Annotated in this window: 51 protein-coding genes and 1 pseudogene (1 of these 52 only partly in view); 27 read left to right on the top strand and 25 right to left on the bottom strand. The window is 72.7% G+C overall.

Annotated elements, in window-relative coordinates; all coding sequences use genetic code 11:
- The first annotated feature begins 450 nt into the window (after nucleotides 1-450).
- Complete coding sequence (locus AB0O19_RS11665) at nucleotides 451-1983, top strand: glycosyltransferase family 39 protein (RefSeq protein WP_363619187.1); 1533 nt, start codon at nucleotides 451-453, stop codon at nucleotides 1981-1983.
- A 107-nt stretch (nucleotides 1984-2090) separates the two neighbouring features.
- On the opposite strand, the gene AB0O19_RS11660 is transcribed toward AB0O19_RS11665, so the two are convergent.
- Entirely contained in the window at nucleotides 2091-4361 is a 2271-nt protein-coding gene (locus tag AB0O19_RS11660; RefSeq protein ID WP_363619186.1) for a hypothetical protein, read from the bottom strand.
- A 298-nt stretch (nucleotides 4362-4659) separates the two neighbouring features.
- Between AB0O19_RS11660 and AB0O19_RS11655 the strand changes: the two genes are divergently transcribed.
- The 3 genes from AB0O19_RS11655 (at nucleotide 4660) to AB0O19_RS11645 (ending at nucleotide 7110) form a co-directional block, all read left to right on the top strand.
- Nucleotides 4660-5403 (top strand): GPP34 family phosphoprotein, encoded by a 744-nt coding sequence (locus AB0O19_RS11655; protein ID WP_363585370.1) that lies wholly within the window; start codon nucleotides 4660-4662, stop codon nucleotides 5401-5403.
- Between the two features lie 637 nt (nucleotides 5404-6040).
- The gene (locus AB0O19_RS11650) at nucleotides 6041-6901 is read left to right on the top strand and encodes a helix-turn-helix transcriptional regulator (RefSeq protein ID WP_350877673.1); all 861 of its coding nucleotides are present in this window, start codon (nucleotides 6041-6043) and stop codon (nucleotides 6899-6901) included.
- Entirely contained in the window at nucleotides 6901-7110 is a 210-nt protein-coding gene (locus tag AB0O19_RS11645) for a DUF397 domain-containing protein (protein WP_363585371.1), read from the top strand. The genes AB0O19_RS11650 and AB0O19_RS11645 overlap by 1 nt, the downstream gene beginning before the upstream one ends.
- A 198-nt stretch (nucleotides 7111-7308) precedes the next feature.
- On the opposite strand, the gene AB0O19_RS11640 is transcribed toward AB0O19_RS11645, so the two are convergent.
- Together AB0O19_RS11640 and AB0O19_RS11635 are read right to left on the bottom strand one after the other, a co-directional pair.
- A complete protein-coding gene (locus AB0O19_RS11640) occupies nucleotides 7309-8424 on the bottom strand; it encodes an ADP-ribosylglycohydrolase family protein (protein WP_350877669.1) in 1116 nt (371 codons plus the stop codon).
- A 227-nt stretch (nucleotides 8425-8651) separates the two neighbouring features.
- Nucleotides 8652-11258 carry a bifunctional FO biosynthesis protein CofGH gene (locus tag AB0O19_RS11635; protein ID WP_363619185.1) on the bottom strand — a complete coding sequence of 869 codons (2607 nt, stop codon included), beginning with the start codon at nucleotides 11256-11258 and terminating at the stop codon, nucleotides 8652-8654.
- Between the two features lie 182 nt (nucleotides 11259-11440).
- Between AB0O19_RS11635 and AB0O19_RS11630 the strand changes: the two genes are divergently transcribed.
- The 3 genes from AB0O19_RS11630 to AB0O19_RS11620 all read left to right on the top strand — a co-directional run bounded on the left by AB0O19_RS11630 (nucleotide 11441) and on the right by AB0O19_RS11620 (nucleotide 14744).
- Nucleotides 11441-12730: a DUF2092 domain-containing protein gene (locus tag AB0O19_RS11630; protein WP_363619184.1), complete on the top strand. Its 1290-nt coding sequence runs from the start codon at nucleotides 11441-11443 to the stop codon at nucleotides 12728-12730.
- A 156-nt stretch (nucleotides 12731-12886) separates the two neighbouring features.
- Complete coding sequence (locus tag AB0O19_RS11625) at nucleotides 12887-13837, top strand: ABC transporter ATP-binding protein (protein WP_363619246.1); 951 nt, start codon at nucleotides 12887-12889, stop codon at nucleotides 13835-13837.
- On the top strand, nucleotides 13824-14744 hold the full coding sequence (locus AB0O19_RS11620; protein ID WP_363619183.1) for an ABC transporter permease: 921 nt from the start codon (nucleotides 13824-13826) through the stop codon (nucleotides 14742-14744). Before AB0O19_RS11625 ends, AB0O19_RS11620 begins: the two co-directional genes overlap by 14 nt.
- A gap of 36 nt (nucleotides 14745-14780) precedes the next feature.
- Here the strand turns inward: AB0O19_RS11620 and rarD are convergent, their stop codons facing one another.
- Entirely contained in the window at nucleotides 14781-15749 is a 969-nt protein-coding gene (rarD, locus tag AB0O19_RS11615) for an EamA family transporter RarD (protein ID WP_363619182.1), read from the bottom strand.
- Between the two features lie 160 nt (nucleotides 15750-15909).
- Nucleotides 15910-16758 carry an SDR family oxidoreductase gene (locus AB0O19_RS11610; protein WP_363585377.1) on the bottom strand — a complete coding sequence of 283 codons (849 nt, stop codon included), beginning with the start codon at nucleotides 16756-16758 and terminating at the stop codon, nucleotides 15910-15912.
- A gap of 205 nt (nucleotides 16759-16963) precedes the next feature.
- On the opposite strand from AB0O19_RS11610, the gene AB0O19_RS11605 reads away from it, so the two are divergent.
- A complete protein-coding gene (locus AB0O19_RS11605; RefSeq protein ID WP_350877776.1) occupies nucleotides 16964-17305 on the top strand; it encodes a helix-turn-helix domain-containing protein in 342 nt (113 codons plus the stop codon).
- On the opposite strand, the gene AB0O19_RS11600 is transcribed toward AB0O19_RS11605, so the two are convergent.
- Nucleotides 17292-18059: a TetR/AcrR family transcriptional regulator gene (locus AB0O19_RS11600; RefSeq protein WP_363585378.1), complete on the bottom strand. Its 768-nt coding sequence runs from the start codon at nucleotides 18057-18059 to the stop codon at nucleotides 17292-17294. The two genes, AB0O19_RS11605 and AB0O19_RS11600, sit on opposite strands and share 14 nt — an antisense overlap.
- Nucleotides 18060-18141: 82 nt before the next feature.
- Nucleotides 18142-19137 carry an AsnC family transcriptional regulator gene (locus AB0O19_RS11595; protein ID WP_363619181.1) on the bottom strand — a complete coding sequence of 332 codons (996 nt, stop codon included), beginning with the start codon at nucleotides 19135-19137 and terminating at the stop codon, nucleotides 18142-18144.
- Nucleotides 19138-19399: 262 nt separating this feature from the next.
- Between AB0O19_RS11595 and AB0O19_RS11590 the strand changes: the two genes are divergently transcribed.
- The 3 genes from AB0O19_RS11590 to AB0O19_RS11580 all read left to right on the top strand — a co-directional run bounded on the left by AB0O19_RS11590 (nucleotide 19400) and on the right by AB0O19_RS11580 (nucleotide 21841).
- Nucleotides 19400-20953, top strand: coding sequence for an MFS transporter (locus tag AB0O19_RS11590; protein WP_363619245.1), 1554 nt, complete (start codon nucleotides 19400-19402; stop codon nucleotides 20951-20953).
- Nucleotides 20954-21173: 220 nt separating this feature from the next.
- Nucleotides 21174-21392, top strand: a complete 219-nt coding sequence (locus tag AB0O19_RS11585) for a hypothetical protein (protein WP_363619180.1) — start codon at nucleotides 21174-21176, stop codon at nucleotides 21390-21392.
- Between the two features lie 206 nt (nucleotides 21393-21598).
- Nucleotides 21599-21841 (top strand): DUF6011 domain-containing protein, encoded by a 243-nt coding sequence (locus AB0O19_RS11580; RefSeq protein ID WP_363619179.1) that lies wholly within the window; start codon nucleotides 21599-21601, stop codon nucleotides 21839-21841.
- A gap of 49 nt (nucleotides 21842-21890) precedes the next feature.
- Here the strand turns inward: AB0O19_RS11580 and AB0O19_RS11575 are convergent, their stop codons facing one another.
- Nucleotides 21891-23807, bottom strand: coding sequence for a hypothetical protein (locus tag AB0O19_RS11575; RefSeq protein WP_363619178.1), 1917 nt, complete (start codon nucleotides 23805-23807; stop codon nucleotides 21891-21893).
- A gap of 318 nt (nucleotides 23808-24125) precedes the next feature.
- Here AB0O19_RS11575 and AB0O19_RS11570 point away from each other — a divergent pair, with 318 nt between their 5' ends.
- Nucleotides 24126-24854 carry a chitinase gene (locus AB0O19_RS11570; protein ID WP_363619177.1) on the top strand — a complete coding sequence of 243 codons (729 nt, stop codon included), beginning with the start codon at nucleotides 24126-24128 and terminating at the stop codon, nucleotides 24852-24854.
- 97 nt (nucleotides 24855-24951) lie between these two features.
- On the opposite strand, the gene AB0O19_RS11565 is transcribed toward AB0O19_RS11570, so the two are convergent.
- Nucleotides 24952-25221 carry a hypothetical protein gene (locus AB0O19_RS11565; protein WP_363619176.1) on the bottom strand — a complete coding sequence of 90 codons (270 nt, stop codon included), beginning with the start codon at nucleotides 25219-25221 and terminating at the stop codon, nucleotides 24952-24954.
- Nucleotides 25222-25545: 324 nt separating this feature from the next.
- Between AB0O19_RS11565 and AB0O19_RS11560 the strand changes: the two genes are divergently transcribed.
- On the top strand, nucleotides 25546-26268 hold the full coding sequence (locus AB0O19_RS11560; protein WP_363619175.1) for a DsbA family oxidoreductase: 723 nt from the start codon (nucleotides 25546-25548) through the stop codon (nucleotides 26266-26268).
- A gap of 54 nt (nucleotides 26269-26322) precedes the next feature.
- On the opposite strand, the gene AB0O19_RS11555 is transcribed toward AB0O19_RS11560, so the two are convergent.
- The 5 genes from AB0O19_RS11555 to AB0O19_RS11535 all read right to left on the bottom strand — a co-directional run bounded on the left by AB0O19_RS11555 (nucleotide 26323) and on the right by AB0O19_RS11535 (nucleotide 28216).
- Complete coding sequence (locus AB0O19_RS11555) at nucleotides 26323-26727, bottom strand: DUF3052 domain-containing protein (protein WP_363585385.1); 405 nt, start codon at nucleotides 26725-26727, stop codon at nucleotides 26323-26325.
- 104 nt (nucleotides 26728-26831) lie between these two features.
- The gene (locus tag AB0O19_RS11550; RefSeq protein ID WP_363585386.1) at nucleotides 26832-27032 is read right to left on the bottom strand and encodes a hypothetical protein; all 201 of its coding nucleotides are present in this window, start codon (nucleotides 27030-27032) and stop codon (nucleotides 26832-26834) included.
- Nucleotides 27033-27110: 78 nt separating this feature from the next.
- Complete coding sequence (locus AB0O19_RS11545) at nucleotides 27111-27476, bottom strand: hypothetical protein (RefSeq protein ID WP_363619174.1); 366 nt, start codon at nucleotides 27474-27476, stop codon at nucleotides 27111-27113.
- A 105-nt stretch (nucleotides 27477-27581) separates the two neighbouring features.
- Entirely contained in the window at nucleotides 27582-27845 is a 264-nt protein-coding gene (locus tag AB0O19_RS11540) for a hypothetical protein (RefSeq protein WP_363585388.1), read from the bottom strand.
- Nucleotides 27845-28216 carry an ATP-binding protein gene (locus AB0O19_RS11535; protein ID WP_363585389.1) on the bottom strand — a complete coding sequence of 124 codons (372 nt, stop codon included), beginning with the start codon at nucleotides 28214-28216 and terminating at the stop codon, nucleotides 27845-27847. Before AB0O19_RS11535 ends, AB0O19_RS11540 begins: the two co-directional genes overlap by 1 nt.
- A 208-nt stretch (nucleotides 28217-28424) precedes the next feature.
- Between AB0O19_RS11535 and AB0O19_RS11530 the strand changes: the two genes are divergently transcribed.
- From AB0O19_RS11530 to AB0O19_RS11495, 8 genes and pseudogenes are all read left to right on the top strand, one after another.
- Complete coding sequence (locus AB0O19_RS11530; protein ID WP_363585390.1) at nucleotides 28425-29309, top strand: helix-turn-helix transcriptional regulator; 885 nt, start codon at nucleotides 28425-28427, stop codon at nucleotides 29307-29309.
- 10 nt (nucleotides 29310-29319) lie between these two features.
- Nucleotides 29320-29526, top strand: a complete 207-nt coding sequence (locus AB0O19_RS11525) for a DUF397 domain-containing protein (RefSeq protein WP_363585391.1) — start codon at nucleotides 29320-29322, stop codon at nucleotides 29524-29526.
- Nucleotides 29527-29620: 94 nt separating this feature from the next.
- Nucleotides 29621-30196, top strand: a complete 576-nt coding sequence (locus tag AB0O19_RS11520; RefSeq protein WP_363619173.1) for a DUF1707 domain-containing protein — start codon at nucleotides 29621-29623, stop codon at nucleotides 30194-30196.
- A gap of 276 nt (nucleotides 30197-30472) precedes the next feature.
- Nucleotides 30473-30991 (top strand): DUF6879 family protein, encoded by a 519-nt coding sequence (locus AB0O19_RS11515; RefSeq protein ID WP_363585393.1) that lies wholly within the window; start codon nucleotides 30473-30475, stop codon nucleotides 30989-30991.
- A gap of 196 nt (nucleotides 30992-31187) precedes the next feature.
- Nucleotides 31188-31430 carry a hypothetical protein gene (locus AB0O19_RS11510; RefSeq protein ID WP_363585394.1) on the top strand — a complete coding sequence of 81 codons (243 nt, stop codon included), beginning with the start codon at nucleotides 31188-31190 and terminating at the stop codon, nucleotides 31428-31430.
- A 5-nt stretch (nucleotides 31431-31435) separates the two neighbouring features.
- Entirely contained in the window at nucleotides 31436-31951 is a 516-nt protein-coding gene (locus AB0O19_RS11505) for a DUF6879 family protein (RefSeq protein WP_363619172.1), read from the top strand.
- Between the two features lie 189 nt (nucleotides 31952-32140).
- Nucleotides 32141-32686 (top strand): annotated as a pseudogene (locus AB0O19_RS11500) (DUF4157 domain-containing protein); the annotation flags it as partial.
- Between the two features lie 190 nt (nucleotides 32687-32876).
- Nucleotides 32877-33374: a hypothetical protein gene (locus tag AB0O19_RS11495; protein WP_363619171.1), complete on the top strand. Its 498-nt coding sequence runs from the start codon at nucleotides 32877-32879 to the stop codon at nucleotides 33372-33374.
- Nucleotides 33375-33399: 25 nt separating this feature from the next.
- Here the strand turns inward: AB0O19_RS11495 and AB0O19_RS11490 are convergent, their stop codons facing one another.
- Nucleotides 33400-34896, bottom strand: a complete 1497-nt coding sequence (locus AB0O19_RS11490) for a BTAD domain-containing putative transcriptional regulator (RefSeq protein ID WP_363619170.1) — start codon at nucleotides 34894-34896, stop codon at nucleotides 33400-33402.
- Nucleotides 34897-35027: 131 nt separating this feature from the next.
- Between AB0O19_RS11490 and AB0O19_RS11485 the strand changes: the two genes are divergently transcribed.
- The 4 genes from AB0O19_RS11485 to AB0O19_RS11470 all read left to right on the top strand — a co-directional run bounded on the left by AB0O19_RS11485 (nucleotide 35028) and on the right by AB0O19_RS11470 (nucleotide 40634).
- Complete coding sequence (locus tag AB0O19_RS11485) at nucleotides 35028-38054, top strand: BTAD domain-containing putative transcriptional regulator (RefSeq protein ID WP_363619169.1); 3027 nt, start codon at nucleotides 35028-35030, stop codon at nucleotides 38052-38054.
- A 165-nt stretch (nucleotides 38055-38219) separates the two neighbouring features.
- The gene (locus AB0O19_RS11480; RefSeq protein WP_363619168.1) at nucleotides 38220-39119 is read left to right on the top strand and encodes a CAP domain-containing protein; all 900 of its coding nucleotides are present in this window, start codon (nucleotides 38220-38222) and stop codon (nucleotides 39117-39119) included.
- Between the two features lie 54 nt (nucleotides 39120-39173).
- Nucleotides 39174-40025: a peptidoglycan-binding protein gene (locus AB0O19_RS11475; protein ID WP_363619167.1), complete on the top strand. Its 852-nt coding sequence runs from the start codon at nucleotides 39174-39176 to the stop codon at nucleotides 40023-40025.
- Between the two features lie 51 nt (nucleotides 40026-40076).
- Complete coding sequence (locus tag AB0O19_RS11470) at nucleotides 40077-40634, top strand: RICIN domain-containing protein (RefSeq protein WP_363619166.1); 558 nt, start codon at nucleotides 40077-40079, stop codon at nucleotides 40632-40634.
- 338 nt (nucleotides 40635-40972) lie between these two features.
- On the opposite strand, the gene AB0O19_RS11465 is transcribed toward AB0O19_RS11470, so the two are convergent.
- Complete coding sequence (locus tag AB0O19_RS11465; protein ID WP_363619165.1) at nucleotides 40973-41629, bottom strand: TetR/AcrR family transcriptional regulator; 657 nt, start codon at nucleotides 41627-41629, stop codon at nucleotides 40973-40975.
- A gap of 499 nt (nucleotides 41630-42128) precedes the next feature.
- On the opposite strand from AB0O19_RS11465, the gene AB0O19_RS11460 reads away from it, so the two are divergent.
- Together AB0O19_RS11460 and AB0O19_RS11455 are read left to right on the top strand one after the other, a co-directional pair.
- A complete protein-coding gene (locus tag AB0O19_RS11460) occupies nucleotides 42129-42482 on the top strand; it encodes a DUF6542 domain-containing protein (RefSeq protein ID WP_363585403.1) in 354 nt (117 codons plus the stop codon).
- Nucleotides 42475-44127, top strand: a complete 1653-nt coding sequence (locus AB0O19_RS11455) for an LCP family protein (protein WP_363619164.1) — start codon at nucleotides 42475-42477, stop codon at nucleotides 44125-44127. Before AB0O19_RS11460 ends, AB0O19_RS11455 begins: the two co-directional genes overlap by 8 nt.
- A 128-nt stretch (nucleotides 44128-44255) precedes the next feature.
- Here AB0O19_RS11455 and AB0O19_RS11450 read toward each other — a convergent pair whose 3' ends face one another.
- The 9 genes from AB0O19_RS11450 to AB0O19_RS11410 all read right to left on the bottom strand — a co-directional run.
- Nucleotides 44256-45311 (bottom strand): 2-oxoacid:ferredoxin oxidoreductase subunit beta, encoded by a 1056-nt coding sequence (locus AB0O19_RS11450; RefSeq protein WP_363619163.1) that lies wholly within the window; start codon nucleotides 45309-45311, stop codon nucleotides 44256-44258.
- Nucleotides 45308-47305 (bottom strand): 2-oxoacid:acceptor oxidoreductase subunit alpha, encoded by a 1998-nt coding sequence (locus tag AB0O19_RS11445; protein WP_363619162.1) that lies wholly within the window; start codon nucleotides 47303-47305, stop codon nucleotides 45308-45310. Before AB0O19_RS11445 ends, AB0O19_RS11450 begins: the two co-directional genes overlap by 4 nt.
- A 248-nt stretch (nucleotides 47306-47553) precedes the next feature.
- On the bottom strand, nucleotides 47554-48216 hold the full coding sequence (locus AB0O19_RS11440; protein ID WP_363585065.1) for a response regulator transcription factor: 663 nt from the start codon (nucleotides 48214-48216) through the stop codon (nucleotides 47554-47556).
- A 115-nt stretch (nucleotides 48217-48331) separates the two neighbouring features.
- A complete protein-coding gene (locus tag AB0O19_RS11435) occupies nucleotides 48332-49342 on the bottom strand; it encodes a polyprenyl synthetase family protein (RefSeq protein ID WP_363585063.1) in 1011 nt (336 codons plus the stop codon).
- A gap of 303 nt (nucleotides 49343-49645) precedes the next feature.
- Entirely contained in the window at nucleotides 49646-51268 is a 1623-nt protein-coding gene (gene nuoN, locus AB0O19_RS11430) for an NADH-quinone oxidoreductase subunit NuoN (RefSeq protein ID WP_350877774.1), read from the bottom strand.
- 11 nt (nucleotides 51269-51279) lie between these two features.
- On the bottom strand, nucleotides 51280-52914 hold the full coding sequence (locus AB0O19_RS11425) for an NADH-quinone oxidoreductase subunit M (protein ID WP_363619161.1): 1635 nt from the start codon (nucleotides 52912-52914) through the stop codon (nucleotides 51280-51282).
- A gap of 34 nt (nucleotides 52915-52948) precedes the next feature.
- Nucleotides 52949-54844 (bottom strand): NADH-quinone oxidoreductase subunit L, encoded by a 1896-nt coding sequence (nuoL, locus tag AB0O19_RS11420; protein WP_363619160.1) that lies wholly within the window; start codon nucleotides 54842-54844, stop codon nucleotides 52949-52951.
- Nucleotides 54845-54857: 13 nt separating this feature from the next.
- Complete coding sequence (gene nuoK, locus AB0O19_RS11415) at nucleotides 54858-55157, bottom strand: NADH-quinone oxidoreductase subunit NuoK (protein ID WP_363585058.1); 300 nt, start codon at nucleotides 55155-55157, stop codon at nucleotides 54858-54860.
- Nucleotides 55154-55932, bottom strand: the 3' portion of a protein-coding gene (locus AB0O19_RS11410; RefSeq protein WP_363619159.1) for an NADH-quinone oxidoreductase subunit J. It continues 211 nt past the right edge of the window; 779 of the gene's 990 nt are visible here — the last part of the coding sequence; its start codon lies off the right edge, out of view — the gene reads right to left on this strand; its stop codon occupies nucleotides 55154-55156. Before AB0O19_RS11410 ends, nuoK begins: the two co-directional genes overlap by 4 nt.

Raw genomic sequence — 55932 nt, 5'->3', positions numbered from 1 at the left:
CCCGGCCTGCGACGGCGAGGGTGGCGACCGCAGTGGCCTCGGTCATGACGGTGCGGAGCATGACGGTGTCCTCTCCTGCTGCGACGTGAGGGTGGGATCCGGTGGCCGCGTCCCGCGGTGGCGCGCTCTCCGGTGCCGCCCTGAGCGGTGCTCCCTGGCGGCGATCACCAGCTTCGTCGCAGCTCGGCGGCGGTGGAAGGGGCTTCGGTTGGACGGAAGTGGCCCTGGACCGTTCCGGCCAGGAGCGGTCGGCGTCCGCACCGGGGCCGGGCCGGCGTCCGCGCCGGGGCCTGGTCGGGACCGCGCCGGGGCCGGGTCGGCGTCCGCACCTGGCCGGGTCGGGGCCGGGTCGGGGTGCGGGTGCCGACGAGGGGTCAGAGCGGGTCAAGTAGCCTGCCGGAAAAGTGTTCGACCGCCTTGCCGCGCCGTGCGAAGGAGACGAAGGACCCGATGAGACCTGCTGGGCACCCGGTGGTGCGACTGCTGGGGCAGGTGTGGGTGTGGCCCGCGGTGGTGATGCTGGCGGTGGGCGGGTACCGGCTGGGGACGCCGGAGCTGTGGCGGGACGAGATGGCGACCTGGACGGTGGCCACCCGGTCGTTGGGCGACCTGCTCCGGCTGCTCCAGCACGTGGACGCCAGCAACGGGGCGTACTACCTGCTGATGCACGGCTGGACGACGGTGTTCGGCGACTCCGTGGTGGCGCTGCGAATACCCTCCGTGCTGGCGATGGCGGGGGCGGCCGCGTTCGTGGCGCTGACCGCCGAGCGGCTGTTCGGCAACCGGGTGGCGGCGGTCGGCGCGGGGCTGCTGTTCGCGGTGCCGCCGGAGGTGTCGCGGTACGCGCAGGAGGCGCGCGCGTACGCGCTGGTGACCTTCGCGATCGCGGCGGCCACCTGGTTCCTGGTGCGGGCGCTGGAGCGGCCGACGTGGCGGCGGTGGGCGCCGTACTGCGCGGCGATGGCGGTGGCCGGCGCCGGGCACCTGATCTCGTTCAGCACGGTGGCCGGGCAGGTGGCGCTGGTGCTGCTGCACCTGTGGCGCACGCGCGGGGCGGCGGAGCGGCGGCTGCTGTGGCAGTACCCGGTGGCGGTGGGGGTGGCGGCGGTGCCGGTGCTGCCGGTGGTGCTGCTCGGCAGCCGGCAGTCGGACCGGCAGCTGGGCTGGATCGAGAAGCCGAACCTCGGGGGCCTGTTGCACTTCGGCCAGCACCTGTTCGGCTCGCACACGGTGTTCTACGCCTTCGTGCTGCTGGCGCTGCCGGTGCTGCTGCTGCCGGGCCGGCGGGTGCAGGCCGGGCAGGCGCTGCTGCTCGCGGGGCTGCCGGTGATGGGCGTGTGGGTGGTGTCGCAGGGCGGCACCTCGTACTTCATCGAGCGGTACCTGCTGTTCACGGTGCCCGCGTGGGCGGTGCTGGCCGGGGGCGGGGTCGGCGCGGTGCACGGCGTCGCGGCGGCCTGGGCGAAACGTTTCCGTGCTCCGGGACCGGCCAGGGCGGCGGTGGGACTGCTGACGCTGGGACTGCTCGCCGTCCCGGCCGTGGCGGCGCTGCCGAAGCAGCCCGCGGTGCGCTACGTGGGCTCGCACAACGGGTCGGAGGAGCCGTTCCGGGCGGCGGCCGGGGTGATCGCCGCGGGCTACCGGTCCGGGGACGGGATGGCGGCCCCCCTGGGTAACCAGGCCTGGGCGATGGTGTGGCCGGGCGTCAGCTACTACCTGCCGTCGGACGTCCACCCGTACCCGGTGTTCGTCGCGCAGAGCGCCGACGACGCGGAGGACCTGTCGCCGACGCCGTGCCCGCAGCCGGAGGCCTGTCTGGGGCAGGCGGCGCGGATCTGGCTGCTGGTCCTCGGGGACACCGAGGACCCGCTGACCACCATGCCGGAGGACCAGGCGCAGGCTCTCCGCACGCAGTACGGCGCGCCCGACCAGGTCACGCCGCTCGGCGGGTTCACGGTCGCGCTGCTCGACCGCGACAACTGACGAGCGAGACCCGGAGCACGCGACGGCTGACGAGCGAGACCCGGAGCACGCGGAAACACGACGGAGGGGGAGCCGGGCGAACCGGCTCCCCCTCCGTCGTCGCGGTGTCAGAGCGTGCGGGTCAGCCGGGACTGGATGGACGGCGGGTTCAGGTCGGACTGGAGGGCCACCGGGACCTCTGTCTTGTCGTCGCCCGCGCCCACCCGCAGCAGGCCGACCTCCTGGCCGGCCTTCGCGGTGTGGCCGAGCTTGGCCGCGTCCAGGGTGACCGTGCCGGTGATGCCCGGGAAGCCGGCCACCACGAGGTCCTTGGTCGCGACGACCTGGACCTTGCCGCCGAGGCCGTCGTCCACGGTGCCGACGACGTCGCCCTTCTTCACCACGGTCTGGCCGGTCAGGCCGCCCTGCGCGGCCTGGATCTGCTTGCCGCTGACCTTGAGCACGGTCGGCAGGATGCCGTCGCCGGGGTTGGGCGAGGTGGCCTGCTGGCCCAGGGTGACGCCGATGATCAGCCGCTTCACACCGCCGATCTCCTTGTAGGCGGCCCACATCAGGCAGCCGCCGGCCGGGGTGCTGGAGCCGGTCTTGACGCCGATGACCCCGGTCTTCGGGTTGATCAGGTTGTTGGTGTTGGAGATCTTCGCGTTGTTGAAGTTGGTCTCCGGGGTGGAGACGATCTGCCGGAAGATCTCGTCCTGCATGACCTGCTCGGCCAGCTTCAGCTGGTCCTTGGCGGTGGACTTGGTGTCCGCGAGGAAGCCCGCCGGGTCGGCGTAGGTGGTGTTGGTCATGCCGAACTTGGCCGACGTCTCGTTCATCAGCTTGACGAACGCGTCCTCGGAGCCGGAGTGGAAGCGGGCGAGCAGCCGGGCCACGTTGTTGGCCGAGGGCAGCATCAGCAGTTCCAGCGCCTGGTACTCGGTGAGCACCTGGCCCTCGGTGAGGGTGACCCGGGACTCGTCGACGTTGCCAGACTCCTGCGCGGCCTGCTTGTCCACGGTGATCTTCGGGCCGCTCTCCCCCTTCTTCAGCGGGAACTTCTGCAGGATCAGGTAGGCGTTCATCACCTTGGTGACGCTGGCGATCGAGGACGGCGTCTCCTGCCCGGAGCTGCCGAGGCTGCCGACGCCGACCACCTCGGCGGCGGACTGGCCCTTGGCCGGCCAGGCGAGGTCGAGCTGGTCGCCGGCGAAGCTGAAGCTGCCCGCGGCGGACATCCGCACCTTGGCGTCCGGCAGCGGGCGCAGCAGCTGGGCCACCACCGCCGCACCGAGCACCACGGCGAGGAAGGCCGTCCAGATGGTGATCCGCTTGAGCGCGCGGCGCAGCGGCGAGACCGGGCGCGCGTTGAGGGTCGCCAGGACCTCCATCGCCTCGGCGGTGTTCTCCGGCGCGGGCGGCGGCTCCGGGAGGGGCAGCGGCTCGGGCTTCGGCAGCGGCGGGACGGGCGGCACCGGCCGCGGGTCGGGGGTGGGCAGTGGCTCGGGGGCCGGGGCGGGGCCGGGCACGGGGGCGGGAGTCGGCTTCGGCAGCGGCTCCGGACCGGGCTGCGGCTCGGGTTCGGGGAGGGGCTTGGGCGCCGGGTGCGGCTCGGGCACCGGCTCCGGGACGGGGGACGGCTCGGGCTGCGGGGTCGGCGCCGGAGGCTCGGGCACGGTGCCGGACGCGGGGGCCACGGGGGCCGCGGGGGCCACGGCGGAGGCGGAGGCGCGCGCAGGCGCGGGCTTGGCCGGCTCCTCGGGCTTGGCCGGCCCGGCTGCCGCCTCGTCCGGTTCGTCGCTCTCGGGCGCGGCGGCCTCGGCGGCCTCGGCGGGTGCGACGGGTGCGACGGCCCCGGGCGTGTCGCCCTCGGACGCGGCCTTCTCGCCGGCCTCCCTCGCCCCCTTCTCGGTGCCCTTCTCCGTGCCCTTCTCGGTGCCCTTCTCCGCACTCCCCGCCACGGCTCCCGCACCCGCCGCGGCCGTCCGCATGGCGAGACGCGGGTCGGTTCCGGTCGCCCGTCCGGCCGCCTTCTCCTCGCCGTCGGCAGCCGTCACGGCCTCCGCCTCCCCGGCCGCGACGTCGGAACTTCCGTCACCGGCGGGCTTGGTCAGCTCCTCCGGCAGCCGCAGTGCGGTGGTCGCACTGTCCACCGGCAGCCGCAGCATCGTGGTCTTGCTGTCCACATCCCGGACACGGAGCTGTACGGTCGAGCCGCGCTTGGCCCCCGCCGCCGGCGTGTCGCCGGGGCCGGTCTCGGCCTCCCGGCTGCCGTTCGGGTTGCCGTCCGGAGCACCGTCCGGGTCCGGACCCGCACCGCCGGCCGTCCCGGTCCGTTCGCGTTCGCGCTCCTGCGCCCGCTCGCCGTCCCTCAGCACCCTGTCGGGGGACTCGCCCACGTATCCCAGCCTCCTCAACGCCCGGCGGGGCACCGGCAGACCCGATTTCGGGAAGCCGACGCCCCGCCCCGTGTACCTGTACAGTCTCCGCCACCGTCGGCCGATCCGGCCGCGCACACCCCGCCCGACCGGCGCTTATTGCCGTCGCACGGGCGTACTGCGGTCTGTTCACCGGTCAGACGCCGGGCCCGCCGCCCCTGGTTCCCCGCCTCCACCGCAAGGTCACGATTCGGAGGCGTACTCGACAAGCCCGTGTGAGAGGCGTCACCCTGTCTCTCATCCACGCGGGGAGGCTTGGATGGGCAAGAGCCGCAGAACTGTTCCCGAGGAACTCTTGCTGCTCGCTTTGGACCCGACCACGGGTACCACGGCGCAGCCGCAGACCCTCGACCTCGGACTCGCCGGGGCCCAGCTCGTCGAGCTGTCCCTGGCCGGACGGATCGTACCGGAGGGAGACCGGATCGCTGTCGTGCTCGCACGGCCGACCGGCGACCCGACCCTGGACCACGCACTGGAACTGCTGCGCCGACGCGGCAGTCCGGTCCGCGCGGCGCACTGGATCGGCGGGCCCCGGCTGGGGCTGCGGCAGACCTACCTGGCGCACCTGGAGCGCTGCGGCATGGTCACGGCCGTGCCGGGCCAGGTGTGCGGGGTGCTGCCGACGACCCGCTATCAGGCGTCGGACGACTGCACCAACGCCGCGATCAAACAGCGGCTGGACACCGCCATCCGCACCGGCGTGCCGCCGGACCCGCGGACGGCGGCGCTGGCGGCCCTGGCCCATTCCGTGGGCCTGGGCAAGCACCTGTATCCGGGCAACGAGGGCCGGTCCTCGCGGTCGCGGCTGCGAGACCTGATCCGGTACGACCCGCTGGGCGGGATGGTCGCGCACGCCGTGATGGACGTGCAGAACGGCCTGCCGGCGCAGCAGAACCGTTCTGCCCAGGGTTCCGGGACCGGTACCGGCACCGGGCGTTCCGGCGCCCGCGCGGCGGGCCGGGGCTCGGGGCGGGTCGCCGCCTCACGGGTCGGCGTCCGCTGACCGGGACCGCCCGGGCGCGCGGGACGCCGCACCGATCGCCGTACGGCCTGCGCGGCACGTGCAGCCCGCACGGCCCGTACGGCCCGTAACGGCGGGCACCATGGGCCCGGCAGGCACCACGGGCTCGGCGGGCACCACGGGCACCACGAGCCCGGCGGCACCTCCGACGGCGCGCGCCGCCCCGTTCACGCCGCCCGACGGCGCTGAGCAACGGCGCTGAAGGACCCGACGCACCACCGAAGCAGCACCCGCACCACCAGGAGCACGGAGGGGCGGTCGCCCCGCGACGGAAGTCGCCCGGCGACCGCCCCTCTGCCGTCCCCGAAGGCCCTTCGGGGCCCGTGCGGGGAGCCCGGCGGTCCTGCCCTCGCACGTGCCACTGGCACCTGCGCCGCCGGGGAGCACATCCTTAGCCCGTACCGGTTCGAGCCGCTGAGCCGCATTACCACTTGAGGGCCCTCGCCGTCTCACAGAAGTGCTTTTCCGACGATCTGTTCTACTGCGCTGCTGTGATTCCCTGACGCCGACCTGGCCCGAGGTGACATGCTGCTCCAAGTCAGGGGGGTTGGTCCCAATGTCCGAAGTGTTCCGAGGGCTGCCGTTCCAACGATCACCAGAGGTCCGGCCGGAGGTCGATGTGTCGACGAGCATCAATCCCACCGTGCGCCGTCGGCGCCTGGGCTCGGAGCTGCGCAAACTCCGCGAGGGCCTCGGGATGACGGCGGAGGAGGTGGCGGGCCGGCTGATGGTCTCCCAGTCGAAGATCAGCCGACTGGAGAACGGCCGCCGCAGCATCAGCCAGCGCGACGTGCGCGACCTCTGCGACGTCTATCTCGTGAACGACGAGCAGATGCGCGCCAGCCTCATGGAGATGGCCAAGGAGTCCCGCCAGCGCGGCTGGTGGCACGACTTCAACGACATGCCGACCCCGTACAGCGTCTACATCGGGCTGGAGGCCGAGGCCTCCTCGATCCGCGCGTACGAATCCTCCTTCGTCCCGGGCCTGTTGCAGACCGAGCAGTACGCGCAGGCCGTCGTGGAGGGCACCCAGCCGGACACCGACGCGCTCGCCGTGCAGCGCCGGGTGCAGGTCCGGATGAAGCGCCAGGACCGCATCCAGGGCGAGAACCAGCTCGGCAGCCTGTGGACCGTCATAGACGAGGCGGTGCTGCGCCGCGAGGTCGGCAGCCGCGAGGTGATGGCCGAGCAGCTCAAGCACATGATGGAGCTGAGCCAGCACCCGAACATCACCATCCAGGTGATCCCGTTCTCGGCCGGGGCCCACCCCGGTATGACCGGGACATTCTCCCTGCTGGAGTTCCCCGAGTCAGCCGATTCCACGGTTGTCTACTTCGAAGGGGTGACGAGCGATCTCTACCTGGAGAAGGACGCGGACGTCCGCCGCTATACCGGTCTGTACGACTACCTGCGGGCGGCGGCACTCGGCGTGGCGGAGAGCCGGGCACTGATAGCTGAGATTGAAGAGGGATACCACTGATGAGCACCACCTCCGAGCACGGAACCCGCTGGCGGAAGAGCAGCCACAGCGGCGGCAACGGCGCCTGTGTGGAGATCGCCACGCCGGCCACGGGGGCGGTGGCGGTACGGGACTCCAAGGACCCTCAGGGGCCGCAGCTGCGCTTCTCCGCCGAGGCCTGGACCGCGTTCGCGAGCGCTGCGGCCACCGGGGTGTTCGGCCGCCGCTGACCCTGCGGCGGCGGCCACCGACCCGGCCCCGCGCCCGTGGTGCGAATCCGAGCTCGGCCCGTTTGCCCGTAGCAGTGGCCGTCGCCCTCGCCGGCGGCCGACGCTACGGGCAAACGTCGTTCCCGCCCGAACTTCCCGCCCCATCCGTCCTGTCCGCCCCGTCCGCCCCGTCCGCCCCGTCCGCCCCGTCCGCCCCGTTCAGCGCACCACCGGGTACCGCTCGGACCAGGTCAGCCCCTCCGGGGTGCGCGGATCGTGCAGTTCGGTGCCGTGCATCAGCTCCAGCACGAAGTCGTCGGCGAGTTCGAGGATGGCGCCTCGCCCCTCCAGCCCGGCCACCAGCCCCGACGGCAGCGCGGTGTCACCGTGCAGCACCCCGAGCAGGCTCCCGCAGACCGCGCCGGTGGAGTCGCTGTCCCCGGAGTGGTTGACGGCGAGCAGCAGGCCCGAGCGCACGTCGTGCGCGACCAGCGCGCAGTAGACCCCGATCGCCAGCGCCTCCTCGGCGACCCAGCCCTCCCCCAGCGCCTCCACCCGGTCCGCGGACGGCTCGCCGGCCCGGACCGCGTCCAGCGCGGCCCGCAGCGCGGCGGTGGTCTCCTCGTGCGCCTGCCGCTCGGAGAGCAGCGCCAGGGCGAGGTGGACGCCCTCCTCCAGGGTGCCGCCGCGGGCCACGCTCTGGACGATCACCGCGAGCGCGCCCGCCGCGAGGTAGCCGGTGGGGTGGCCGTGGGTGAGCACCGCGCACTCCACCGCGAGTTGGAAGACCAGGCCCGGCTCCCAGCTGGTGAGCAGGCCGAACGGCGCCGCCCGCACCACCGTGCCGCAGGCCTTGGAGTGCGGGTTCTTCGGCCGCTCCACGGTGCCGAGGAACTCGGCGTCGGCCCCGGTCAGGCCGGACAGACAGCCCTGGCCGGGGGCGCGCTGGGCGTACAGCCACTCCTCGCGGCCGAGCCAGCCGAGGTCAGGGCGGCGCTCGTCGGGGCCCCAGTCGCGCTGGGTGGCGGCCCAGCGCAGGTAGGCCAGGTGCAGGTCGGTGGGCGGATGCCAGCTGCCGGTGTCGCGCCGGATGTGGGCGCGGATCAGGCCGTCGACGGTGAACAGGGTGAGCTGGGTGTCGTCGGTGACGGCGCCGGTGCGCCCGTACGCGGGGACGTAGCCGGTGACACCCTGCGGGCCGTGCTGGGCCCGGATCTTCTCCAGCGGCTCGAACTCGACGCCGGCGCCGAGCGCGTCGCCGATGGCACCGCCGAGCAGACAGCCCCGCACCCGGCTGCGGAAGTCCTGCTGCTGGGCGCGTGACCACAGTGGCATCACGACGGGGCGCCTTTCCTCGGGGCAGGGGGCTGCGCGACGCACGGCCGCGGCGCGCGCCCTGGCACTGTATTCGAAGACCCGAGCGAATCAAGGGCGTCCCTCGTGCTCCGGTTCCCCGGCCCCGGCCGCCGTACGGGCGGCAGCGGGGCCGGGGGGAACCAGCAGGCCGAGGCCGGGGGAACCAACAGGCCGGGACCGGCGGAACCGGGAGGCCGGTGGCGTGATCAGTCCAGGACCGGCAGCAGCTCCGGCAGGTGCCCGTCCGAGGCCAGCGCCGCGGCCCGGCGCTCGGCCGGCACCTCGCCGTACGTGGTGGTGCGCTGGCGGTGCGGGCGGCCCGCCGCCTCGGCGATCGCCTGGAGGTCGCGCACCGACTTGTAACTCCCGTACGCCGAGCCGGCCATCCGCGAGATGGTCTCCTCCATCAGCGTGCCGCCCAGGTCGTTGGCGCCCGAGCGGAGCATCTCGGCGGCGCCCTCCGCGCCCAGCTTGACCCAGCTGGTCTGGATGTTGGGGATGTGCGGGTGCAGCAGCAGCCGGGCCATCGCGACCACCGCGCGGTTGTCCCGGGCGGTCGGGCCTGGCCGGGCGATGCCGGCCAGGTAGACCGGCGCGTTGGTGTGGATGAACGGCAGGGTCACGAACTCGGTGAAGCCGCCCGTGCCGTCGGTCGCGAGGGAGCGCTGCTGGATCTCGGCGAGCAGCCGCAGGTGCCCGAGCCAGTGCTTCGGGGTGTCCACGTGCCCGTACATCATGGTGGACGAGGAGCGGATGCCCAGTTCGTGCGCGGTGGTGACCACTTCGACCCAGGTGGCGGCCGGCAGCTTGCCCTTGGTGAGCACCCAGCGGACCTCGTCGTCCAGGATCTCGGCCGCCGTGCCCGGGATGCTGTCCAGGCCGTTCTCCTTGGCCCGCTGGAGCCAGTCGCGGATGGACAGCCCGGTGCGGGTCGCGCCGTTGACCACCTCCATCGGCGAGAAGGCGTGCACGTGGATGCCGGGCACCCGCTCCTTCACCGCCCGGGCGATGTCGAAGTAGGCGGTGCCGGGCAGGTCCGGGTGGATGCCGCCCTGCATGCAGACCTCGGTGGCGCCCACCTCCCAGGCCTGCGCGGCCCGGTCGGCGACCTGCTCCAGCGACAGGGTGTAGGCGTCGGCGTCGGTGCGGCGCTGGGCGAACGCGCAGAAGCGGCAGCCGGTGTAGCAGACGTTGGTGAAGTTGATGTTCCGGGTGACGCAGTAGGTGACGTCCTCCCCGACGGTGTCCCGGCGGACGTCGTCGGCGATCCGGCAGAGCGCGTCCAGGGCCGGGCCGTCCGCGTGGAACAGCGCCAGTGCCTGGTCGTCGGTGAGCCGTGTCGGGTCGTCGGCGGCCACCGCCAGCGCCTCGCGCAGGTCGCCGACCAGCCGCTCGGGCGCGCCCTCGGCGAGCACCTGCTCGCGCAGCACCTCCCAGTCGCCGTAGACGTCCTCGAAGTCGGCCCGGCGGTCGCCGGTGCGGCCCTCGGTGTCGATGGTGGCGTGCAGGTCGGTCCGCCCGTACGAGACGGGCAGGTCCTCGGGCTCCTGCCAGGGCAGGCCGCGGACCACCGCGTCCGGGTTCGCCAGCCCGGTCTCCGGGTCGGCGAGGGCGCGCACGTGCGGCAGCACCCGCGGGTCCAGCCAGGGCTCGCCGCGCCGCACGTACTCGGGGTAGACGGCGAGGCGTTCGCGCAGTTCGAAGCCGGCGGCCGCGGAGCGCTCGGCGAGCCGCTCGATCTGCGGCCACGGGCGTTCGGGGTTGACGTGGTCGGGGGTGAGCGGGGAGACGCCGCCCCAGTCGTCGACGCCGGCCGCGATCAGCCGCCCGTACTCGCCGTCCACCAGGTTCGGCGGCGCTTGCAGGCAGGCCGCCGGGCCCATCACGTGCCGGGCCACCGCCACGGTGGCGACCAGCTCGTCCAGTTCGGCGTCGGGCATGCCGCGCATCGCCGTGTCCGGCTTGGCGCGGAAGTTCTGCAGGATCAGCTCCTGGACGCCGTGGTAGGCCCGGGAGACCTTGCGCAGCGCGAACAGCGACTCCGCGCGCTCCTGGTACGTCTCGCCGATGCCGATCAGCAGGCCACTGGTGAACGGGACGGAGCTGCGCCCGGCGTCCTCCAGCACCCGCAGCCGGACGGCCGGTTCCTTGTCCGGCGAGCCGAAGTGCGGGCCGCCGGGCTCGCTCCACAGCCGGGTGGCGGTGGTCTCCAGCATCATGCCCATGGAGGCGGAGACGGGCTTGAGCCGCTGGAAGTCCGTCCAGCCGAGCACCCCGGGGTTGAGGTGCGGGAGCAGGCCGGTCTCCTCCAGGATGCGGATCGACATCGCCCGCACGTAGGCGATGGTGTCGTCGTACCCGTGCGCGTCGAGCCACTCGCGGGCCTCGGGCCAGCGGTCCTCGGGCTTGTCGCCGAGGGTGATCAGGGCTTCCTTGCAGCCGAGTTCGGCCCCGCGCCGGGCGACGTCCAGCACCTCGTCGGGGGACATGAACATCCCGTGGCCGGCCCGGCGCAGCTTGCCGGGGACGGTGACGAAGGTGCAGTAGTGGCACTTGTCGCGGCAGAGCCGGGTGAGCGGGATGAAGACGCTCTTGGAGTAGGTGATGACGCCGGGCCGCCCGGCCGCCGCCAGCCCCGCGTCGCGGACCCGGGCGGCGCTCGCACACAGGTCGTTCAGGTCCTCGCCTCTGGCCTGGAGCAGCACCGCGGTCTCGGTGACGTCCAGGGCGACGCCGTCCCGGGCTCGGCGCAGGGCGCGCCGCATCGCGTTAGCGGTCGGGGGGTTGCTTGCGTCCATGGCGGTTCCGTCCATGGCGCGACCCTACGCCAGGTGTCGTACGTTCGGAGTAGCCAACCCTGAGGGCGTCTCAGGGTCGATGTACCCGTGAGGTTTACCCCGAACTGGCCCCGCAGGGCGATGACGGGGCCCGGGTGCGGGCCTCTAATGGAGGGGCACAGCCAATCGCTCGTGTTCGTAGAGGAGTTGAGGACGCCATGACCAATGACACGGCGGCGGGGGACAACGTGGACGGCGGCGTGCCGTACCGCTCACGGCGGCGCATGCTGGTGCGGGCCGGGGTGCCGCTGACGGTGGCCGCGGTGATCGCCGCCGGGATCGGCCTGGTGCCCGCACTGGCCGCCGACGCCCCGCCCGAACTTCCCTCGCTGACGCCGGAGCAACTGGTGGCCAAGGTGCTCGGCTCCGACGCTCAGAGCCTCTCCGGCACGGTGTCCGTCTCCACCGACCTCGGCCTGCCCAGCCAGCTGCTGGGCGTCGCGGCCGGCGGGCTCGGCGCGGCGGCCGGGCGCGGCGGCGGCCAGGGCTCCTCTTCGGCCGACCCGCAGGCCAAGCTGCTCGGCCTGCTCGGCGGCGACCAGACGCTGCGGGTCGCGGTGGACGGCCCGGACCGCCAGCGGGTCGACCTGCTGGAGGACATGGCCGGCTACACCGTCGTCCACAACGGCGACCAGGCCTGGGCCTGGGACAGTTCGACCAACACCGCCGTGCGCCTGACCGGCCAGGCGGCCGCCCAGCACCCCGACACCGCCGGCAAGCACGCCGGGGCCCCGCTGACCGGGGTGCCGACGACCCCGCAGGAGGCCGCCCGGCAGTTCCTGACCGCGAGCGCGGGCACCACGTCGGTCACCGTGGCCGGCACCGCCAACGTGGCCGGGCAGAAGGCGTACCAGCTGAGCGTCAAGCCCGCGCAGTCCGGTTCGACCGTCGCCGAGGTCCGGATCGCGGTCGCGGCCGACAACGGGGTGCCGCTCTCGGTGGTGGTCAAGGGCGTCGACGGTTCCACCGTGCTGGACGTCCACTTCACCGACGTGTCCTTCGCCAAGCCGGCCGCCAAGACCTTCGACTTCACCGTGCCCAAGGGCGCCAAGGTGACGGAGCACAAGGCGGACGGGGGCGCCAAGGGTGAGGTACCGCAGGGCTTCGCGCCCAAGGGTTCCGCGCCCGGGGGCAAGGCCGGTCAGGACGCCTCGGGCCGGGACCACGGCGGCGTGAACGTGATCGGCGAGGGCTGGACGACCGTGGTCTCGGCGCAGCTGCCCGGCGGCGCCGTCGACGCGCCGCAGGACGGCGGCAAGGGCGGCAAGCACGGCGGCCGGGGCGCGGCCCTGAACCCGCAGGCGCTGGTGAAGTCGCTCGGCAAGCCGGTCGGCGGCGGCACGCTGATCAGCACCAAGGTGGTGAACGTCCTGGTCACCGACGACGGCCGGGTGTTCGCCGGCGCGGTGACCCTGCCGGTGCTCCAGCACGCCGCCGGGGTGAACTGACGGATGACGAAGGCTCCCGTAACGGGGGACGTTACGGAGTCGGCCGGGGGTCCGGGCGCCGAGCAGCGCCTGGGCCCCGTGCCTTCCACCTCCTCCTCCCCCTCCACCCCCTCCACCTCCTCCCCCGGTTCCCCCGGCTCCTCCCGTCCCGACGACGTGATCAGGACCCGCGGCCTGACCAAGCGCTTCCGGGGCGGCCAGCTCGCCGTGGACGGCCTGGACCTGAGCGTGCCGCGCGGCTCCGTCTTCGGCTTCCTCGGCCCGAACGGCTCCGGCAAGACCACCACCATCCGGATGCTGATGGGCCTGATCGCCCCCACCTCCGGCGTCGCCACCGTCCTCGGCGAGCCGATGCCGCAGTCCGTCGCCTCCGTGCTGCCCCGGGTGGGCGCGCTGATCGAGGGCCCGGCGCTGTACGGCTTCCTCTCCGGGCGGGACAACCTGGTCCGGTTCGACGCCGCCGACCCGACCGCCGACCCGCGCACCCGGCGCCTGCGCGTCGAGACGGCGTTGGAACGGGTCGGGCTGAGCGCCGCGGCGGCCAAGAAGGCCCGCGCGTACTCGCTGGGCATGAAGCAGCGGCTCGGCCTGGCGTCGGCGCTGCTCCAGCCGCGCGAGCTGCTGGTGCTGGACGAGCCCACCAACGGGCTGGACCCGCAGGGCATGCGCGAGATCCGGGCGCTGGTTCGGGAGGTCGCGGCGGAGGGGACCACGGTGTTCCTCTCCTCGCACCTGCTGGACGAGATCGAGCAGGTCTGCACGCACGCGGCGGTGATGTCCCGGGGCCGGCTGGTGGTGCAGGGCACCGTCGCCGAACTGGCCGCCCGCGCGCAGGGCCGGCTGGTGGTCCGCACGCCGGACGTGGCGCACGCCGTGGAGGTGCTGGCGGCCCACCGGGTCGGCTCCCTGCTGCCCGGCGACGGGCGGGTGGACGGCGAGCTCGGCGCGCTCGGCTCGCTCGGCGCCCCGGTCGAGGAGGCGCTGCCGAAGCTGTGCGCGGCGCTGGTCGAGGCCGGGGTGCGGGTGCACGGGTTCGGGCTGGAGCGGGGCACGTTGGAGGACGCCTTCGTGGCGCTGACCGGGGAGGGCTTCGATGTCGCAGGCTGAGCTGCCGCAGGCCGGGATGTCGCAGGCCGGGGCGGTGCCGGTCGGGGCTCAGCCGGTCCGGACCGGGCGGAGGCCGCAGACCGCGGCCGGGTTCCTGGCGCTGTTCCGCAACGAACTGCACCTGACCTTCCGCCGGATGCGCACCAAGGTGCTGCTGGGGATCCTGGCGGTGCTGCCGATCCTGATCGGCGTGGTCGTCAAGCTCAACACGGGCAGCCCGCACGAGGGCGGCGGCGGGGTGAACTTCATCGCGCAGACCACCCAGAACGGCCTGTTCCTGGTCTTCACCGCCCTCGCGGTCGCGCTGCCGGTGTTCCTGCCGATGACGGTCGGCGTGGTCGCCGGGGACTCGGTCGCCGGCGAGGCGGCCACCGGGACGCTGCGCTACCTGCTGGTCGCGCCGGCCGGGCGCACCCGGCTGCTGGCCGCCAAGTTCACCGCCGGGCTGGTGTTCTGCCTGGCCGCCACCGTGGCGGTCGCGGCGGCGGCGCTGGCCACCGGCGCCGCGCTGTTCCCGCTCGGCGAGGTGACGCTGATCTCCGGCGACACCATCGGCTTCGGCGACGCGCTGCTGCGGGCGGTGCTCGTGGCCGGGGTGGTGGCGGCCTCGCTGGCCGGGCTGGTGGCGATCGGGCTGTTCGTCTCCACGCTCACCGGTAGCGGCATCGCGGCGATGGCGGCGACCGTCGGGCTGGTGGTCACCGTGCAGATCCTGGACGCCTTCCCGCAGCTGGACGCCGTCAGGCCGTTCCTGTTCACCCATTACTGGCTCAGCTTCGCGGACCTCCTGCGCCAGCCGATGTACTGGGACGGCGTGTGGAAGGACCTCGGCCTCCAGGCCGCCTACGTCGCCGTGTTCGGCGCGGCGGCCTGGTCCCGCTTCACCAGCCGGGACATCAGCGTCTGACCGCCGCCTCGACGGGGGCGGACCAGCGGGAGCGGATCAGCGCCTGACCGCCGCCTCGGCGGGGGCGGGCTGCGGCACGGCCGCGGCCCGCCCCGCGCGGTCGGCCCGCACCTGGCGCAGCGCGTCCCAGGTGAGCACCGCGAGCGCCAGCCAGACCAGGCCGAAGCCGGCCCAGCGGGCGGGCGGCATCGACTCGTGGAACACCGCCACGCCGATCAGGAACTGGAACACCGGCGCCAGGTACTGGAGCAGCCCGAGCACGGTCAGCGGCACCCGCACGGCCGCCGCGCCGAAGAACAGCAGCGGGATCGCCGTGATCACCCCGCTGAGCATCAGCAGCCCGGAGTGCCCCCAGCCGTACGAGCCGGCCACCGTGTGGCCGAAGGTGCCGCGCCCGCTGACCTCCAGGTAGACCAGGTAGCCGAGCGCGAACGGGAACATGAAGGCGCTCTCCGCCGCCAGGCTCTCCAGGCCGCTCAGCCCGACCTTCTTCTTCAGCAGCCCGTACGTGGCGAAGGAGAGCGCCAGGGTGAGCGCGATCCACGGCAGCCGCCCGTACGCGACGCTGAGCACCGCGACGGCGGCCGCGCCGACACCGACCGCCGCCCACTGCGCCGTCCGCAGCCGCTCCTTGAGCACCAGGACGCCGAAGCCGATGGTGACCAGCGGGTTGATGAAGTAGCCGAGGCTGGTCTCGACGACGTGCCCGGCGTTGACGCCCCAGATGTAGACGCCCCAGTTGATCGAGATCACCGTGGCCGCGCCGGCCAGCATGGCGAGCCGGCGGGGCTGGCGCAGCAGCGGGCGTATCCAGCTCCAGTGCCGCTGGGCGATCAGCAGCAGCACCACGGCGACCAGGGACCAGACCATCCGGTTGGCCAGGATGTCGTCGGCGGCGCCGGGCTCCAGCAGTGGCCAGAACAGGGGGAAGAGGCCCCAGATGCCGTAGGCCGCGACGCCGTACCAGAGGCCTCGGCCGCTGTCCTGCTGGGTTGTCTCTGGCATGGCCGCCTGCCCTCCGCGCGCGTGTGTCGAGGTGACGGTAGCGGGCGGAGGGGCAGGCTGTCATCTCCGTTTCCGCATTTTGGTCATGACATCGCTGACCTCGGGAAACGCGGACCCACGGCGGGTCCGAAGTGCGGGAGGACCTGAGGCCCGGAGCGCCTCAGGCCCGGAGCGCGGCGCGCACCGACTCGGCCAGCGGGACGGTCGGGCGGCCGATCAGCCGGGCCAGGTCGCCCGGGGTGCCGGCCAGCTCGCCACGGGCGATGCCCGCGTCCACGTCCACCAGCACCTCGGCGAAGCCCTCCGGCAGGCCCGCGCCGACCAACGCCGCGAGGTGCTCCGCCGGTGCCACGTCCTGGTGCGCGACCGGCTGCCCGGAGACCAGCGCCAGCTCGGCCGCCAGCTCCGCCAGGCTCCACGCGGCGTCGCCGCTCAGCTCGTACACCCGGCCCTCGTGGCCCTCGCCGAGGAGCACGGCGACCGCCGCGTCCGCGTAGTCCTTGCGCGGGGCGGTGGCCACCCGGCCGTCCCCGGCGCTGCCGAGCACCACGCCGCGCGCCACCGTGCCGGCCGCGTCGCCCAGGTAGTTCTCGGTGTACCAGCCGTTGCGCAGCAGGACGGACGGCAGGCCGGATGCGCGGATCAGCTCCTCCGTCGCCTTGTGCTCGTCGGCCAGCCGGAAGGTCGCCGCGCCCGGCGCGCTCGTGTAGGCGAACAGCGCGACGCCGGCCGCACGGGCCGCGTCGACCACCGCGCGGTGCTGCGGGATCCGCCGGCCGACCTCGCTGCCCGAGATCAGCAGCACCCGGTCACCGGCCGCGAAGGCGCCGGCCAGGGACGCCGGGTCGTCGTAGTCGACCACGCGGACGGCCACCCCGCGCGCGGCCAGGTCGGCCGCCTTCTCGGCGGAGCGGACGGCGACCGCCACCTCGCTCGCGGGGACCGCGGCCAGCAGGCCCTCGACGACGAGACGGCCGAGCTGGCCGGTGGCACCGGTGACGACGTACATGGGGATGCTCCTTGGGTGGGTTTCTGCCTCGACGGGGTTCCCGCCTCGAAACTCACCCTAGGGACTGCACTAACCTTTCGAAAGTACGCACTTCAAAGTACGGTACTGACATGAAGGTAATGGCAGGACAGTCATGAAGACCCTGGAGGAAGGCCGCCCGGCCGTCCCGGTGCGCGAGCTGCCGCCGGCGGACGTGTTCGACCGCATGTGCCCGTCCCGGGGCGTGCTGGAGCACGTCACCAGCCGCTGGGGCGTCCTCGTGCTCGGCGCGCTGCGCGAGCGCGGCTACCGCTTCAGCGAACTGCGTCGACGGGTCTCCGGCGTCAGCGAGAAGATGCTCGCGCAGACCCTGCAGACGCTGGAACGCGACGGCTTCGTGCACCGCGAGGCCCACCCGGTGATCCCGCCCCGGGTCGACTACAGCCTCACCCCGCTCGGCCGGGAGGCCGCCGAACTGGTCGCCGCCCTCGCGCACTGGTCCGAGCAGCGGGTCCCCGCCGTCGAGGCCGCCCGCGCGGAGTACGACGCCCGGCCTAGCGTTCGCTGATCAGGGCCGCCAGCCCGTCCAGCACGCGGGCCAGGCCGAAGGCGTACGCGTGGTCCGGGTCGTACGCGCCGCCGTGGGCCTCGCCGGCGGCGGCGCCCACCCGGGCCGCGACCGGGTAGCGCTCGGCGTCGAAGACCTTGGCGAGCAGCTCGGCGTTGGCGGCCCACCACTGCGCGTCGGTCATCGCGCTGTCCTGCCGGGCGGCGCGCTCGTCGGCGGCCATCCGGGCGCAGGTCTGGACGAAGCCCAGCAGGTGGGTGAGCGCCGCGTCCAGTTCGACGTCGGGCAGGCCGGTGCCCTCGAAGGCGCGCAGCTCGTACTCGTACTTGGCCATCAGGCCCGGGCCGAGCGGCGGGCGGCTGGTGGAGACCGCCGAGACCCACGGGTGGGCTCGGTGAAGCGCCCGGTTGTCGTCGGCGACGGCGGTCACCCTGGCCCGCCAGCCGTCGTCGGCGGGGGTGCTGCGCGGCGTCGTCGCGTAGACGGTGTCCAGCATCAGGTCGAGCAGCTCGGCCTTGCCGGGGACGTAGGTGTACAGCGCCATCGGGGACAGCCCCAGCTCCTGCGCCACCCGGCGCATGGTGACGGCGTCCACGCCCTCGGCGTCGGCCAGGGCGATGGCCACGGCGGCGATCTCGCCGGTCGACCGGGCCTGCCGCGGGCCGCGCCGGCCGGGCTTCTCCTCGGCGGTCAGCCCCCAGAGCAGGGCGAGGGTGCGCGCCGGATCTCCTGCGCTGCTGCGGTCCGTGGCCATGGGGGGATCTTTTCACGGCCCCGCCGACAGCTCGACGGAGCGACGGCCGGTCGCTCAGCGGTCCGGCAGCCCGGTGCCGGCGTCATACGAGCGCCGGGTGGATCAGCCGCCCGTGGTGGATGAGCGAGGCGGACTGCTTGAGCCGGTTCACCCGGACGCTGATCTCGTAGCCGCGGATGCCCTCGACGTGGGCCAGGCGGCCGGTGAGGTAACGGTAGAAGTCGGGGGTGTCCCGGCAGGCGACCACGGCCATCAGGTTGTGGCGTCCGCTGATCGCGGCGACGAACGCGCACTCGTGGTGGCCGCCGACCTCCTCGCCGACCTGGTGCAGCCGCGGTAGGTCGACCTGCAGCCACAGGGTGGCGTTGAGCCGGTAGCCGAGGCGCTCGGCCAGGGTGTCGACGTCGTACGTGAGCGAGCCTGCTGCCTCCAGTGCCTCCAGGCGACGGGCGACCCGGGGCTTGGACCAGCCGGTGACCTTGGCCAGGTGGGTATGGGTGGCCCGGCCGTCCTCGGCGAGCGCGCGCAGCAGCGGCAGGTCCTGTTCACCCAGGGGCGTCGACGAGGCCACTGCCGGGGTGGGGTGGCCGGAGGTCAGCCGCCGCACCTGTGCGGGGGTGAGCGAGGCGTCGGGGTCGGTCCAGTGCGCGGTTCCGGGACCGCCGTAGATACGCACGACCAGGTCGACGTTCACGTCCAGGACCGCGCCCGCTCGCGGCAGCTGGCGCAGCAGCAGGTCGTCATGGTCGGTTCCGGCGGGGGACCGGATGATGCAGATGATCTCCGAGCCGCCGGAGGCGATGCCGACGTACGCCACCTCGGACCGGCGGGCCAGTGACTGGGCCAGCGGTGCCACCGCATCAGGTCGGCAGCGCAGCCGGGCGATCCACTCCGCCTGGCCGTCGGCGTTCAGGTTGCCCAGTCCGACGACGCGCAGCAGGCCGTCCCGCCGCAGGGCGGCGTAGCGGCGCGCCACAGTCTGTTCGGACACGCCGATGACCTCCCCGAGCCGCCGGAACGAGACCCGGGGCGCGCACTGCAAACCGTGGATGATTTTGCGGTCCAGATCATCAGCCATGGAGGAATGGTCCCATCGCCAGGCGCTCAGGCGGAGGTTCCGGGAGGCTTCTTGGGATCGACTGCGGGTTTCGGGCGCTTCGGGGAGAAGCTGATCGGCGGCTCCACGGGCGGCTGCCATCGGCCGTCGCCCCCGGGAGCGGGCGCACGCTCCCGGCGGCGCTCCGAGAATGCGGGGCCTCCCCCGCAGCAGCCGAAGGAACGACCCCGTGAACTCCACAACGACGCCGGACCTCAGGGCCGGACGGGCCGCCACGCTCGTCATGGCCTGCCTGGGTGTCTTCGTCGCCTACCTGCCCGTCACCACCGTGTCGGTGAGCCTGCCGGCGATCCAGCGCGCGCTGGGCACGTCGACCTCCGAACTGTCCTGGGTGTCGGACGCGTTCGTGCTGCCGATGGCCGCGCTGATCCTGACCACCGGCGTCTGGGGCGATGTCCACGGCCGCAAGAAGGTCTTCCAGACCGGCATGGTCTTCTGTGCGCTGGGCGCCGCGATCTCGCTGCTGTCCAGCTCGGTGCAGGCACTGTGGGTCGGGCAGGCGGTCTCCGGCATCGGCGCCGCCGCTCTGCTGCCCACCACACTCACACTGATCAGCCATGCCGTGCCCGACCACCGTGAGCGGGGCAAGTTCATCGGCTTCTGGGCGATGAGCCTGACGGCCCCGCTCGCCGTCGGCCCGCTGATCGGCGGCGCCCTGCTGGAGCACACCACCTGGCGCTGGATCTTCCTGCTGCCGATACCGCTCTCCGTGGCCCTGCTGGCCGTCGCCGCGTTCCGGCTGCCCGACTCGCGCGCCCCGCACGGCCGCCGGCTCGACTGGCCCGGCCAGATCACCGCCGCCACCGCCGTCACCGCACTGGTCTACGGCGTCATCGAGGGCGGCGCGGACGGCTTCGACGAACCCGCTGTGATCACCGCGCTGACGCTCGGCGCGGTCGCCGCCGGAGCCTTCGTCCTGGTGGAACTCCGCAGTACCAGCCCGATGCTGGACCTGGCGCTGTTCCGCAGCCCCGCGTTCACCGCCACCGCACTGGTGGCCGTGGTCAGCTTCCTCGGCCTGATCGGCTTCTTCTTCGTGCTCAGCCTGTACTTCGGCCTGGTCCAGCACCTGAGCACCATGCAGGCGGCACTGCGGATGGTGCTGGTGTCCGGCACCTCGCTGGTGGCCGGCCTCCCTGTCGGACGGCTGATGCACCGGATCCCGCCGAGGGTGCTGATCACCTCCGGGCTGGCGCTGGTCGCCGCCGCGATGTTCGCCATGACCGGCGTCGACGCCCACACCTCCTACGGGGCGCTGACCTGGCGGCTGGTGCTGCTCGGGCTCGGCATGGGCGCGGTGCTCACCCCGATGACCGCCTCCGCAGTCTCCGCCGTTCCCTTCCACCTGGCCGGGATGGCCGCGGCCGGCAACAACGCGATCCGCCAGGTCGGCGCCGCGCTCGGCCCCGCCGTCCTCGGGGCGCTGCTCACCACCCGTGCCCTGAACGCCCTGCCCGCACAGCTCGCGAACGCCGGCGTCCCGGCCCAGACCGGCGCGCGTGTCCTGGACTCCGCCCGCGAACACGGCCTGGGCGCCGTCGCCGGACTCGACCTCGGCCCCGCCACGGGACAGGCCCTGACCGCGCTGAGCAACTCCTTCCTGGACGGCATGCGGCTGTGCCTGCTGGTCTCCGCCGGCCTCGCCCTGCTGGCCGCGCTGGCCTGCGCCCTGCTGCTGAAGAGCCCGTCGAGCGCGGCACCGAGGGCGGCGGGTCCGGGACGGCCAGTGCCGGAAGCGGAGCAGGCCGCGGTCCCGGTTGCGGCGCAGCCAGCCTGAGGAACAGGAAGCAGGGGGACCGACAGCGGTGGTACTGCACCCCACCACCCCTTCCCGGTGGGCAGCCCTTGGGAGGACCAGGGCACTCCCGAGGAGTGGCACGTGAGCAAGGAGTACTACGCCCGGGCTGGAGCGAGCGCGCACTACTTCTACGCGTCGCAGGCGGGCAGGGGTTCCGTGCTGGTCCGGGTGAGCGTCCACGGGCGCAGCGGCCCCCCTAGTGTCCCTCTGCGGCATCGAACTGATCGGCCGCAAGCCCTCCGCCGTCGAGGCGGACATCATCCGCTACATCCAGGACCGCGGCCTGGACCTGCGCATGGGTTGCGGCGGGGACATCAGCCCGGGCGACTCCCAGGTGTGGGCACGGGCGGAGCGGGCAGGGGACACCTCGGTCAGCGCGGCCTGCTTCTGCATCGAGGACTTTGAGTACCACGGCTGACCCCGCGTCCAGAAGCCGATCAGCCAGTCGACGCCGGCTCCTCTCCCGTTCCACGCAGACGTTCAGGCCTGCTCACTCCGGTCTTCCCGGCCGCCCGATGCCGCGCTGATTCGACAAGATCCGAAAGAGAGGTCCTAGCCGACCATGATCAAGCTCGGCGCCAACCGCTGTACCGGTGTTCCCCGAGGCCGGGCTACCGTCTCCCCATGACCAGCGTCCCGACCAGCAACGGCCCGAGTGGCGGCGGCTCGACCGGTGGCGGCCCGGACCCGATCCCGGGCACCGACACTCCCGAGGCCATCCGGCCCCGCGTCACCTGCCGCCGCTGCCATCGCCCGCTGCACGACCCGGAGTCGCGGATCCTGCGGCTCGGCCCGGAGTGCCGCGATCCGGCGGAGCGGGTCGCGCGCTTCGACGTCGACCAGGATCCGCTGCCCGGCATCGGGTGACGGGCGTCGGGTGACGGGCATCGCCCGCCGACCTCTGTTGTAGCGCCCGTCAGGCGCGCCGGAAGAGGCGGCGCAGGAGGCCGGGGCGGGGTTCCGGTTGCTCCCGGGGCACCACCTCGGCCTGCTGAGCTTCCCCGGCTTCCCGGGCTTCCCTGGCCTCCTGGGCCTCGGCCCGCTCGATCAGCCGCCGGGCCAGGTCGAGGTCGGCCCGGGGCAGCCAGGGCGCGGTGAGCGCCAGCGCGGCGAGCGAGCGCAGGACGGTCACCACGCGGGTGCGGCGGGCCCGGGCGCTGTAGTGCAGCCGCTGCCGGAGCCGGTCGGCGATGTCGGCGCGGGTCTCGGGGTGCGTCCAGCCGATCGCGACGAGGGCGAAGCCGGCCGCCTCGACCACCCAGTCCTCGGGCCCGAGCAGCAGGTCGACCAGCACGCGGCGGCGGTCGGAGTCCTCCCACGGCTGGTCGGTGCGGTGGTGGGCGATGCCGAGGCAGGCGAAGACCTGGACGGCCCGCACCCACAGTTCGGGCTGGTGGGCGAGCAGGGCCCGGCCGAGGTCGTCCTCCCGGGGCATCGGCGGGTGGACGAGCGCGCCGAGCAGGTCGTCGAGCGGCAGCCCGGCCAGCCGGACGGCGTGGTCGTAGGCGGCGGGGACGGTCGCCCAGACGATCTCGGCGGTGGCCCGGACGAGTTCGGCGCTGTCCGGCGCGGGCGGGGCGACGGCCGGGCGCGGGTCGGTGCCGTCCCAGGCCCAGATCCGGGTGGCCGGTTCGACCAGCGGGAGCCGGGGGTCGGGCTCGGCGACGGACCGGTAGTCGACGGTGGAGCGCGGCAGGGCGAGGCGGACGGCCAGCAGGGAGCTGGGCGGTTCCACGGCGGAGGCGCTGCACTCGATCTCGCTGTCGCGGGTGGTGCCGGGGGCGGCGAGCAGCTGGTGCAGCACGTTGACGGTCGCCTCGGTGGCGCCGGAGACCATGCCGAGCCAGGGTTCCCGGTGGCTGAGCCGTTCCAGCAGGTCCTGGGCGTACTCGTGGTCCGGGTGGGCGCGGTGGTGGTCGGCCAGGGCGAGCAGGTGGGCGGCGTCGCCGTCGGCGGCGTGCCGCAGGCCGTACCGGGCGGGGGCCGCCTTGGGGTGGTCGGGTTCGGTGGCGAGCACGCGGTCCAGCCAGGGCAGGCCGTCGGCGGGACGGCCGAGGGCGCCGTACAACTCGGCGACGTCGACGGCGAGGTAGCTGCTGGAGTTGTCCCGCTCCGGTTCGACCCGGGCCAGTTCGGCCTCCCAGACGGCGAGCGCCCGTTCCGGCCGGCCGTGCGCGCGCAGGGCGTTGCCGAGCATCACGGACGGCAGGTAGCCGGGGGCCAGCAGGTGGGCCAGTTCGGCGAGTTCGACGGCGCGGCCGGTGGCGCCGAGGCGGCGGGTGAGGCCGGAGGCCATCGCGAGCAGCAAGGCGTGGTCGCCGTGGCGGGCCACCACGGACTGGACGAAGTCCTCGAACGGCTGGACGGCTTCTGCGAGTTCGGCGGGCAGCGGGTCGGGCAGTCCGCCGGCGGCCCGGGCCACCGCCTGGGCGACGGCGTCCGGGTCGACGAGGGCGGGCAGGTCCTCGCGGGCGAGCCAGGCGGTGTGCGCCCAGGGTCTCGCGGGCTCGTACTGGATCGCGGAGGCGAGCAGGCCGACGGCGGTGTCCCAGTCCCCGGCGGCGGCCTCGACGTGGGCCCGGCAGGCGACGGTGCCCAGGTAGACCTGGCCGTCCAGCGGGAACAGGTCGCGGGCGGCGGCCGGTCCTCCGGCGGCGGCGCACAACTCGGCCAGCGCCTCGTGCAGTTCGGGCAGCTGGGGGTCGGCGAGGATCGCGTCGGCCAGGTGGTCGGCGGCGTGCGGGAGGTCTCCGGAGTCGATGGCCAGCCGGGCCACCGCCACCTCGCCCTCCGCCGCCAGCCGCTCGTCGCCCTCGTCGTCGGCGTGCCCCATGTGGTCGTCCCCCCGCTCGCGGTGTCTGCCTTGTGCGCGGACGAGGCTATCCCGCGTATCTGATGACCGGATGATCAATCTGTCGGTGTGTCGGACGAGCTGGAATTGGCCTGAATCGCGCTCACCTCTAGGTCGGATACACCCCGAACGAGTGGTTTGGGTGCTGGTCGGCGCCTTTTCCCGAAATCGGCGCACCACGATGTTCCCGACGCTTCGCTCCCGAAGCACCCCCCGGTGCACCCACCGGTGCACCCACCGGTGCACCCACCGGAGCACCCACCGGAGCACCCCCACCCCGACGACAAGCGAGAAGTGACGATGAAGCTCTCCCGCACCCTGTCCATGGCCGCCTCGGCCGCCGTCCTGAGCACCGTCGCCCTGGGCACCACCGCCCTCACCGGGCACGCCACACCAGCGGCCGCCGCCTCGTTCGTGGTCAGCGAGGCCCAGTTCAACCAGATGTTCCCGAGCCGGAACTCCTTCTACACCTACCGCGGCCTGACCGACGCCCTCAGCGCCTACCCCGGGTTCACCACCACCGGCAACGACGCCACCCGCAAGCGCGAGGCCGCGGCGTTCCTCGCCAACGTCAGCCACGAGACCGGCGGCCTGCGGTACGTCGTCGAGCAGAACACCGCCAACTACAGCCACTACTGCGACGCCTCGCAGCCCTACGGCTGTCCCGCCGGCAAGAGCGCCTACTACGGGCGCGGCCCGCTCCAGATCAGCTGGAACTTCAACTACAAGGCCGCGGGCGACGCCCTGCACATCGACCTGCTGAACAACCCCTACCTGGCCGAGAAGGACCCGGCCGTCTCCTGGAAGACCGGCCTCTGGTTCTGGAACACCCAGAAGGGCGCCGGGACGATGACCGCGCACGACGCCATCGTCAACGGCAAGGGCTTCGGCGAGACCATCCGCAGCATCAACGGCGACCTGGAGTGCAACGGCAAGAACCCGGACGAGCGCAACGACCGCATCAACCTCTACAAGAAGTTCGTCGGCGTCCTCGGCACCGACGTCGGCGGCGGCAACATCTCCTGCTGACCGGCGACGGCTTGCGTGGGAAGTCGGCCGGGCCGACTTCCCACGCACGGGGTCGTTTCGCGGCCACGGCCAGCGGCGGCGTCATCACCGGGCGTCATCACCGGGCACCGAAGCGAAGGTCCACGAAGGCCCCGACCAGTCCCCCGAGCGCGACGGCCGGCACGACCACATCCCCGGCACGGCCGGCCAGCGCGCCCGTGACCAGCACGAACGCGACGACGGCCAACGCGCCCGCCCAGGCCGGTCCCGATCGCGGCAGCAGGGGAACGGGCCTGCCGTTCCGCCGCCGCCTGACCCACTTGACGGCGAGCAGGAGCACCGCGACCGCGAGGAGCGGCGGCGCCGTGACGTGCGCGGAGGTTCCCATCGCTGTCCGCCTTCCGTTCGGGTTGCCACCGACACGGTAACTGCCGTGCAGGAGACCGGCGATGGCGCCGTCCCGGCCACCGTTGCCGATCCACGGAACGGCCTGCGGGCAGAGCGCCGAGCACCTGGGTTCGGGGACGTGGCGACGGCGACCGCATGGCAGGAGGCGTTCCTGTAGGCCTGCTCGCGACGGCGCGGCTGCGGTGAGGCCGGTCCCGTCGGGCACCTGAATATTTCATCACGAGAAATATTCAGGTGGTCGTCGGCGTTGGCCACGGAGCCGGGTGCGGGAAGGCCCCGCACGGCTGGAGACGGGAGCGACGCCGTGCGCGTGGAGATCTGGACCGACATCAACTGCCCGTGGTGCTACATCGGCAAGGCCCGGTTCGAGCAGGCCCTGGAGCGGTTCCCCCACCGCGGGGACGTGGAGGTCGTCCACCGCTCCTTCGAGCTCGACCCCCACTCGCCGGCCGAGGCGCGGCCGGTCGTCCCGCTGATCGCCGCCAAGTACGGGCTCAGCCTGGACCAGGCCGAAGCGGCAGAGGCGCGGATCGCGGACAACGCGCACGGGGAGGGGCTGGCGTACCTCCGCGAGGGGCGCGACGCGGCGAACTCCTTCGACATGCACCGCCTGCTGCACTTCGCCAAGGACCACGGGCGGCAGGGGCAACTGCTGGACGCGCTGTACCGGGCCAACTTCGCCGACGCGCGATCCGCGTTCGCGGAAGGACGACTGGTGGAACTGGCCGTCGAGGCGGGGCTGGACGGCGAGGCCGCGGCGGCGGTGCTGGCCGATCCGGACGCCTACGCGGAGGCGGTACGCGAGGACGAGGCGACGGCGGGCGCGATGGGCGCCACCGGGGTCCCGTTCTTCGTGTTCGACCGGCGGCTCGGGGTCTCGGGCGCCCAGCCCGCCGAGACGTTCACGGCGGCACTGGAGCAGGCCTGGGAGAGCCGGGTGGCGGTGCCCCTGCTGGTCGGCGGCGCCGGCGGTGAGGGCAGCGGCGAGGTCTGCGGGCCGGACGGGTGCGAGCTGCCGCAGCGGTGAGGCGAAGGGCGTGGAGCAGGAAGTCGGCGGGGCCGACTTCCTGCTCCGGGGGTGTCAGCGCTTGGGGGCGATGAGGCGGATGCCGGTCCAGTCCGCAGCGGCGCTGATGGCCTTGGTCGAGGCGAGGCCGGCGGTCTGGGCGGCCTCGTTGACGTCGCTGGGCTCGATGTAGCCGCCCCGGCCCGGCTTCGGGGTGAGCAGCCAGATCATGCCGCCCTCTTCGAGGAGGCCGATGGCGTCGACCAGGGCGTCGGTGAGGTCGCCGTCGTCCTCGCGGAACCAGAGCAGGACGGTGTCGGCCACGTCGTCGTAGTCCTCGTCGACGAGGTCCTGGCCGATCAGCACCTCGATGCCCTCGCGGAGATCCTGGTCGACGTCCTCGTCGTAGCCGATCTCCTGGACGACCTGCCCGGGCTCGAACCCGAGCCGGGCCGCCGGGTTGGTGCGCTCTGTCGTCATGCCGGTGTTCCTTTGACTTGGAGGCGCCTGTCGCCTCGCATCCGGGTAGCCAACCAGACACGGACGGCGGTCGGCGCGGAACACGCCCGGAGATTGACGATCCGTCAGATCTTGCGGCAGGAGATGACCACGGACGAGCTGACGGTCAACAGGAGTTGCGCACCGCCGGCCGCGTCGGCCCGGGCAATGGTGGCGCCCAGCTCGCCGGGCGGGAGGGGGAACGTGTGCGGGCGCAGGTCGGCGTCGTGCGCCACGACCGCGTCGCCCTCGACGTAGAGCAGCAGGTATTCGGCGACGTCGGACACGTCGGGTCCCCTCCCCTGGGGTGGCTGGCGCTTGGCGCTGCCCACGCTAGGGGCCGCGCGGGGCGCGGTCGGTGGCATTCACCCGGCACTACTCCCACGGGTGAACGCGGTCGAGGACGAGCGAGGGCTCGGGCTGGGGTTGAGGTGGGGGTTGAGGCGGGCGGGGTGCCCGGCGGCGTTGCGACCGGCGGCCTCGCGGTAGGCGATGCGCTGGACGGCGGTGAGCAGGCGGTAGAGGTTGAGAGCGGCGTCGGAGTCGTCGGCGGCGAAGCCCAAGTGGAAGATGAAGGCTTCGAGTTCGCGCCAGTCGAAGTCGTCGGGGACGGGCTGGGCGGCGCCGGGGGCGAGGGTGTTGAAGGCGGCGGCGACGGCGTAGTGGGTCGCGGCGAGGGCGTTGGCCAGGGGGTTGGGGCCGAAGTCGGGCTCCGGGGCGGGGTCGGACATGTCAGGGGTCCTCCTCCTCGGGCTTTGCAACGTTGAGTGCGGTGATGACGCCCAGGACGACGGTGGCGATCGCCAGGGCGAGGAGGACGGCGAAGGCGGCCGCGATCAGAAAGCGCACGGGTCGTCGCGGTCTCGGTCGGCGGCGAGGAGGAGGGAGAGGAGGTTGAGGAGGGTGGAGGCGGGGGCCGTGTTGAAGCGGACGAGGATGCGGCCGTCGATGGTGCGGTCGGTGGTCGCGGAGGGGAAGATGAGGCCGAACCTGCGGCCGCGCTCGTCGACTTCGGCGAGGAGCGTGCGGATGTGGTCGTCGGTGTAGTACCGGATCCGGGGGTCGGTCGGCAGCATCGGGTAGCGGCGGGGAAGAGGCATCAGGCGGCGTCCAACTGCAGTTCGAACCAGACGGATTTGCCCTGCTTACGCAGGTCAGTGCCGAAGCGGTGGGTGAGGGAACGGACGAGGTGGAGGCCCCGGCCGGAGAGGGCGAGGGGGTCGGCGGGGACGCACGGCTCGGGCGGGAGGGTCTGGCTGTCGTCGCAGACCGAGACCCGGAGCCTGCGGTTGAGGAGGGACAGCACGACGAGGGGCGCGAGGCTCCCGGCGTGCTTCCACGCGTTGAAGAAGAGTTCGTGGAGGGCGAGTTCGGCGTCGGAGATGGTGGGGGGCGGCCAGCCGGCGGTGGTGAGGAGGTCGCACAGCTCGGTGCGGGCGGCGGTCCAGTCGGGAGGGTTGGAAGCACGCATGGGAGACCCCAGGAGGAGAGGAGGGGAATCGGCGGAAACGTCGCCATGAACCGGACTGACGCTCCGTCATGTGATCAGTGCAACACTGAGAGCAGGGGTCTGCCTGGCAAGGTTGCAAGCAGATCCAGGAGACTCGTACCAGCCATCACTCGTTGGTGGCATCCCGGAGGGGTTGTGCGCGAGACTGCGCCGACAGGGAAGGACGATCGTGGGATACAAGGGACCAATCAGCCAACGGCAGCGCCGATTCGGCGAGGAGCTGCAGCACCTGCGGACAGCCGCCGGGCTGTCGTCTGCCGACGCCGGGGCACTGGTCGGTATGAAGGTTCCGGCAGTGAGCCACACCGAGGCTGGTCGGATCACTCTCAACCCCGAACGCCTCGAAGTCTGGCTCGACGCCTATGGCTGCACGGACCCGGTATACCGCGCGGGTCTTACCGAGATGGGGCGGAGCAGCGGCAAGGGCTGGTGGAGCGAGTTCGAGGGCAAAGTTCCGACACTCGCGCTGGATCTGGCCGAGGCGGAGGACAGGGCACAGACCTTCTCAGTGTTCGATACGCTCCATATCCCCGGCAGCTTGCAGGTCCCGGGCTATATCGAAGCTATCTACAAGGATGCTTACCAAGATGGCCGTTGGGACACGGCGACCGCCGTCCAGTTCCGTCTACAGCGGCAGCGCGTCCTGACCGACAGTAGGCGTCAGTTTCGATTCGTCATCCACGAAGCAGCTCTTCAGATGCGGTTCGCCGGCAAGTCGGTCATGCACGAGCAGCTTCTTCACCTCGTCGATATGGCGGAGCTACCCAATGTCACGATCGAGATCATTCCATTCGACGCCCCCAAGAAGGTCCCCTACACAGGCGCCTTCCTGATCTGCGACCCCGGGTGCACCGCGCTGTCGACCATCATCCTGGATGGGCCCAAGCGCGCTATTCACCTTGGGGATCCATCAGATGTAGTGGCCTACCACCAGAAGTTTCGCGAGGCCTGCGATCTCTCATTACCGGCCGTGGATGCGTCGAAGCCCAGGCGTGATTCCTCTCGTGACTCGTGGGGACTCCTTCAGCACCTCATCTACCAGCTTCAAACGTGAAAGGCGCCCGATGTCCGACCTTGCCTGGCAGAAGTCATCCTTCAGCGACGCAGACGGCGGCAGCACATGTCTTGAACTAGCGACTGGGGTCGACAGCCTCCGTCACTTCCGCGAGTCCGACGACCCCGACGTCATCGTCACCACCACCGTCCCCAAACTCCGCGCCTTCCTCCTCGGCGCCAAGGCCGGCGAGTTCGACCATCTCGTCCGAGCCTGAACTCCACGCACGCCCGGCGGTCAGCACACTCGGTGCTGACCGCCTCCGCTCAGCTCCCTGTTCCGGGCCGCCCGCACTGGGTTAGCGTGGACCCATGTCGAGAGACCTGCCCGCGCTACGGGCATCCCATCAGGACCGGGACCGCACCGTAGAAACGCTGCAGGTCGCCGCCGCAGACGGCCGGCTCACCCCCGAGGAGCTCGAAGCCCGGCTGGAATCCGCGCTCTCGGCCCGGACGCTCGCCGAGCTGGCTGAGCTGACCACCGACCTGCCGAGCTTCGCGTCGGCCGTGCCCACGCCGAAGGACGTGCTGGTCATCGACCAGCGCGGCGGCAAGTACACCCGGGCCGGGCGCTGGGTGGTCCCCCGGCACATCGAGTTGCGGCCGAAACATTGCACGGTCGTCCTCGACTTCACCGAAGCGGTCATCACGGCCGACACCCTTCTGATCGACGCGGCCCTGCGGCACGGCAAGCTGCTCATCATCAGCCCGCCGGGCCTCGTCACCCTCGACACCGACGATCTCACCCTCGTCTTCTCCAAGGTCAAGCAGCGCTCCAACGGCGGCGGCGACGCCACCAGCCCCCGGCTCCGGATCGAGATCACCGGCACCCTCAAACACGCCAAGGTCATCGCGCGCGCTCCCCGCCGCCGCCTCTTCGCCATCTGAGGCAGCCCCGCTCCACAGCTACGCTCCCTCGCCCGCTCGTCGATCCCGACGAGCGGGCACCTCTCGTTGCCCAGCCGGTCTCCCGCCCTCAAAGAGCCCGCCATGACGCATCGTTGGCCGATTCCCGCCTTCCGACACGACCACGCCGGTGACCTCCTCTTCGAGCATCTCGGCTGCGCGCGAACCCCGGCCGTCCCGCGAAGATCGGCGCCCGGAGGGTCGAGGCCGTGGTCGAATCTCCCAGACGAACGATGCAGTTCTTCCCGGAGGTGAACGATGCCCGCAGATCCCCCACTTGAGGACCTGCTGCGATCCTGCACCCGCTCCGCGCTTCACCTTGAGATGCGCGACGGCTACATGCGGGACGACCCACTGTTCCTCCGCTGGCTCGACGGGCACCGGGACGACCCGGCCGACCGCTCGTCGTGGTGGAACCCGTGGTTGCAGCTGATCCACGAAACCACCGCCCGAGGCGTCGAGGTCCGGCGCGCCCGTGTGGTGTCGGAGCCGGTGAGCGAGTACATCCGGTTCGAACACGAGATCACGTTCCGGAACATCGCCTCCGGCGAGCAGGTCCGGTGGCTCCCCCGTCAGCAGACGACCGACCTGGCGCTCCCCGGAAACGACTTCTGGCTCATCGACGGGCGGCTGCTCGTCGTCCACCACTTCAGCGGCGAGGGCGACTTCGTCGACGACGAGATCAGCACCGACCCGCAACCCGTGAAGCTCTCCCACTCCGCGTTCGAGGCCGTCTGGGAGCGGGCGGTCCCGCACGAGGACTTCCAGCTCCACTGACCGGTGCACGCGCGCCATCCGGCGTCCAGCAAGGCAATCTGGCGTTGGCCAGGTGCCGTAGGAGGAGGCCGCACCCGCCCGCTCGTTGGAGCCCAACGAGCGGGCGGCAAACGTCCTACCGCCCTCTTGGCGGCGATCAACCGGAAGGGTGAGGCTCACGCACACCGGTGCACCCCACTCGACTACGGGAGTGAGAATGGCCCTGAGGTTCCTCGGCATCATCCCGAACACCCCGGACACGGACTCGCCGACGATCTGGTTGGACGAGGAAACCGGAGACTTGCTGATCCAGTCCTACAAGGCCACGGACAACGAAGTGAAGGCATGTCAGGAGATCGGTTCGATCCCCGGCCACTCCACCGACGTGCCCGATCACGAGACGATCATCAGGCTTCCCGAGATCATGCTTCAGTTCATCCCCAAGCCCGACAGTGAGTAGGAGCGATGACGAACCCGGTACTTGAGGGCCTGGCCGAGGCCAAGGTTTCCGCCGTGCATCTTGAGATGCGCGACGCCTACCAGCCCAGCGACCCCGAGTTCATCGCATGGCAGCAGGGGAAACACCTTGACCCTGCTGCCGAGCGGTCGTCCTGGTGGCGCCCGTTCCTGGACGTGGTGGCCGAGACGACGGCGCGCGGTGTCGTGATGAGGCGTGCCCGGGTCGTCTCCGAACCGGTCACCGACTACATCCGGTACGAGTACGACGTGACGTTCCCGAACGTCCGGGCGGGCGAACAGATCCGCTGGCTTCCCCGCCGGAAGGCGGCCGACATCGCGTTGCCCGGCACCGACCTGTGGCTGTTCGACGGGTCGTCGGTGCTGTTCACGTACTTCTCGGGTGTCGGTGAGGTCGTCGACCGTGAATGGCGCACCGAGCCGGCCGTCGTCGAACTGGTGAAGTCGGCATTCGAGGCGGTGTGGGACCGGGCCACACCGCACGAGGAGTACCGGCTTCACTGATCCACCATGGCCGCCTCGCCTGCACGCCCTGCCCTCGACGGCGATCCCCCTGCCCTGCCCGCGCGTTGGGGACCGACCGGCGGGCGGGGCTGCCCCCGGTGGGCAGGGTTGCTGCCCCCGCCATCCCTATCGCTCCGGGTGCGGGCGGGGTATCCAGGACTCACCGGCCATCGACCCGAAGGGACGCCGATGAGGACCAGCGACAGTGACGACAAGGCGCACGCCCCCTCGACCGCCCGGACACCCGCGCACGCGCCCGCACCCACGCACGCGCCAGCACCCGCACCCGCACCCGCGCCCGCGCTGCTCGGCCTCCAGGCGTCCGTCGGGAACGCCGCCGTCGTCCGACGACTCCAGCGGGCCGGCCAGGTGCAGCGCTCCGCCGCCGCCGTCCACGACGTGCTGCGCAGCGGCGGCCGCTCGCTCGACGGCGCCACCCGCGCCGACATGGAGGCCCGCCTGGGCGCCGACTTCTCGGACGTCCGGATCCACGACGACAGCGCCGCCCGGAGTTCCGCCGCCGAGATCGGCGCCCGCGCCTACACCTCCGGCAACCACGTCGTCATAGGCGACGGCGGCGGCGACCGGCACACCCTCGCCCACGAGCTGACCCACGTGCTCCAGCAGCGGCAGGGCCCCGTGGCGGGCTCCGACAACGGCTCCGGGCTGAGCGTCAGCGACCCGTCCGACCGTTTCGAGCGCGAGGCCGAGGCCAACGCCCGGCGGGTGATGTCCGGCCCGACCGCAGGCCGCCGAGCCGACCACGCCGCCACCCACGAGGACGAGGAGCACCGGGGCTGAGCCGTCCCGCCCCCGCCCATCAACGGGATCGTTCATCGTTTGTCTACCGCCTTGTCCCATGGTCAGTCCCACGGGGCGCCCCGAACTTTCACGGGCGCGATATGGACGAAAGAGGTACCCGGGGATGAAGGCAGTGAAGGCAGTGCGACGCATGGCCGTCGGGGTGGCGGCCACGGCGCTGGCGCTGACGGGGACGATGCTGGGGGCCGGCACCGCGCAGGCGGCGTACGACCCGACGACCCACACGCTCTGGAACGACGAGCCGCTCTACCCGGGCTGGCACGTCGACTCCGAGAACTCCCGGCTGATCATGCAGTCCGACGGCAACCTGGTCGTCTACCGCGGGTACAACACCCCGAACCCGCTGGCCGTCTGGAACTCCGGCACCCACGTGAACCACTGCGGGTACAAGGCGGTCATGCAGTCCGACGGCAACCTGGTCGTCTACTCCGCCTCCGGGGGCGTCTGCTGGTCCTCCGGCACGTACGGGCACCCGGGCGCCCGGCTGGTGGTGAAGAAGCTCGGCGGCGTCGCCATCTACTGGGGTGACGGCGAGGTCCCCATCGTCACCACGCCCACCAACGACATCCGCATGTGGGCGATGTCCTCGGACCTCTACTGACCACCGCACCGGCCCGGAGCGCCGCTCAGGCGCCCCGTTCGGCGAGCCAGCGGACCAGGTCGGCGACGGACCACTGCGGGCGGGCCGCGAGGCGCGCCGCCACCGACCGCAGGAGTACGGGCAGGTAGCCGCAGAGCTCGGCGACCTCGGCGGCCGGGCCCGGCTCCCGGCGGATCCGCTCGGCGCCGACGACCCGGGCCAGTAGCTCGTACGCGTCGTGCGGCTCCAGCGGGCCGACGGCCAGCCGGGCCGCGTCGGCGGGCAGGGCGCCCGGTTCGGCGCCGGCCACGACGGCCGCGCAGCCCGCCACCGCGGGCAGCAGCGGCGCCGGGTCGGTGACGCCGTCGAGCACGACCAGCACCCGCCGACCGGCGAGCGCGGCCCGGTAGCGCACGCCCAGTTCGCCGACACCGGCGTCCTCGACGGGCCGCTCCCCCAGGGCCCGCAGGAAGGCGGCCAGCACCGCTCCCGGCTCCGCCGTCCCGCCGGCCGCGTACAGCTGCCCGTCCGGGAAGGCGTCCTGGACGGTGTGCGCCAGGTGCACCGCGAGCGCGGAGGTGCCGCTGCCGGCCGGCCCGGACAGGCCGAGCACCGGCGAGGCCCCGGCATCACCGCCGTCGACATCACCGGCACCGGCACCGTCGCCGCCACCGGACCGCAGGATCCGCTCGGCCTCCCGCACCTGGGCCGCCCGCCCGACCAGGTCGGGGATGTCCGGCGGCAGCTGGCAGGGCCGGGCGGGCCGGCGCGGCGGTACCGGGGCGGACGGCGCCGCGAGCTCGGTGTCCCCTCTCCGGATGCGGGCGTGCAGGTCCGCGACCGCCGGTGCCGGTTCGAGCCCCAGCTCGCGGTCCAGCCGTTCGCGCAGCGCCTCGAAGGCGGCCAGCGCCTCGGCCGTCCGCCCGCAGCGGTGCAGGGCCAGCAGGTGGAGGCGCTGCACCTCCTCGTCGCGCGGGTGTGCGGCGGCGAGCGCGTCCAGCGCGGGCAGCGCCTCGGCGTGCCGGCCGAGCGCCAGGTCCAGGTCGTGCAGCACCTTGACGGCGGCATGGTGACCGGCGGCGAGCCGTTCGCGGGCGCGTTCGGCGAAACCGCCGGGCACGCCGTCCAGCGCACGCCCCTCCCACAGCGCGAGCGCGCCGGCGAGCAGCTCCCGGGCCCGCACCGGGTCGTCGTAGCGCAGCGTGACGGCCTCGCCCACCCCGGCCTCGTAGCGGAACAGGTCGACGGCGGCCCGGTCCACCTCCAACCGGTAGCCACCGGCGGTGGCGACCAGCAGGCCGGGGGCCGCGAGGGCACGGCGCAGCCGGTGCGCGTGGGTGCCGATCTGGCCGGCCGGGGCCTTGGGCCAACGGGCGACATCCTCGCCCCACAAGCCCTCGACCAGCCGTTCAGTGGGCACGAGCTGGCCCGGGGCAAGCAGCAGGGCGGCCAGCACGGCCCGCTGCTGCGGCCGACCGAGATCGATCTCGTGGCCGTCACACCGGGCCCGCAGCGGCCCCAGAACACGGAATTCGAGCCCCATGCCCCCACCCCTCGAAGCCATGAGTTCAAGTACACAATCCGTGACAGAGCATAGGTGACCGGATCAGGGGGCGCCGCCGTCCGTACGGAAGTGGCGTGATCCGGGCACCGGACGACATTCGGGGACGGGACATGGTTGACATCGGGGCGTCCGGGCTGCGGTTCGGACTGCTGGGACCACTGCGCGCCTGGCACGGGGAGCGGGAGATCGAACTGGGCCGACCGCAGCAGCGGGCCGTCCTGGCGGTGCTGCTGGACGCCGCCGGACGGACGGTGGCGACGCCGGTGCTGGTGGAGGGGGTGTGGGGCGGGGCCGCACCGGCCGACCCCCGCAAGGCCGTCCAGCTGGCCGTCTCCCGGCTGCGTTCGGCCTTCAAGCCGTACACCGGGCCGGATCCGCAGCGGATGCCGCTGGTGCGGGTCGGCGACGGGTACGCGCTGCGGGTGCCGGACGCGGAGGTGGACGCGGCCCGCTGGGAGGAACTGCTGGCCACGGCCGGACGGCTGCGCGACGAGCAGGCCCCGCCGCAGGAAGTCCGGGAGGTCCTGCTGGCCGCGCAGCGGCTGTGGGTCGGCGAACCGCTGGCCGGGCTGCCCGGGCCGCACGCCGAGGCCGTCCGCTCCCGCCTCGCCGAACAGCGACTTCACGCCAAGGAGACGCGGCTGGAGCTGGACGCGGAAATCGGCGACCACACCGGTCTGACGGCCGAGGCCGCCGCACTCGCCCTGGAACACCCCGAACGGCCCCGGCTGACCGCCGTCCTGATGCGCGCCCTCTACCAGGCGGGCCGCAAGGCCGAGGCGCTCGCCGTGTACGAGGACGCCCGCCGCCGACTGCCGTCCGGCGGGGACGGGCCCACCCGGCACGAGGACACCCGCCGGCCGCCGACGGCCGCCGCCGCTCCGACGGCCGAGGACGGTCCCGCCGCACTGCACCTGCGGATCCTGCGCGAGGACCCGTCCCTGCTGCCCGCCCCCGCCGCCTCCGCCCGCGCCGAACCCGCCGCCGCCTGGCAGCCGCCCGACCAACTGCCCGACGGCCTGGCCGACTTCACCGGCCGCACCGAGGAGGTCGAGACCCTGGTCGACCGCCTCGCCGGGGCCGGCGGCCGAGCCGTCGTGGTCTCCGCCCTGGACGGCATGGGCGGGGTCGGCAAGACCACGCTCGCCGTACACGTCGCCCGACAGGCCCACGGACGCTTCCCCGACGGGCGGCTCTTCGCCGACCTGCGCGGCGCCGACCGCACCCCGCTGGACCCGGGCGCGGTGCTCGCCGGCTTCCTGCGCGCCCTCGGCGTGGCCGCCGCCGAGATCCCGCTCGACACCGGGGAGCGCTCCGCCCTCTACCGCTCGGCACTGGCCGGGCGGCGGGTCCTCGTCGTCCTCGACAACGCCGCCACCCTCGGCCAGGTCGAACCACTGCTGCCCGGCTCGTCCGGCTGCGCCGTCCTGATCACCAGCCGCGTCCGGCTGGCCGGCCTCGCCGGGGCGCACCAGATGCGCCTGGACACCCTGCCGCCCGCCGAGGCATTGGAACTGCTGACCCGGATCGTCGGCGCCGACCGCGTCGACGCCGAACCCGGGGCCGCCGAGGAGATCGTGCGGGCCTGCGGACTGCTGCCGCTCGCCGTGCGCATCGTCGCCTCCCGGCTCGCCGCCGACCCCGCGCTCACCCTGGCCGCGCTCGCCGACGGGCTGCGCCGGGAACACCGGCTGGCCGAACTCAGCGACGGCGAACGGACCGTGGAGGCCACCTTCGCCCTCTCCTACCACCGCCTCGACGCCGAACTCGCCCGCGCCTTCCGCCTGCTGTCCCTGCCCGACGCCCCGGACGTCCCGCTGCCCTGCGCGGCCGCACTGCTCGGCCGCACCGAAGCCGAGACCGACGAACTCCTCGAAGCGCTCGTCGACCTCAACCTGCTGCACTCCCCCCGCTTCGGCCGCTACGGCTTCCACGACCTGGTCCGCGACTACGCCCGCGGCCGGCTCGCCGCCGAGGAGCCCGCCGCCGAACGCACCGCCGCCGCCGACCGGCTGGTCGACTACTGCCTGGCCACCGCCCGCAACGCCGACCGCGCCGCCCGCAAGGCCGACCCGGTCGAACTCAGCCTGCTCGACGCACCCGTCCGCTCCCCCGGGAAGACGATCACGGACGGGCCCGCCGCCGTCCGCTGGATGCGCGAACAGGCCGGCGTGCACGCCTCCGCCATCGCCCTGAGCTGCGCCGACCCGGCGCTGCCGCTCGACCGGGCGGCCGAACTCGCCGACCGGATGGGCTCCGTACTCGCCGAACGCACCCAGACCCGCGACATCGCCGACCTCGCCGACCGCGTCGCCCGCGAGGCCGCCGCCCGCGGCGACCACGGCCCGCTCGCCCTCGCCCGCTACGTGCGCGGCGGCATGCTCTGGCACATCAACCGCTACGCCGAGTCCGAGCAGGACATCCGCCAGGCCGTCGCGCTCTGCCAGGACGACGACGGCGGCAACGGGGCCAGCGGCGACGGCCCGAAGGTCCGCGTCCTCGCCAAGGCCCTGCTCACCCTCGGCGGCAACGCCCGCGTCCACGGCCGCTACGCCGACGCCGCCCGACACGCCGGCCGTGCCGCCGACCTGTTCCGCCGCCTCGGCGCCGAACGCTCCGAGGGCAGCGCCCTCGGCGAGTTCGCGTTCAGCTGCGCCCAGACCGGCCGGCTGGCCGAGGCCCGGGACGCCGCCGAGCGCGGCGCCCGCCTGATGAGCGGCTCCGGCCCGGTGTCCGCTGCCACCGGGCGCTACTACCTGGCCCGGGTCCTGCGCCTGTGCGGCGACCCGGAGGCGGCGCTCGCCCACGCGGCCGGCGCCCGCGACGAGTTCGCCGCCCTCCAGGTGACGGTGTTCGCGGCGGCGGCGGGCGACCTCGCCGCCCGGATCCACGCCGAGGCCGAGCGCTGGCTGCTCGCCGCCGACGCCGCCGAGGCGGCGCTGCCGCTCGCCCGCCGCACCAGCGCCGCCCTGGAGGCCGCGCTGCTGCGCACCCTGGGCACCGCGCTCACCGGCCTCGGCCGCCCCCTCCAGGCCCGTGCCTGCCTGGCGGACGCGCTGGAGGTGTACGAGCGGCTCGGACTCGGCGAGGACGCCGAGCGGACCAGGGCCCTGCTGGACGGCCTGCCGCAGCCCTAGGTCCCGGCCGATCTCGGCGGGCCGGACGAGACCTGGCAGGCCCTGGGCCCGGGGCCCCCCTTGTTGATCACTTGTCTACCGCGGTCCGCGATCTTCTCTCTCGTCAGGTCGCGGACCGCACCAGTGCGGAGCCGGGGCCACTCCCATCGAAGATAGGCGCCACTCATGCCCACGCTCCCGCAGAACGGCCAGGTCTGGACCCTCAAGTCCGCGAACGGAACGGTCGCCGACGTGCGCTCCAGCCAGAGCAGCCCGGGCACCCCGGTCCAGTCCTGGGGCCCCAACGGCACCACCGCCCAGGGCTGGGTCTTCTGGGCCAAGGACGGCGGCAGCTGGCTCCTGGAGACCCAGCTCACCAACGGCAGGCACGCCCCCGGCCAGGCCGTCGTCATCGACTACAACTACTCCACCGGCCAGACCTGGCTGTTCAACGAGCACGGGCAGCCCAACCAGCGCTGGGTGCTGGAGGTCATCGACAACGACTGGTTCCGGGTCCGGACCGTCCGCGGCGACGAGGGCCAGCTGTTCCTCACCGCGGCCGCCCCCGGCGCCCCGCTCACCCTCACCAAGCAGGACGACAACAACCCGGCGCAGCGCTGGCAGCTCATCCCGGCCGGCGGCCAGAACGGCGGCGCCGGCGGCCAGCAGCAGCCCCAGCCCCAGCCGCAGCCGCAGCCCGGCGGCGACTTCCGCACCGAGATGCTGGCCTCCGTCAACACGGAGCGCGGCCGGGCCGGCCTCCAGCCGCTGCGGCTCGACGACCGCCTGAGCGCCGCCGCCCAGCGGCACGCCAACGACATGGCGTCCCACGACCTCACCCAGCACGACGGCACCGACGGCAGCAACCCGTGGGACCGCATCCACGCCGCCGGCTTCCAGTTCCGCTCGGCCGCCGAGAACGTCACCCCGGGCAACAGCGTGGCGGAGGCCATGCAGATGTGGATGAACAGCCCGCACCACCGCGACAACATCCTGGGCCGCGACTTCACCTCCATCGGCATCGGCTACACCCCCCGCCAGCGCGGCAACTGGGGCCGCTACGTCCAGACCTTCGCCCAGGCCTGACCTCCCCGCCCCCTCAGCCGTCACAGCAGCCACAGCAAGCAAGGAGCCACCCTCATGTCCTCGAACGCGGCGGACCTGATCCGCGTCGCCCGAGACGAGGTCGGATACCAGGAGGGCCGCAGCGGCTCGCACTGGAACAACATCCAGAAGTACTCCCCGACCGTCCCCGGCCTGGAGTGGTCCCAGGGCGAGGCCTGGTGCGCGACCTTCGTCGCCTGGTGCGCCCAGCAGTCCGGCAACGCCGGGCTGTTCCCGGTGACGGCCTCCTGCGCCGAGGGCGTCGCCTGGTTCAGGGACCGCGACCGCTTCACCGACTACCCGGTGATCGGCGGCCAGGTGTTCTACGGCCCCGGCGGCGGCAGCCACACCGGCATCTGCGTCGCCTACACCAGCTCCACCATCACCACCGTCGAGGGCAACACCAACGACGACGGCAGCTCCGAGGGCGACGGCGTCTACCTCAAGACCCGTGACCGCAAGTCGAGTTGGGTGTACGGGTACGGTGTCCCGGACTTCGCCGACGGCGTCATCCTCGCCGACCCGCAGTGGCGGGACCGCCAGGGGGCGGTCTACTTCGGGCAGGAGGCCTCCGCCGCCGACCAGCCGAACGGCGGCGCCCGGCCCCAGGCCGACAGCAGCGGGGACGGAGGCGAGGGCGGCTACGAGCCCTTCCCCGGCGCCGACTTCTTCCAGGACGGCCAGAAGAGCGACGTCATCACCCGGATGGGAGAGCGCCTGGTCGCCGAGGGCTGCTCCGCCTACGCCGAGGGCCCCGGCCCCGAGTGGTCCGGGGCGGACCTCGAATCCTTCCGCAACTGGCAGCACAAGCTGGGTGACTCCGGCAGCGACGCCGACGGAATCCCCGGCCCCAAGCAGTGGGACGCCCTCCAGGTCCCGCGCGGCTGACGCCGCACCTCGACCACACCCGGATCCACCACACCCAAGAAGGAGAACCCGATGAAACCCGTCACCCGTACCCGCAGGTTCCTCGCCGGGCTCGGCGCCGTCGCGGCCGTCGCGGGGGCGGCCGTGGTCACCGCCCCGGCCGCGCACGCCGCCGGCTGCGAGCTGGCGCCGAACCTGCAGACCGTCACCGCCGTCTACAACGGCGCCACCGGCGTCCTGGACCTGCCGGCCAACACGGAGAGCAACGGCCGGCGGATCGGCGTCTACCAGGGCAACCAGAGCCCCGCGCAGACCTGGTCGTTCTGGGGCTACTGCGACGGCACCACCGCCATCTCGCACGGCTCGGCCGGCAAGGTCGTCGACCTCGACACCGGCTCGGGCGCCGTCCAGCTCTGGGACACCCCCGGCGGCTGGGACGGCCTCAACCGCCCGGCCGGCGACTGGCTGCCGGCCAACCAGAAGTGGATCCGCACCAGCGAGGACCGCGGCTGGTACCTGATCCAGAACGTGGCCACCGGCCAGTGCCTCAAGTCCAACGGCGTCGCCCAGCTCACCTCGGTGACGTCCTGCAACGGCAGCGACCCGGCCCAGCGCTGGAAGATCGGCTGACGGCTCCCCGAGAGGGGTCCGACGGTTCCGCCCGGGGCGCGAATCGTCGGACCCGACCCGTCCCCGGTCCGTTCGCCGACTCCGGCGGGCGGACCGGTCCGCGCCCACCACCCTCCGCCCGAGCCACCCCTGGGCCGGCGGAGGGGTTCGTCGGCAAGCCGGTCCTCGACCCGCTCGCCCACGAGTGGGCCCCGTGACACGCCGCCGAACCCCTCCCCGACGGCGTGTCACGGTCAGGCGTCCGCCGTCACCGCGCTGCGGGCGTCTCACGCTCCGGCGTCCGCCGCCACCGTGCCGCAGGCACCCGCACCGTCACCGTGCCGCAGGCACCCGCGCCGTCACCGCGCCACAGGAACCCGGTGGATCCGCAGGAAGGCGTCGACACCGAGCGCCGCGATCCGGGCGAGTTCCTCGTCCGCCACCGGCAGGGCGCCCCAGAACGAGCGCTCGGCGACGCCGTGGAAGGTCAGCAGCGTGAACTGCTCGGCGGTCTGCGGGGCGTCGTCGACGGCCAGCAGGCCTCGGTCCGCGATCGCCTCGAACCGCTGCGCGAGGTCGCGCTGCGAGGCGATCGGGCCGGCCTCCAGCCACGCCTCCAGGACGTCGGCCGGGATGTTGGCGACCTCGGCGCGGATGGCCCGGCCGAGCGCGCCGCGGTCACCGGCCGAGAGGACGGCCCGGGCCCGTTCGACCGCGAAGTCGGTGAGGCCCCGGCGCAGGTCCACCACCCGGTCGAGGTGCTTGTCCATCAACTCGCGCATGGTGTCGGTCAGTTCGGCCGAGTTCTGGAGTGCGACGGAGAGGAAGAGGGTCTCCTTGTCGGCGAAGTGGTTGTAGACCGTGCGCTTGGACACCCCGGCCTCCGCCGCGATCGCGTCCATGCTGGCCCGGACGTATCCCTCGCGCCCGAACACCGCCGTCGCGGCCCGCGTGATCGCCTTGCGCTTCTCCGGCCGTCCCGCTCCGCCCGTCGCCGCCACGGCGTCACTCCTCATCTACCGGGACTCTCGAAAACTGCCCGGTGTAGTGTCTCCCGAGCCCGCCTGAGCCGGGTTGCCATCGAACAAGGGTGCTCTATGCTGCCTACAACCTCTACACCCGTGTAGAGGGAATTCAACAGCACGCCTGCCCCCGACCGGAACACGGAAGCCGAGCGCGGGAACCGGCCGGCCGAACAGCAGCGTCCAGAAGTGGCAGCGCACAACGGCTCATCACACGAGGACCGGGCGCAGGCGCCACAGGGGCGCAAAGCACGGGAACACCGGGGGTGAGTGCGTGGCGGGGCGGCGAGGACGGACGTCCAACCAGGAGGCACGCGGGCGAACGCCCGGCCAGGAGACGCAGGCGCGGACGACCGACCAACGGACCGCCGACCAGCGGTCACCGGGGCGGACACCCGACCGGCGGGCACCGGGGCGCACCTCCGACCAGGGATCCCGTCGGCGGGCGAGCAAGGCCCCCGTCCGCCCCTTCCCCGGCGGAGCGGCCCTGCCCGTGGCCCTGGCCGTGGGGCTGCCGGCGGTGGGCGCCGGGATCGACGAGCTCTCCGGCCCCGGCATGGGGACGGCCTTCCTGGTGGGCGCCGTGCTCGGCACCGGCCTGGCGGCCGCACTCAGCAGCCGCAATGGCTGGTGGTGGGTCCTCGCCTCCACTCCGCTGCTGGTCCTGGGGGTGACGGCCGGCGCGGAACTGCTGGCCAACGGCGACGCCTACCGGGGCAAGAACCTGGCCACCGGCTCCGCGAAGTGGGTGGTCCACGACTTTCCCGTGATGGCCGCGGCCGCCGCAGCGGCCGCCCTGGTGATCGTGGTCCGGCTGGTCCGGGACCGGAGGAGGGACCATGGCTGAGAACCCGCAGACCCGGGACGGCGGCCGCGCCGCCGCGCCCCCGACCCGCCGCACCTCCCCCCTGCTGATCGCGGGCCGGACGCTGGCCTGCTCGGTCGCCCTGGCGGTGTTCGCCGCCAGCGGGGTGGTCTGGTACGAGGTGACGTCCCTCACCGACGGGATGACCACCTCCAACGCCATCGCCGAGACCAAGAAGAACGCGCCCAAGCACCTCGACAACTCCGTCAACATCCTGCTGATCGGCCTCGACAGCCGCAAGAACATGGACGGGACGGACCTGCCGCCGGAGTTCGTCCAGGACGAACTGCACGCCGGCCACAGCTCCGACATCGGCGGCTACAACACCAACTCCCTGATCCTGCTGCACATCCCAGCCGGCGGCGGCAAGGCGCAGGCCGTCTCCATCCCCCGTGACGACTACGTCATGACCTACACCGGGGACGGCAAGCAGGCCGGCATGCGCAAGATCAAGGAGGCCTACGGCGAGGCCAAGGAGAAGGCCACCCCGGCCCTCCAGGCGAAGGGGCTCAAGGGCGCGGACCTGGAGAAGGCCGGCCGCGACGCCGGCCGGGCGGCCACCATCCAGACCGTGCAGAAGTTCCTCGACCAGCCCGTCGACCACATAGCCGAAGTCAACCTGATGGGCTTCTACGACATCGCCAAGGCCGTCGAGCCGATCGAGGTCTGCCTCACCCACGACACCAAGGACCCGGCCATGGAGGGCCAGGGCTCCGGTGCCGACTTCCACAAGGGCATCAACAAGCTCAACGCCTCCCAGGCGCTCTCCTTCGTCCGCCAGCGCCACAACCTGGACGGCCCGGACGGAAACAGCGGCGACTTCGCCCGCACCCACCGCCAGCAGGCCTTCATCTCCTCCGTCGTGCACAAGCTCAAGCAGGACGGCGTCATCAGCGACCTCGGCAAGCTGCAGCAGCTGTTCGGCGTGGTGCAGAAGGACCTGGTCATCGACAACGAGTGGAACGTCCTCGACTTCGCCCAGCAGGCCCCCAACCTCACCGGCGGCAACGTCGAGTTCAACACCCTGACCTTCGACGGCTTCGGCACCCGCAACGGTCAGGACGTCAACCTGGTCACCCCCGCGAAGCTCCAGAAGGTCGTCAAGCAGATCTTCGGCTACGCCGACTCCGCACCGGCCGCCCCCGACGCGGCGGGCGACACGCCCGCCCCGGCGGCCCCCTCCGCTCCGGCCACGACCGCGCCGCCCACCACCAAGGCCGCCGCCCCCACCACCGTGGACGTCTTCAACGCCTCCACGGCCGCCGGGGTCTCCTCCACCGCCGAATCCAAGGCCCTGGTCGCGATGGGCTTCAAGGCGGGCAAGACCGGCAGCGCCGCCGCGAAGCCCAAGACCACCACCGTGGCCTACGGCAAGGGCGCCAAGGAGGCGGCCGACCAGATCGCCGCCCGCTACGGCGTCACCGCCACGGAGTCCGCGTCGGCCCCCGCCGACCGGGTGGTCGTCACCCTCGGCACCGGCTTCACCGGCGCGACCGACGACAAGACCGGCGCCGCAGCGCCGGGCGGCGGCGCGACCGGGGCCCCGTCCGACCCGGCGGCCAACCTGCCCGTGCAGGGCCCGTCGGTCGACGCCCAGAGCGACGGCGGCATCCCCTGCGTCTACTGACACCCCGCACCTGACGCGCCGCACCGAGCCGTGGGGAGGCTCCCACCAGGGAGCCTCCCCACGGCTTTTCCCGCGGCGCCCCCTCGGCCGATGGCCGAGGGGGCGCCGCAGTGACCGGACCGGACCGGTCAGTCCACCGTCCAGGTGTCGCCGCCCGCCAGCAGCGCGGCCAGGTCGCCCGGCCCGCGATCGGCCTGCGCGGCGGCCAGCTGCCCCGCCATCAGCTCGTCGTAGACGGGTCGGTGGACGTCGCGCAGGACGCCGATCGGGGTGTGGTGCAGGGTGTCGGCGTCGGCGATCCGGGACAGCGCGAAGGCGGTGGCCGGGTTGGCCGCGTGCGCGTCGTGGACCAGCACCCGCGCCTCGTTGTCCGCCGTCACCGGCGCGGTGAACAGCTCGCCGTCCGGGCCGCGGAACACGCCGCCGGCCAGGTCCGCGCCGAAGCGGATCGGCTGCCCGTGCTCCAACCGGATCAGCGCCTCGTCCCGGGTGCCGGGCTGCTTCAGGGCCTCGAACGCGCCGTCGTTGAAGATGTTGCAGTTCTGGTAGATCTCCACCAGCGCGGTGCCCTCGTGCGCGGCCGCCGCCCGCAGCACCGACTGGAGGTGCTGGCGGTCCGAGTCGATCGTGCGGGCGACGAAGGTCGCCTCGGCGCCGATCGCCAGCGAGAGCGGGTTGAACGGCGCGTCGAGCGAGCCCATCGGCGTCGACTTGGTGATCTTGCCCAGCTCGCTGGTCGGCGAGTACTGGCCCTTGGTCAGGCCGTAGATCCGGTTGTTGAACAGCAGGATCTTCAGGTTGACGTTGCGCCGCAGCGCGTGGATCAGGTGGTTACCGCCGATGGACAGCGCGTCACCGTCCCCCGTCACCACCCACACGCTCAGGTCCTGCCGCGAGGACGCCAGCCCGGTCGCGATCGCCGGCGCCCGCCCGTGGATCGAGTGCACCCCGTAGGTGTTCATGTAGTACGGGAAACGCGAGGAACAGCCGATCCCGGAGATGAACACGGTGTTCTCGCGCTTGATGCCGAGCTCCGGCATGAAGCCCTGCACCGCCGCCAGGACGGCGTAGTCCCCGCAGCCGGGGCACCAGCGCACCTCCTGGTCGGTCTTGAAGTCCCGGGCGCTCTGCGGCCCTTCGGCCTTGGGCACCAGGTTCAGGGACGGGAAGCCGTTCTCGCTCATCGGTGGTCCTCCTCGTCCAGGGCGCCGATCGCCGCCGACAGCACGTCCGCCAACTGCGCCGCCTTGAACGGCAGTCCACGCACCTGGTTGTAGGACTCCGCGTCCACCAGGTACTTCGCCCGCAGCAGCAGCGCGAGCTGGCCCAGGTTCATCTCCGGCACGACGACCTTCTCGTAACTCCTGAGCACCGCGCCCAGGTTGGCCGGGAAGGGGTTCAGGTGACGCAGGTGCGCCTGGGCGACCTCCCCGCCGTCCGCCCGCACCCGCCGCACGGCCGCGGTGATCGGCCCGTACGTCGAACCCCAGCCGAGCACCAGCACCCGCGCCTCGCCGCTCGGGTCGTCGACCTCCACGTCGGGGACGGCGATCCCGTCGACCTTCGCCTGCCGGGTGCGGACCATGAAGTCGTGGTTCGCCGGGTCGTAGGAGATGTTCCCCGTCCCGTCCTGCTTCTCGATCCCGCCGATCCGGTGCTCCAGCCCCGGCGTACCGGGCAGCGCCCACGGCCTGGCCAGGGTCCTCGGATCCCGCAGGTAGGGCCAGAACGAGCCGTCCTCGCGGTTCGGCCCGGTCGCGAAGTCCGGACTGACCAGCGGGAGTTCGTCCACCTCAGGGATCCGCCACGGCTCCGAGCCGTTCGCCAGGTAGCCGTCCGAGAGCAGGAACACCGGCGTCCGGTACGTCACCGCGATCCGCGCCGCCTCCAGCGCCGCGTCGAAGCACTCCGCCGGCGTCGCCGGAGCGACGATCGGCACCGGCGCCTCGCCGTTGCGCCCGAACATCGCCTGCAGCAGGTCCGCCTGCTCCGTCTTGGTCGGCAGACCGGTCGACGGCCCACCGCGCTGGATGTCCACCACCAGCAGCGGCAGCTCCAGCGACACCGCCAGGCCGATCGTCTCGCTCTTCAACGCCACCCCGGGGCCCGAGGTCGTCGTCACCCCCAGCGCGCCGCCGAAGGACGCGCCGAGCGCCGCACCGATCCCGGCGATCTCGTCCTCGGCCTGGAAGGTACGGACCCCGAAGTTCTTGTGCCGGCTCAGCTCGTGCAGGATGTCCGAGGCCGGCGTGATCGGGTACGAGCCCAGGTACAGCGGCAGCCCGCAGCGCTGCGCGGCGGCGATCAGGCCGTAGGAGAGCGCCAGGTTCCCCGAGATGTTGCGGTAGCGCCCGGCCGGGAGCCTGGCCGGCGGCACCTCGTAGGAGACCGCGAAGGTCTCCGTGGTCTCACCGAAGTTCCAGCCCGCCTTGAAGGCGCTGATGTTCGCCTCGGCGATCTGCGGCTTCTTCGCGAACTTGCCGCGCAGGAAGGTCTCCGTCCCGTGGGTGGGGCGGTGGTACATCCAGGACAGCAGCCCCAGCGCGAACATGTTCTTGGCCCGCTCGGCGTCCTTGCGCGCCAGCCCGCTGTCCTTCAACGCCTCCAGGGTCAGCGTCGTCAGCGGCACCTTGTGCAGGTGGTAGCCCTCCAGCGAGCCGTCGGCCAGCGGGTCCGCCGCGTAACCGACCTTCGCCAGCGCGCGCTTGGTGAACTCGTCCGTGTTGACGATGATCTGCGCGCCGCGCGGCAGGTCCTCCAGGTTCGCCTTCAGCGCCGCCGGGTTCATCGCCACCAGCACGTTCGGCGCGTCCCCCGGGGTGAGGATGTCGTGGTCCGCGAAGTGCAGTTGGAAGGACGACACGCCCGGCAGCGTCCCCGCGGGCGCCCGGATCTCGGCCGGGAAGTTCGGCAGCGTGGAGAGGTCGTTGCCGAACGACGCCGTCTCCGAGGTGAACCGGTCACCGGTGAGCTGCATGCCGTCGCCCGAGTCACCGGCGAAACGGATGATCACCCGGTCCAGTCGGCGGATCGGCTTGCCGCGCCTCGGCGGCGAACCTCCCGGGGCCGTTGGATCGGCGGGCACGGCCGCACCGGGGCGTCCGTCACCGTTCCCGGAACGACCACCGTCGCCGTCCGAGCCGTCCACTGCCTCTGACTGATCGACCTGACTGGTCACTGCCGCGGACCTCCTCGAGGGCACACCACCGCGGGCGCGGCCCCGTGCCCCGTCCGCTTGGTGCACCTCCCGCATCCTATGCGCGGGCACTTGATCCCGGACGGAACTCCCACGTGCGGCGGGAAAACACCGGCCCGCGCCCGAACCGCACACGGGGTACAACGTCCGGCCGCCGGAGATCATTCCGCGTCCGACGGCCGCTCCCCCTGCCCCCGAGCTACCCCCGAGCTGCCCGGCCGCCGGGACGGCTACGAGTTGAGGTAGGTGAGCACCGCCAGCACCCGGCGGTGGTCCTCCGGGCTCTGCGCCAGGCCCAGCTTCAGGAAGATGTTGCTGACGTGCTTCTCCACCGCGCCGTCCGAGACCACCAGCTGCTTGGCCACCGCACTGTTGGTGCGGCCCTCCGCCATCAGCCCGAGCACCTCCCGCTCGCGCGGGGTGAGGTTGGCCAGCACGTCGCCCTTGCGGCTGCGGCTGAGGAGTTGCTGCACCACCTCCGGGTCCAGCGCGGTGCCGCCCTCGGCGACCCGGACCACCGCGTCCGCGAACTCGCGCACCTCCGCGACCCGGTCCTTCAGCAGGTAGCCGACGCCCCGGGTCGAACCGGCCAGCAGCTCGGAGGCGTACCGCTCCTCCACGAACTGCGACAGCACCAGCACGTTCAGCTCCGGGTAGCGCCCGCGCAGCTCGACGCAGGCGCGCAGGCCCTCGTCGGTGTGGCTCGGCGGCATCCGCACGTCGGAGACCACGACGTCCGGCAGTTGCCCGGCCGCGGCCAGGTCGTGGATGGTCTTCACCAGCGCGGCACCGTCCCCGACACCCGCCACGACCTCCAGGCCCCGGTCGGTGAGCAGCCGGGTCAGGCCCTCCCGCAGCAGTACGGAGTCCTCGGCTATGACGACGCGGCGCATGGTGACCTTCCCGGCAGGGCAGAGCTGACAGGGGCCAGTCTCCCCCATCCGGGTGAACACCCGGCCCGCCGTCCGCGGATCCGCCGGTCAGGGGCTGCCGCCCGCCGCGCCCCGGTCACATGGTCCGGATCGCCACCGCGTCGCAGAGCCCCTCCAGGGCCGCCTTCGCCGCGCAGTCCGGCAGCGGGGCGAGCAGCGCCCGGGCGTCCTCGGCCTGGCGCAGCGTCTCCCGGCGGGCGCGCTCCAGCGCGGGGTGGCGGCGCAGCAGCCGCAGCGCCTCGGCGTGCAGCTCGTCGTCGGCGAGGTCCAGGGTGAGCAGTTCGCGCAGCCGGGTGTCGGCCGGGTCGGCGGGGTCGGCCGGCATCTGCTCCAGCAGCAGGGTCGGCAGGGTCGGCACGCCCTCGCGCAGGTCGGTGCCGGGGGTCTTGCCGGACTCCTGGCCGTCGCTGGCGATGTCCAGCACGTCGTCGGCCAGCTGGAAGGCGATGCCGATCCGCTCGCCGAACTCGCTGAGGGTGTCCACCATCCACGGCTCGGCGCCGGCCATCAGCGCTCCTATCCGGCAGGAGACCGCGATCAGCGAACCGGTCTTGCCGGCCAGCACGTCGAGGTAGTGCAGCAGCGGGTCGCCGTCCGGGCCGGGGCCGCGGGTCTCCAGGATCTGGCCGGTGACCAGCCGCTCGAAGGCGTCGGCCTGCATCCGCACCGCCTCGGGGCCGAGGTCGGCGAGCACCTGGGAGGCGCGGGAGAACAGGAAGTCGCCGGTGAGGATGGCCACCGAGTTGTCCCAGCGGGAGTTGGCGCTGGGGGCGCCGCGGCGCACCGGGGCCTCGTCCATGACGTCGTCGTGGTACAGGGTCGCCAGGTGGGTGAGCTCGACGACGACGGCCGCCGGCACCACGCCGGGCGCCCCCGGGTCGCCGAACTGCGCCGCCAGCAGCAGCAGCAGCGGACGGAAGCGCTTGCCGCCGGCCTCGATGAGGTGACTGGCGGTGATGGTGATGAACGGGACGTCGCTCTTGACGGCCTCGGCGAGCGCCGTCTCCACCGCGTCCAGTCCGGCCTGAACGTCCCGGGTCAGGTCGCGGTCCTGCACGCTGAGCCCGAAGGGTCCCACGACGGTCACGAAGACCACTCCTCTGTCCCTGGTCGATCTAGCGGCCTGGTCCCTGAGTGCCGCCGCTGGCCATACAGGCAGGGTATCCGGTCACGAGTGGATCACTGCACGGGCGTGCGGATCCTGTCATGATCGGGCCGGATGCCCTGGTCAGGGCGGCTGTGGGGGCAGTACTGCGGTGGGGGCGAATTCAGCTGGAAAACACGGGCCGGAGCCCCTCCGCCGGCGGGCCGGCGGCAAACGCGCGTCCGGACCGCGCGCCGAGGGCGCGGCCCGGACGGGCCCGGGGCGGCGGCGCCGCCCCGGCGGCGGTCAGCGGACGAACAGCGCGGCCTTCGACGCCAGGTCCAGGAAGTACTGCGGCAGCAGGCCGAGACCCAGCGTGACCAGCACCCCCACCCCGATCGCGGTCGCCGTGAAGGCGCTCGGGATCGCCACCGTCGGGCCGCCCGGCTTCGGGTCGGAGAAGAACATCAGCACGATGACCCGGATGTAGAAGAACGCGGCCACCGCCGAACTCAGCACACCGACGATCACCAGCGGCGTCGCCCCGCCGGCCGCCGCCGCCTGGAACACCGCGAACTTCCCGGTGAACCCGGAGGTCAGCGGGATCCCGGCGAAGGCCAGCAGGAACAGCGCGAACACCGCCGCCACCAGCGGCGAGCGCCGGCCCAGCCCGGCCCAGCTGGACAGGTGGGTCGCCTCGCCCTTGGAGTCGCGCACCAGGGTGACCACGGCGAACGCGCCGAGCGTCACGAAGGAGTACGACAGCAGGTAGAACAGCACCGAGGACAGGCCCTGCTTGTTGGTGGCGATCACGCCCGTGAGGATGAACCCGGCGTGCGCGATCGAGGAGTACGCCAGCAGCCGCTTGACGTCCTGCTGGGTGACCGCCAGCACCGCGCCCACCACCATGGTGAGGATCGCCACCCCCCACAGCACCGGCCGCCAGTCCAGCCGCAGGCCCGGGAAGGCCACGTAGAACAGCCGCAGGAACGCCCCGAAGGCCGCGACCTTCGTCGCCGCCGCCATGAAGCCGGTCACCGGGGTCGGCGCGCCCTGGTACACGTCCGGGGTCCAGGAGTGGAACGGCACCGCGCCGACCTTGAACAGCAGGCCGACCGCGAGCATCGCCAGGCCGATCAGCAGCAGCGCGTCACTCTGGGTGCTGCTCAGCTGCGCCGGGGTGGTCATCGCCTTGCCGGAGATCACGTCCGAGATGTCGCCGAGCTTCACGCTGCCCGCGTAGCCGTACAGCAGCGCGGTGCCGAACAGGAAGAACGCCGAGGCGAAGGCGCCCAGCAGGAAGTACTTGACGGCCGCCTCCTGGGAGAGCAGCCGGCGGCGCCGGGCCAGCGCGCAGAGCAGGTACAGCGGGAGGGAGAAGACCTCCAGCGCCACGAACATCGTCAGCAGGTCGTTGGCCGCGGGGAACAGCAGCATCCCGCCGACCGCGAACATGGTGAGCGGGAAGACCTCGCTGGTGGCGAAGCCGGCCCGGACCGCGGCCCGCTCCTGCTCGCCGCCGGGGGTGGCGGCGGCCTGGGCCGCGAAGGCGTCGGCAGGCAGGCCGCCCGCCTTGGGCTCCAGCTTCCGTTCGGCGTAGGTGAGCACCGCGACGACGGCGGCCAGCAGGATCACGCCCTGCAGGAACAGCGCCGGGCCGTCCAGCGCGACGGACTCCATGGCCAGCAGGTCGACCCGGGTGGAGCCGAAGCCCTGGGAGGCCAGCACCACCACGGCGACGAAGGAGCCGATCAGCCCGGCCAGGGCGAGCGACACCTGCGTCCAGTGCCGGTACCGGCGGGGCACGAAGGCCTCCACCAGGATGCCGGCCACGGCGGCGCCGAACACCACCAGCATCGGGGAGAGCTGGCCGTACTCCAGGTGCGGCGCCGGGATGCTGGCGGTGTTGCCGCCGGCGGCGGCGAGCATGCCGGTGGTGCTCACTTCTGCTCACCTCCTGAGGTGGCGGCGACCGGGTGGGCCGGCGCCGGGTCGGTCTCGTGGACCTGCGAGAGCGTCGCGTTCACCGAGGGGTTGACCAGGTCGGTGAGCGGCTTGGGGTAGACGCCGAGCAGGATGGTCAGCGCCACCAGCGGGGCGACCACGGCCAGTTCGCGGACCTTGAGGTCGGGCATCCCGCCGACGCCGGCCTTCACCGGGCCGGTCATGGTGCGCTGGTACAGCAGCAGGGCGTACAGCGCGGCCAGCACGATGCCGAAGGTCGCCACGATGCCGATCGCCGGGTAGCGGGTGAACGTGCCCACCAGCACCAGGAACTCGCTGACGAACGGGGCCAGCCCGGGCAGCGACAGGGTGGCCAGACCGCCGATCAGGAACGTCCCGGCGAGCACCGGGGCGACCTTCTGCACCCCGCCGTAGTCGGCGATCAGCCGCGAGCCGCGGCGGGAGATCAGGAAGCCCGCCACCAGCATCCACGCGGCGGTGGAGATGCCGTGGTTGACCATGTAGAGGGTGGCGCCGCTCTGGCCCTGGCTGGTCAGCGCGAAGATGCCCATGATGATGAAGCCGAAGTGCGAGATCGACGCGTAGGCGACCAGCCGCTTGATGTCCTTCTGGCCGACCGCCAGCAGCGCGCCGTAGATGATCCCGATCACCGACAGGACCAGGATCACCGGGGCGAAGGTCTTCGAGGCGTGCGGGAACAGCCCGAGGCAGAAGCGCAGCATCGCGAAGGTGCCGACCTTGTCCACCACGGCGGTGATCAGCACGGCGGTGCCGGCGGTGGCCTCGCCCATCGCGTTCGGCAGCCAGGTGTGCAGCGGCCACAGCGGGGCCTTCACCGCGAAGGCGAAGAAGAAGCCCAGGAACAGCGCCTTCTCGGCGGTGCCGGACAGCTGGAGCTTGCCGTCGGCGATCGCCGAGGTGAGGGTCCGGAGGTCGAAGGTGCCGAAGCCCTGGTCCTGCGCGATCACGTACAGGCCGATCACGGCGGCCAGCATCACCAGGCCGCCGAGCAGGTTGTAGAGCAGGAACTTCACGGCCGCGTACGAGCGCTGGCGCGCCGCGTCGGGGCCGCCGGCCCGGTCGCCGAAGCCGCCGATCAGGAAGTACATCGGGATCAGCATGGCTTCGAAGAACACGTAGAAGAGGAAGACGTCGGTGGCGTAGAAGGAGACGACCACCATCGCCTCCACCGCCAGGATCAGGGCGAAGAAGCCCTGGGTGCGGCGCCTGTTCTCAAAGGTGTCGGGGGCGAACGTGCCGTCGGGGGCGGCCGGCCCCGGGTCGGCGTCGTGCCAGGAGGCCAGCATCACCACCGGCACCAGGACGGCGGTGAGCAGGGCGAGGACGGCGCCGATGCCGTCCACGCCGAGCGAGAAGGTGATGCCGAAGGAGCGGATCCAGCTGTACGACTCGGTCAGCTGGTAGCGATCGCCGTGCGGGTCGAAGCGGGTCGCCACCACGGCGGCCAGCACCAGGGTGACGACCGAGACGCCCAGGGCGACGGCCTTGGTGGTCGAGCGGCGGCGCTCGGTCGACCCGGCGGGCAGGGCGGCGGTCAGCACCGCGCCGGCCGCCGGGACGGCACAGGTGGCGGTCAGCAACGCGCTCATGGCCGCACCCCCCACGTGGAATCTGCGCGAGTCATCAGACGGACCTCATCAGGAGAGTCGTGGCGACCAGCACCAGCGTGCCGCCGAACATGGAGAGCGCGTACGAGCGGACGAAGCCGTTCTGGACCCGCCGCAGCCGACTGGACACGCCGCCGATGGTGGCGGCCAGGCCGTTGACGAAGCCGTCCAGACCGCGGCTGTCGAAGTAGACCAGCGTCGCGGTGAGCGCCGAGCCCGGGCGGACCAGGACGGCGTGGTTGAAGTCGTCCTGGAGCAGGTCGCGGCGGGCGGCCCGGGTGAGCGGGGAGCCGACCGGCGGCACCACGGGGACGGCGGAGCGCCCGTACATCAGGTACGAGACGAGGACGCCGGCCAGCATGCAGGCCGTGGTGAGCACGGTGACCACCAGCGGGGCGAGCGGCGAGTTGCCCTCGGAGTGTCCGGTGACCGGCTCCAGCCAGGTCAGGAACGAGTCGTTGAAGGCGAACAGCCCGCCCGCGAAGACCGAGCCGAAGGCCAGCAGGACCATCGGGATGGTCATGGTCTTCGGCGACTCGTGCGGGTGCGGGGCGTTGCCCTCCGCGTCCGGCTGCCAGCGCTTCTCGCCGAAGAAGGTCAGCAGCATCACCCGGGTCATGTAGAACGCGGTGACGGCGGCGCCGGTCAGCGCGCACAGGCCGAGGATCCAGCCCTCGGTGCCGCCCTTGGCGAAGGCCGCCTCGATGATCTTGTCCTTGGAGAAGAAGCCGGACAGGCCGGGGAAGCCGATGATCGCCAGGTAGCCGAGGCCGAAGGTGACGAAGGTGACCGGCATGTACTTGCGCAGGCCACCGTAGTGACGCATGTTCACCTCGTCGTTCATGCCGTGCATGACCGACCCGGCGCCGAGGAACAGCCCGGCCTTGAAGAAGCCGTGCGTCACCAGGTGCATGATCGCGAAGGCGTAGCCGATCGGGCCGAGCCCGGCCGCCAGCACCATGTAACCGATCTGCGACATCGTCGACCCGGCCAGCGCCTTCTTGATGTCGTCCTTCGCGCAACCGACGATCGCACCGAACAGCAGCGTGACCGCGCCGACCACCACCACGGCGGTCTGCGCGTCCGGCGCCAGGTCGAAGATCGCCGACGAACGGGTGATCAGGTAGACGCCGGCGGTCACCATGGTGGCCGCGTGGATCAGCGCCGACACCGGGGTCGGGCCCTCCATCGCGTCGCCCAGCCAGGACTGCAGCGGCACCTGCGCCGACTTGCCGCAGGCCGCCAGCAGCAGCATCAGGCCGATCGCCGTCAGCTTGCCCTCGCTCGCCTGCGCCGCCCCTCCGAAGACCGGCTCGAAGGCGAAGGAGCCGAACTCGGTGAACATCAGCATGATCGCGATCGACAGGCCCAGGTCACCGACCCGGTTGACGATGAACGCCTTCTTCGCCGCCGTCGCCGCGCTCGGCTTGTGCTGCCAGAAGCCGATCAGCAGGTACGAGGCGAGGCCCACGCCCTCCCAACCGAAGTACAGCAGCAGGTAGTTGTCGGCGACCACCAGCAGCAGCATGGCGGCCAGGAACAGGTTCAGGTACGCGAAGAAGCGGCGCCGGCGCTCGTCGTGCGCCATGTAGCCCACCGAGTACAGGTGGATCAGCGTGCCGACGCCGGTGATCAGCAGGACGAAGGTCATCGACAACTGGTCGAGCCGGAACGACATGTCGGCCTGGAACCCGTTCACCGGGATCCAGCTGAACAGGTGCTCGGTGACGGCCCGGTGCTCGGCCTCGCGGCCCAGCATGTCCCGGAACAGCGCCAGGCCGAAGCCGAACGAGAGCGCCGCGAGGGCGGTGGCCAGCCAGTGGCCGAAGCGGTCCAGCGCGCGGCCGCCGAGCAGGAGCAGGGCGGCGCCGGCCAGCGGGGCCGCCACCAGCAGCGGAATGAGAGAGTTCACCGAGGCCCTCCGCCTACAGCTTCATCAGATTGCTGTCGTCGACCGAAGCGGAGTGCCTGGTCCGGAAGATGGAGACGATGATGGCGAGGCCGACCACGACCTCGGCCGCCGCGACCACCATCGTGAAGAACGCGATGATCTGGCCGTCCAGGGTGCCGTGCAGCCGGGAGAAGGTCACCAGGGCGAGGTTCGAGGCGTTCAGCATCAGCTCCACGCACATGAACAGCACGATCGCGTTGCGCCGGATCAGCACTCCGGCCGCGCCGATGGTGAACAACAGGGCCGCGAGGTAAAGGTAGTTGGCCGGGTTCACTCCGCTCCCTCCTCGTCGGCGCGGCCGTTCAGGCCGTCCTTGCCGTTCAGGCCGTTCAGGCCGTCCTTGCCGTTCAGACCGTTCGGACCGCCGTTGCCGTCCTTGCCGTTCACCGACGCCGGCACCGACGCCGGCACCGGCTCCAGGGACTTGCGCGGTCCGGCGACCGCCGGCCGCTCGGACGATGGCCGGCCCAGCCAGTCCGCCGTGGTGTTCTCCAGCTCGGCCATCCGCCGCAGCATCTCCTGGCTGACGTCCCGGACCTGGCCGCGCTCGCGCAGCGTCGCCATCACCGAGTCCTCGGCGATCGTGCCGTCCGGCAGCAGCGCCGGAACGTCCACCGCGTTGTGCCGCGCGTACACGCCCGGCGCCGGCAGCGGCGGCAGCTGGAGGTTGTCCACGACCCGCTGGGCGGCCAGCTCGCGCTGCGTCTTCGGCGCCTTCACGTGCTCGCGGTGGGTCAGCACCATCGCACCGATCGCCGCGGTGATCAGCAGCGCGCCGGTGACCTCGAACGCCCACACGTACCGGGTGAAGATCAGCCGGGCCAGGCCCGGCACGTTGCCCTCGGCGTTCGCCTCGGACAGGCCGGTGAAGTGGTCCAGCCGCGCGTTGGCGATCCCGGCGATCAGCAGCACGCCGAAGCCCAGCCCGCACAGCACCGCGGCGAACCGCTGGCCCTTCAGCTGCTCCTTCAGGGAGTCCTCGCTGGTGACGCCGACCAGCATCACCACGAACAGGAACAGCATCATGATCGCGCCGGTGTAGACGACGA

This window comes from Kitasatospora sp. NPDC091276, assembly GCF_040684355.1.
GTDB lineage: Bacteria > Actinomycetota > Actinomycetes > Streptomycetales > Streptomycetaceae > Kitasatospora.
The sequence above is the reverse complement of the archived record's forward strand: the minus strand, read 5'-3'. Positions and strand labels throughout refer to the sequence as shown.

Coding starts and splice junctions, on each gene's coding strand:
- AB0O19_RS11580 (WP_363619179.1), top strand. CDS start 21,599: ATGACCAGCGTCCCGACCAGCAACGGCCCGAGTGGCGGCGGCTCGACC.
- AB0O19_RS11495 (WP_363619171.1), top strand. CDS start 32,877: ATGAAGGCAGTGAAGGCAGTGCGACGCATGGCCGTCGGGGTGGCGGCC.
- AB0O19_RS11640 (WP_350877669.1), bottom strand. CDS start 8,424: ATGCCACTGTGGTCACGCGCCCAGCAGCAGGACTTCCGCAGCCGGGTG.
- AB0O19_RS11535 (WP_363585389.1), bottom strand. CDS start 28,216: ATGCGTGCTTCCAACCCTCCCGACTGGACCGCCGCCCGCACCGAGCTG.
- AB0O19_RS11505 (WP_363619172.1), top strand. CDS start 31,436: ATGACGAACCCGGTACTTGAGGGCCTGGCCGAGGCCAAGGTTTCCGCC.
- AB0O19_RS11630 (WP_363619184.1), top strand. CDS start 11,441: ATGACCAATGACACGGCGGCGGGGGACAACGTGGACGGCGGCGTGCCG.
- nuoN (WP_350877774.1), bottom strand. CDS start 51,268: ATGCTCGCCGCCGCCGGCGGCAACACCGCCAGCATCCCGGCGCCGCAC.
- AB0O19_RS11555 (WP_363585385.1), bottom strand. CDS start 26,727: ATGACGACAGAGCGCACCAACCCGGCGGCCCGGCTCGGGTTCGAGCCC.
- AB0O19_RS11600 (WP_363585378.1), bottom strand. CDS start 18,059: ATGGCCACGGACCGCAGCAGCGCAGGAGATCCGGCGCGCACCCTCGCC.
- AB0O19_RS11465 (WP_363619165.1), bottom strand. CDS start 41,629: ATGAGGAGTGACGCCGTGGCGGCGACGGGCGGAGCGGGACGGCCGGAG.
- AB0O19_RS11575 (WP_363619178.1), bottom strand. CDS start 23,807: ATGGGGCACGCCGACGACGAGGGCGACGAGCGGCTGGCGGCGGAGGGC.
- AB0O19_RS11425 (WP_363619161.1), bottom strand. CDS start 52,914: ATGAGCGCGTTGCTGACCGCCACCTGTGCCGTCCCGGCGGCCGGCGCG.
- AB0O19_RS11590 (WP_363619245.1), top strand. CDS start 19,400: ATGGCCTGCCTGGGTGTCTTCGTCGCCTACCTGCCCGTCACCACCGTG.
- AB0O19_RS11645 (WP_363585371.1), top strand. CDS start 6,901: ATGAGCACCACCTCCGAGCACGGAACCCGCTGGCGGAAGAGCAGCCAC.
- AB0O19_RS11440 (WP_363585065.1), bottom strand. CDS start 48,216: ATGCGCCGCGTCGTCATAGCCGAGGACTCCGTACTGCTGCGGGAGGGC.
- AB0O19_RS11450 (WP_363619163.1), bottom strand. CDS start 45,311: ATGAGCGAGAACGGCTTCCCGTCCCTGAACCTGGTGCCCAAGGCCGAA.
- AB0O19_RS11655 (WP_363585370.1), top strand. CDS start 4,660: ATGGGCAAGAGCCGCAGAACTGTTCCCGAGGAACTCTTGCTGCTCGCT.
- AB0O19_RS11485 (WP_363619169.1), top strand. CDS start 35,028: ATGGTTGACATCGGGGCGTCCGGGCTGCGGTTCGGACTGCTGGGACCA.
- AB0O19_RS11610 (WP_363585377.1), bottom strand. CDS start 16,758: ATGTACGTCGTCACCGGTGCCACCGGCCAGCTCGGCCGTCTCGTCGTC.
- AB0O19_RS11475 (WP_363619167.1), top strand. CDS start 39,174: ATGTCCTCGAACGCGGCGGACCTGATCCGCGTCGCCCGAGACGAGGTC.
- AB0O19_RS11540 (WP_363585388.1), bottom strand. CDS start 27,845: ATGCCTCTTCCCCGCCGCTACCCGATGCTGCCGACCGACCCCCGGATC.
- AB0O19_RS11455 (WP_363619164.1), top strand. CDS start 42,475: ATGGCTGAGAACCCGCAGACCCGGGACGGCGGCCGCGCCGCCGCGCCC.
- AB0O19_RS11525 (WP_363585391.1), top strand. CDS start 29,320: ATGTCCGACCTTGCCTGGCAGAAGTCATCCTTCAGCGACGCAGACGGC.
- AB0O19_RS11635 (WP_363619185.1), bottom strand. CDS start 11,258: ATGGACGGAACCGCCATGGACGCAAGCAACCCCCCGACCGCTAACGCG.
- AB0O19_RS11595 (WP_363619181.1), bottom strand. CDS start 19,137: ATGGCTGATGATCTGGACCGCAAAATCATCCACGGTTTGCAGTGCGCG.
- AB0O19_RS11510 (WP_363585394.1), top strand. CDS start 31,188: ATGGCCCTGAGGTTCCTCGGCATCATCCCGAACACCCCGGACACGGAC.
- rarD (WP_363619182.1), bottom strand. CDS start 15,749: ATGCCAGAGACAACCCAGCAGGACAGCGGCCGAGGCCTCTGGTACGGC.
- AB0O19_RS11570 (WP_363619177.1), top strand. CDS start 24,126: ATGAAGCTCTCCCGCACCCTGTCCATGGCCGCCTCGGCCGCCGTCCTG.
- AB0O19_RS11665 (WP_363619187.1), top strand. CDS start 451: ATGAGACCTGCTGGGCACCCGGTGGTGCGACTGCTGGGGCAGGTGTGG.
- AB0O19_RS11490 (WP_363619170.1), bottom strand. CDS start 34,896: ATGGGGCTCGAATTCCGTGTTCTGGGGCCGCTGCGGGCCCGGTGTGAC.
- AB0O19_RS11565 (WP_363619176.1), bottom strand. CDS start 25,221: ATGGGAACCTCCGCGCACGTCACGGCGCCGCCGCTCCTCGCGGTCGCG.
- AB0O19_RS11520 (WP_363619173.1), top strand. CDS start 29,621: ATGTCGAGAGACCTGCCCGCGCTACGGGCATCCCATCAGGACCGGGAC.
- AB0O19_RS11480 (WP_363619168.1), top strand. CDS start 38,220: ATGCCCACGCTCCCGCAGAACGGCCAGGTCTGGACCCTCAAGTCCGCG.
- AB0O19_RS11545 (WP_363619174.1), bottom strand. CDS start 27,476: ATGTCCGACCCCGCCCCGGAGCCCGACTTCGGCCCCAACCCCCTGGCC.
- AB0O19_RS11605 (WP_350877776.1), top strand. CDS start 16,964: ATGTGCCCGTCCCGGGGCGTGCTGGAGCACGTCACCAGCCGCTGGGGC.
- AB0O19_RS11470 (WP_363619166.1), top strand. CDS start 40,077: ATGAAACCCGTCACCCGTACCCGCAGGTTCCTCGCCGGGCTCGGCGCC.
- AB0O19_RS11515 (WP_363585393.1), top strand. CDS start 30,473: ATGCCCGCAGATCCCCCACTTGAGGACCTGCTGCGATCCTGCACCCGC.
- AB0O19_RS11620 (WP_363619183.1), top strand. CDS start 13,824: ATGTCGCAGGCTGAGCTGCCGCAGGCCGGGATGTCGCAGGCCGGGGCG.